This is a genomic window from Lactiplantibacillus mudanjiangensis (assembly GCF_005405385.1).
Taxonomy (GTDB): domain Bacteria; phylum Bacillota; class Bacilli; order Lactobacillales; family Lactobacillaceae; genus Lactiplantibacillus; species Lactiplantibacillus mudanjiangensis.
The window spans coordinates 459010-516680 of the sequence record NZ_BJDY01000002.1 but is presented as its reverse complement, the minus strand read 5'-3'; the positions used below and the strand labels follow the sequence as shown (position 1 = coordinate 516680).

The window sequence follows — 57671 nt, the reverse complement described above, 5'->3', positions numbered from 1 at the left end:
TAGCCAGTGGTTTTAAATTGAATCAAGCCGCGCGAACTTTCTTTGCGTCTTATTTTGGCGTTGAAAAGTTTGTCTTTCGTAAAGCGATGGGTGTTAAAATGCGAGCCGTTGAACGCGATCATGATACCACGGCCACCGTTGCAGATTTAATCGCCGCCTTAGCTGATCCAACTGTTATTGAACCAACAACGGAGCAGACTTATCAATGGAATAATTTTGTTAAAGATTTTTATCGCGATTCTGCCGTATCATACGGCATTAATTGATCGGTATTTAAAATGACCGACAAAACATGGATGCTTGATTAACAGCTTATTGGCTATACCAAATAGAGATTAATTTCGTAATACTAACGATTTCTAAAAAAGCCAATAGTATGAATATAGTGTGTTACACAAAACTGTAGATAGAAGATAATTATTGATTCAAGTAGAGCTTATCTTTGTACGACAAATATTTGTTAATAGCAAGCTTTTGAAAGGATAATGATTAGTAATGACTCATGTTGATGTTTTTGCGCATGTCTTACCACCAAAATTTTTACAACAGATTTTAGAAATTGTACCAACTGCCTTGGATCAAGCTGGGTGGATGAAACATCCACTATTATCAGATATTGGCAAACATATCGTTAGTTTAGCGCCCAATGAGCGACAAGTAATCTCAGCGGTGAATCTTAATCCTGAGGACTTGTTGCCAGCAAATGATCCGAGAATTGTCAGTTTATGTCGTGCAGCCAATATTGAACTGCAATCAATGGTACAAGACTATCCGCAAGTCTTTGTTGGCGCGGTCGGCATGGTACCGATGAATGATATTGCGGCGGTACTACGATTAATTGATGAGCAGGTGGCTCCAGCAGATGGCTTAGCGGGTATTCAATTATTCACGCGGGCCATGGGCAAACCAATTAGTGATCCAAGCTTTGAACCAATTTTTGAAAAAATGGCTAAGTTGCAGTTGCCAATATGGCTACATCCCGTGTTTGATGAACGTTTAACTGAGAATAGTTTGACGTTTAGTTGGGAGTATGAACAGACCAAAGCGATGGATTTACTTGTTCAGGCAGGGATCTTTAAACGCTATCCAAATTTGAAGATTATTGTGCATCATGCTGGTGCGATGGTCCCATTCTTTGCGGAACGGATTCGCTACATTGAGGGGGTGGACGCCTACGCTGATTATAAACGCTTCTATGTAGATACGGCGATTCTGGGAAATCCGCAAGCATTAGCCTTAACGGTTGATTTCTTTGGTGCCGACCATGTTTTATACGGGACCGATGCACCGTTGGGCGTGCCACCATTTGGGGCGGCTAAAGTGATTACACAAGCATTATATGATGCTGGTTTGACAACTGAACAATTGGCATTGATTTTTCACGACAACTGGATGAAATTAAGTGAAAAGGCCTAGAAAGTGGTTATTGGTGATAACAATTTCAACACTGTAACGAGCTTTTCGACATAGATTTTACCTATTTTAGCGTTTGAAGTGTGTTTTGACAAATATGACTCGTGGTCATTGTTTTTGCGAATCATTGGTGTTATAGTTTTATTTGCAGCAATGAAAAGTTTAATTAAATCCTTAACGCGTTCAGTATTTTGTGGACGCGTTAAAGTTAAATAAAAAATGACCCTGAGTCATAAAAAGGCGGATGAAGAATGAAAAAAGAAAAATTTGGTATCGTATTGCCAATCGTTTTATTGAGTTATTTCATGATTATCTTGGATAATTCAATTATTTTTACAAGTACTGCCAAGATAGCGACCGACTTATCGTTAAGCACACAGTCATTAGCTTGGATTACCAATGCCTATGCACTAACTTTTGGTGGCTTTCTATTATTTGCTGGTAAAGCGGGTGACCTAGTTGGGCGAAAACAATTCTTTATGATTGGTCTAATTGTTTTTAGCTTAAGTTCATTATTCGTTGGTATGGCGACTAATGCAATGATGATTATTGTGATGCGAGCTATGCAAGGTATTGGTTCAGCAATTTTAGCACCAAGCACACTGGCACTATTAATGGATAATTATGAAGGTCAAATGCGAATTAAAGCGATTGCCTATTATGGCGCAGCCGGTGGATTAGGGGCGAGTTTTGGTTTAGTCATTGGTGGTTTAATAACGACGTATGCATCTTGGCGAGTGGGCTTTTTCATTAATGTACCAATTGGATTAGGACTATTTGGTCTAGCTTGGAAAACCTTGCAAGTCTCACAAACATCGCAAGAAAAATTAGATTTTTTAGGGACGATACTATCAATCATTGGTGTTTCGACCCTGGTTTATAGTATTGATGGCACTAACTATCGAACAATTGCACTAATTATCGCCATCGTGACTTTGGCTTGGTTTGTCATGCACGAATATCGTACTAAATCACCAATTATGCCATTAGCATTATTTAGTGATCCGGAACGGCGTTATGCGTATTTAACGCGGTGGTTTTTCATGAGCGTCAGTTTGGCTTACTTCTTCTTAACGCCGTTAGCGACTCAGCGATTCTATGGATTTACCCCGCTATTGGCTGCACTTGGCTTTTTACCAGAAACGATCCCGCAATTTTTGGCCGCAGCATGGGTGACGCGGTTAACAGATCGGTTGAAGGTGGGGCAGATTATTTTCATCGGAACCATATTGATGTTCGCCGGTGTTTTAGGTGCAACCTTAATTGGTGTGCAGCAAGGTTTTTGGATCGCAATCGCGTTACCAGGCGTTGTGATTGGGATTGGCCAAGGCATGGCGTTAGGTGCACTAACGAATGCGGGTGTTGCGAATACAACATCCGCATTGAGTGGCGCGGCATCTGGCGTGGTTAATACGATTCATCAAATTGGTGGGTCCGTTGGGTTATCAATTGTTGTGGCTTTAACTAGCCAGTATACCAATCCAGTTATGTCATACAACCGGTCGCTCATTTTTATGACGATTTTTGCAGTAATTGCCGTTGGCTTTTCAGTTGGTATTTTAAAAGCCGAAAACTAAATTAAGAAGGGTGATTTAGATGATAAACTTTGCGCAACTACCAAAAGGGCGTGGTGCTCAATCAGACGGTGCGGATACGAATTTAGCTCAAGCACCAGTACGACAACTAACTAGCCAGGCGTCGACATTAATTATTTACTTTTCTAGAAGTGGAAACACGGAAGCTCAAGCGCAGCTAGCCAGTGACGTATTGCGAGCCGATCGATATGAATTGGTGGTGCAACAACCGTACCCGGCCAATTATGCCGCGAGTGTCGCACGAGCAACTGAAGAACGTGAGTCCCAACAGTGGCCAATTCTTGATTTGAGTGATTTTCCATCGTTAGATCAGTATCAATTGATTTTACTAGGTCATCCGATTTGGGCCATGACGCCGGCCAATCCAATGTATCAATTTTTAGCACAAATGGGTCAACAGCTGGCTAATAAACGGGTGGCCTCATTTTCAACAAATGCTGGGTATGGTGCTGGCGATACCCAAATTGTTCTAAATAAGTTAACGCCAGCATCAACTCGAATGCTACCCAATTACACCGTTCACGATATTGAGCTAGCGAAGACAACTCAAGCGTTTAAACAGTGGTTACAAAAAATGGTAATAGTAAAGTGACTTTTGGTCATTGTTTACGTATCATGATGATGATATGCTAATGAAGTGGTGATGAAAATGGTAAAACGTGCTGAAGCGGTCGCAGCGACCCGGCAAAAAATACTAACAAATGCTGATCGGCTTTTAGCCGAAAAAGGGTATCAAGCGATGTCGATAGTCGATATTACAAAGGCTAGCGGAATCGCTAAAGGGACCTTTTACAATTATTTTGAAACAAAAGAGGATCTGTTACTTGCATTAAGCAAGAAACACTTAAAGCCCTTGATGACGTCGATTCCTGATTTGGCAGTGGCTGACCCACAAACGAGTATTCAAACTTATTTAGTGCACTATTTGCAAGTTGTTGTGGACTCAGGCGAGCAGATGGCGCGTCAATGGATTCGGTTTGTTGTTGATCCTAAGAACCATCAAAAGTGGGAATTTGACTTGGACGCGTTGGCTGAATTGATCCAACAGTTAGTCACAATGGGTAAGCTAACCGTGAACACACCAGTTAAAAATTTATCAACATTATTGGTCACTCAAATTTACGGTATTGTATTTAGTTGGTGTATCTCACCAGCCACAGTCGATCCCATTGTATCTGTTAACAGTTTTTGTGACTTACAGTTGGCCGCTATCTTGCAGCCGTATCAGGTCGATTAGTATCGGGCATTAAAAAGAGGCGTTCTTCTAAGCTAGGTAGCAGCTAGCAATTAGAAAAGCGCCTCTTTTTGTGTCATTGAGTTAAAATTGCTTATTTAATAAAATATTGCGTAATACAACCACTGACTTGAATAGCTGCTAAATAGATTGGCTAATACAATTAGTTAGGTTAGAAATCGATTAATATTGTTGCTCAGACAGGAGCTGGTTTGTTGTTTGACCATCACGTATTAACGCTAACTCCCAAGCTTGAGTTGCCGCCTGGATGGCATCCCAAGGTGCCCCCAGTGGCGGTGAATAGGACAAATCGAGGTCACTAACTTCCGCGACCGTTGCCTGATTGAAGATGGCGGTGGCATACACGTCGTTACGTTTGGCAACTTCACTACCGTAAGCGCCAATCAATTGGGCACCAAGAAGTTGTCCTGTTTGGCGATCGCCAATGATTTGAATCGTCATCGGTCTGGCACCCGGAATATAAGCCTTGTGATCGTCAACGGTTGACGTCCAAGTAAAAGGCTTGAAACCTGCCACTTGTGCTTCGACAGTGGTTAAACCGGTCCGAGCAGCGACAAGATTAAATAATTTCACAACTTGAGTGCCAACGACACCTTGAAAATACGCGGCTTGACCAGCCAAATTAGTTCCCGCCACGCGCCCCTGCTTATGTGACGTTGTCCCTAATGGAAGATAAGTGCTGCCGAGTAAACGATGTTTAGTGGCGACTAAATCACCAGCGGCCCAAATATCGGGTAGTGAGGTTTGAAATTGATCATTGACGACGACTGCACCATGGTCATCAACCTTAGCACCGGCTTCACTCAATAAATTTGAATTAGGTTTAACCCCAGTAACAACTAATACTAAATCAAATTGATCGATTTGCTGATCGGCATACTGAATTTGAACCTGATCGTCAACCGGTTGAACCTGAGCTAACCGAGCAGTTGTTATGACGTTAACGCCATGATCGGTTAAGCTTTGATGGATTTTAGCACCAAGTTCTGGATCGAACGTGCTTAAAACCTCTGAGCCACGTTGAAAGATGGTGACCGCTAATCCGCGATTAACTAATGCTTCGGCCATTTCCAAACCGATATAACCAGAGCCGATAATCGCAACTTTTTTCACTGAAGTCAATCTTGACTCGATGGCAAAATAGTCAGCCATCGTATGCAGGATCTGTATGTGATCATTCGAAGTGGTTAACCCCGTAATCGGTGGCAATTTTGGCAAAGCGCCAGTTGCGACTAATAATTGATCGTACGTGTAAGTTTTACCGGTTTGTGTTGTTGTTTCGATGGCGGTGACCGTGTGTTGGTCGGGTTGAATAGCTGTAACCGTGGTATTCATATGAAATTTAAGCCCAGTTGCTTGTAAGTCGATTAAAGTGCGATGGGCTAACTTTTGCCAAGGGATTACTTCGCCGCCAATCGCGTACGGAATACCACAAATCGACAAATTTGGGTACTCATCTTTTAGTAAGATCGTGACATTGATCGCCGGGTTGAGTTCTTTGATGCGTAAACCACAAGAAATGCCGGCGTCGCTGCCACCAATAATTAGTAGATTTTTCATCTTAATGAAACTCCTTCAAAATTTAATGACATTGTGATTAAAGGGCTGATCTGAGTGAAAACGTCAAGCCTATCAGCTTTTTATAGATCGTTATCTATGTGAAATATACGAAAATCACCACGTTCTGTCAATAATTAGTTGACAACTCGCTTATTTATTTTGAAATAACGCTTGCCTTGAAGTTAGTGCAAGGGTCTAGACTGTGTTTTGTGATCGAGATATGAAATCAGAGATAGGAGCAACAGAAGATGACAAAACAAACATGGTTAATAACGGGTGTTAGCAGTGGTTTTGGTCGTTCGATAACGACGCAATTATTAGCACAAGGTCAAACGGTGATTGGCACAGTTCGGAATACAGCGAAGGTACAAGATTTGATTGCAAAATTTCCTAATACTTTCATTTGTGAAACATTAGATGTGATGGATGTCCCAGCCATTCATGCACTAGTTGATAGAATTGCCAATGAACACACAATCGATGTTTTGGTGAATAACGCTGGTTATGGATTGTTCGGGGCGGCGGAAGAATTGAGTGATAAGGAAGTTGATAAGATTATCGCCACTGATTTGACGGGTTCCATCCAAATGATTCGCTCAGTACTACCTTACATGCGTGACCAACAACATGGTCGAATGATTCAAATCTCATCTTACGGTGGTCAGGTCGCTTATCCAGGAAATTCGATGTATCATGCCGCGAAATTTGGGATTGAAGGTTTTTGTGAATCCGTTGCGCAAGAAGTTGCGGCATTTAATATTGGCGTCACGATTGTTGAACCGGGTGGTGCTCGAACGGAATTTCGGTATGGTAGTGCGCGAGTGGCCGACTTGATACCAGCCTACGATGGCCCAGCCCATGCGTTTATGAAGATGCTCGATCCCGCTAACGGCTTAGCACCTGGTGATCCAGAACGGATGGCTGCGCGGATTATTGAGAGTGCAACCCAAACGCCAGCACCGTTGCATATGGTTTTAGGTTCTGAAGCATTGAAAAACACGATTCAACGCTTAGAAGAACGCATAGCTGAGTATAAAGGTGAAACTGAATTAGCAGCATCAACGGATTTTCCAGCTGGCGAATAAAATTTTACAAAACGGGTTGCTTTAGCATTACTCGAAGGGCTTAAACTGAATTTAACTTAAATAAAGAAGGCAAGTAACATGGCAAATCAGAAAGTAGCAGTTATTTATTATTCGTGGTCGGGAACCACCGAACGGGCAGCACAGGCGATTGGCCAACAACTTGATGTTGATTTAATTAAGTTGACGGTTGCGCCAACGACATTTTCAACGGATATGTATGCAACTTCGGCTATTGCGCAACAACAATTAAATGCAAATCAATTACCGGCATTAACGACTGAATTACCGGATTTAAACCAATATGACCTGATTTTAGTGGGTGGTCCAGTTTGGGGTGGGACGGTCTCGACACCAGTGCGATCGTTCTTAACACAGTTAAGTGATTTTAAGGGCATCGTTGCCCCATTTTACACGGATGCCGGCACACCGGGACAATATGAAGCCGACTTCAAACAGTTGTTACCAACAGTGATGACGGTTAGGCCCGGGGTTAGTTTGACACAACCAACATCAAATACCATGAAACCTTGGCTGAAAGCTGTATGTCAGTAACTGATAGTGACGAAGAAACACCGCGAATGGCTCGCGGTGTTTTTTAGCGCAATAATTGAGTTGAAAACTAAAAGTTGATTTTAACTGATTGTTTAGTTATTATTGATTCATGTTAAAAAGATATTAATATAATATGCTTAATGCAAGGTAATAAACAATCTTAAGCCAATATATTTAGAGATGAGTATTACATTTAAACATATTAGTAACTAAATAATCAGTTATTAAAGAAAGCGGAGATTTATATGACACAATCAGTCGCAATTATCACTGGTGCTTCAAGTGGGATGGGGAAGGCTGCTGCCGAATTATTTGCCCAAAAAGGATGGCAAGTTTTTGGTGGTGCCCGACATGTTGACGCTATTCCCCAACAAACTAATATTCATGGGTATCGATTAGATGTTACTGACCAAGATTCGGTCACCGCTTTTATGACGGCCGTTATGCAGGAAACAAAACGTGTGGATGTGTTAATCAATGTGGTTGGCTACGGTGAGTATGGTCCCGTTGAAGAAGTCGATGTTGCCGCAGTTGAAACCGAATTTCAAACAAATTATTTTGGGGCGGTACGAATGGTCCAAGCAGTTTTACCAACAATGCGACAACAAGAAGCTGGTCGGATCGTGACTGTTTCATCAGGAGTTGGCAATGTTTATATGCCAACAGGAAGCTATTATTCAGCGAGTAAGGCCGCGTTACAAATTTGGAGTGATACGTTGAATTTAGAAGTGCAACCATTTGGCATTCAGGCAACGGTTGTGATGCCAGGTGCGACCAAGACCAATTTTTTGCCAAAAATGGCTGCTAGTTTTAAACGTCATACCAATCCTGGATCAGCGTATCAGCCACTAATGGCGGGCGTTCAGAAGATGACGGCGGGGTATCAGGCCAACGCCACAGCGGCGGATTTAGCAGTGCTTTTCTACCGTGCGGCGACCGATAATAAGCCGAAGCTTCGCTATTTTAACACTATTTCCGATCGAATCAGTGTCTATGTTGCCCGAAATCATCCGAATTTATGGCATCGACTGATGACGCGCAACACGGCTAGGATGATGAACGCCAAGTAAAAGGAGGAAGCTCTTATGCAAGCTGGAACAATTTTAATGGCTGATGCTGTCGTATTGGTTGGTGCGGTTGCCGTATTTGGTCGACGCTTGATCAAAAATTACCGACGTAAGGTGACAACACCGGATGCTTATTTAATCAAAAATGTGGCCTCCGGTTTAGTTATTCGCCCACAAAATGCGGCAATTGAAGATGATGTGCCGATTATTCAATATACGCCACGAAATTGGGAATGTACCACATGGCAATTGATCGGATTAGGCGATGATCACTATTTATTGAAGGATTTATATACACAGAAGTCAATTGCGCCAGTTGATGACGTGGCAATGGCTGGGTCTTTGTTGGCGCAACGCCCCATTGGTGGTGATCCGCAACAGCATTGGCAATTTAATCAGTGTGAAGATGGAACTTATACGATTCAGTTAGCAGATACTAACTTGTTTATCACGAGTGTCAGTGACGCCGTTAATGAGCGACTTTGTTTACAACCGGTAAATGGCGCAACTAATCAACGGTGGACGTTAACGCCACAACAGCCAATTATTTAACCAACTAATTTTGAAGCATATTTATTGGGTTAACAATTGTTAAATACAAAAATAATTTTGTTCCAACTGTTTTATGTTGTGTAGCTGTTAGCACGTGTGACTAGTCTTTAATGCTAAAAATCTGTCGGTTAGTTAATAATGGCGGCATCATTGTTTCTAAGATGGATACAAACTCGGAGATACTGATTTCAAAATCGCTTTTAATCCATTGGTTAATTAAACCTAAGCCCAGTCCGGTCATTCCTGCTGAAATATAAGCTTGAGGTAAAACAAAAAAATCGGTCAGGTGTTTTTGTTCCCAAAGATCCTGATCCATTGACAGAATTTGATTTAAGAAGTCAGTGTCTACTGCTAAAAGTACGGTTAATTCTTCACGATGTGCATACAATACCGTACTCAAATGAGTGAAATAGTTGTGTATTGTTTGGTGATTGGTTAAATTCAACAATGCTTGAATTGGAACTTGATCCAATTGCTGCCGTAACTCTGCAATTAATTCAGTAACTATGGCAGTATGGACAGCATCAAGATTTTCATAATGATTGTAAAAAGTGGCTCGGTTGATGTTTGCTACTTCTAACAACTGTTTAACGGTAATTTTTTTGATACCATACTTAGTTGCTAACTGCCAATATGAACGCCGAATGGCCACTTCCGTTCTGCGAAAACGTAAATCTTTTTTTCGTTCAGTCATGTTCTACTCTCATCCTACTTTATTAAACTTTTTGTGTGTATTTGTTGGTTGGCTCTTTGTTTATCCGCATTTATACTGTAATAGTAAACAAAAGTTGATTATCTTTCAAGGCTAAGGAGAGTGTTATTATGGCAAAAGCACGTTTAATGAATCAACCACAGGATTTTGAAAAGTTCGGTATTGACCCACATATCGTTGCACCTTGGGAAGATGGCATTCGTAATACTGATGCTATAGGTAACAATGAAGTTTGGTACTTTGACGCTGATCTTGATGATGGTAGTAAAGTCATCGTTGGTTTTCGACCAAAAACTGTTGATGGTATGCAGAAGGGCGGCTTCGCACCAAATTTAAATTTGGCAATTACTAGGCCTAACGGTGAAACAACGCAAAACTTCACTTTTGCTTCTTTGGAAGATAGTACTATGAGTAAAGAGAAGTGTGACGTTCGTTTTGGTTCTGACTACTGCACTGGCGATTTTAAAGAGTACGACGTTCATGTTGACAGCATGGCGGATATTGCCTGTGATTTACATTATCGTGCGTTAGTAGAACCCTTCCGTCAGGGAACATCTAGTTTGGCATTAGGTGATAATGATGAGTTTTTCTATACTGATCTGAGTGTGCCTAAATGTGAAGTCACTGGAACTTTAACTTACGACGGGCAGACGGTGTCCGTTCATGGGCAAGGGTATCATGATCATCAGTGGATGAATATTTCACCGTTGGTAGCTTTTCATCATTGGTTATGGGGACGTATGTACACCGAAAAGTATGTTATTTATATTTATGATTTTGTTACTACTGAAAAATTTGGTTTCAAGCGACTACCATTTTTTATGATTGCTGATAACGAAACTGGTAAAATTATTTTTACAACTGACGGTAGCGTCTCTGTTAAGACAAAGTTGGAAGAGACATCTGTTGGTAAACCGTTTCCAAAGACTAGTCATTACGTTTTCCAAGATGGTGATAATCAGGCAGAGTTTAATGTAACCTGGCAAGACATTATTGAAATACGTGATATGTACGGCGATGCACCTAAAGATCATGCTGAGGCTGATATGTGGGCCAAAAAGGCGGTGTTAAGCGGTATGCAAAAGGCTGTTGGTGGGACGAAAGAACAATATGATCAGATGGGTATTCAACCGACCTATTTGCGATTTTTTGCTAACGGTGGTGTTAAGCTGATGCTTGATGGTAAAATTACTGAAAGCACTGGAACGATGCTTTATGAGTATAACTATATGGGACGTGTTGATCCACGTGCTGATGTTTAACCAGTTATTTCAGCATGAACTTTAGTTGGTCCTGCTACTATGGTCGTAAGTTATAAATTCGATTCGTCAAAATAATAATGCTTCGTCAACTTGTTGATGGAGAAAATAAGAGACAAACAATTAGTTTCCGATTTGTTTGTCTCTTTTTTTACGGATTTTTCTATTAATATGGTATAGCTATCTTGCCGTAATAACGGTTTGCAGGCCATAAAGTGGCGTTGTTTAAGGCGAGATAAAACTTAGCACTACTTAAAAAAGTTTTGAAAAAAGGCTTGCCTTGAAGTTACTTGAAGGGCCTATGATAAGGTCATCAACAATAAAGAAATTAATTGGAGGATTCACATATGACAAATGTTTTAATTATTGGTGCTACTGGAACGGTCGGAAGCACCACGCGGCAGTATTTTTTAGATCACACAGATGATCAATTAACTTTGATGGCACGTAACACACGACGTTTAGGCGCCATCAATGGTGCCCGTGAAAAAGTCATTACGGGCAGTGTCACTGATACGGCGGCACTTCAAACTGCTTTAGCCGGTCAAGATGTTGTGTTTGCTGCATTGAGTGGCAATTTACGACAAATGGCGCAAGCTTTAGTCGATGGGATGGATCAAGCTGGGGTTAAGCGTCTCTTGTTTATTACTTCAATGGGGATTTATGATGAAATCCCAGCTTCTGTTGGATCTAACGGCAATTTATCCAGTAATCCGGTATTGCAAACATATCGTGATGCGGCCGATGCGATTTCAGCTTCAGACTTAAACTTTACGACTATTCGTCCGGGCTGGTTTGATAATGGTGGCGATACTGATTATCAAGTAACGCATCGCAACGAACCTTTTGGTGGTCACGATGTGTCAGTTCAAAGTATTGCTGACTTGGTCGTAAAGTTGGCGCATGATGATCAATATGGATCACGTGATAGTCTCGGGATTAATCGGAAATAGGAAAAGATGCCACTACAAACTGCCTAACAAAGCCATGACGCTATGTTTCCTAATCATGTTTCAACCTTAAGACAAATCGATCTCGATAATTGATGTCATTACCGTGTTGTTACCATTTGTTAGTTGCCCTCAAACGTTGACAGCATTGAACTTGGTCAATACAATTATTCCTAATAAGTAGAAATTGTTCAAATAAGTTAGTCAGCCTATTTTGGGTATGTTTACTGAGATAGACTGGCTAATTTTTTACGCCAATCGAGGAATGACCACCAAGTCTTACCTTGCGAAATCGATCAAATGAATGGTAAAATTGCGTCAATACAAAAAATGGCTTAGCGTTATAGCTAGGCCTAAATAACTCAGGGTTTAGCTATAAATATATCACATTGTTGTCACGAATCTCGGAGCCGTTATGGAAACGAGGGGCGAACTTGGCCTTGATTCAGGAGGTTTTCCTTTGTCAAAGATGTCTAGTTCCAAGGTTTCTAAGTCTACTCGTTTCGCAATTTTTGGTGCTGCCGGGCTCGCATTTTGTGGGGTGCTTGTTGAAACGTCCATGAATGTCACGTTTCCAACCTTGATGCGGCAATTTCACACGTCATTAAATGCCGTTCAATGGGTCACTACTGCTTATCTACTGGCCGTGGCAGCAACGATGGTGGTGACGGCATTTATGCAACGCCGATTGACGTGGCGATTATTGGTCAATATCGGTGGTGGCGCTTTTGTTTTAGGCGGTGTGCTCTGTGCCATGTCTACCAGTTTGTGGTTGTTATTAGCTGGTCGTATTATTCAGGCGGTAGGGACTGGCTTTGTGATGCCACTAGTGTTTACGCAAATTATGCGACAAGTCCCAGTCGACGTACAGGGCCGATACACTGGGACAGCAGGGATGTTAATTGCCTTAGCCCCATCTTTAGGGCCAACGTATGGCGGGTTAGTCACCCAATTGGCATCGTGGCGGCTAATCTTTTGGTTGACGTTGCCTGTGGGGATTGTGGCGTGGCTGATAACCACGATGCATATTACACAACCCGCAGCACCGGAAAAAAGACGGTTTCCCAGTTTACAGTTTATCTTGATCATTGTGGCTTTAATGGCCTTAACTTGGTCGTTAAATAGTATTGGGACCACCGGCTTTTCGTTCTTGAACTTTTGGCTACCACTGCTAGTTACGGTTGTGTCATTGAGTGTCTGGGTTCTAGTGACCCAGAGGAGTGACCAGCCCTTAATAGACGTAGACATCTTTAAGAATCAGATGTTTAGTCGGGCAGTATCCATTTACTTTTGTATTCAATTTGTGCAAATTGGCCTAACGTTCTTATTACCAAACTTTACCCAATTAGCTCTAGGTAAAAATGCGTTGATGTCAGGGTTAATGCTGTTGGCAGGCAGTCTGACATCGGCCGGGCTGTCGCCATTAGCTGGCCGGTTGATGGATAATAATGGGATTAAACAGCCCGCTCGAATTGGGAGTCTCATCTTATTAGTAGCGACCGGTTGCTTTGCTGTTAGTCAATTATCAATTCCGTTAATTGTGCTCCTGTTTGTCGTTTTCCAAATTGGGTTTAGTCTACTATTCAATAATATTATGACTTTTGGGTTACAGCAGTTACCAGCGCATCAATTGGGCGATGGTAATGCGATTTTTAACACGTTACAACAATATGCGGGTTCGCTAGGAACTACGATTATGGCGGCTTTGTTGGCAACTGGTAGTACGCTGAAACCCCATGGTAGCTCATTTGTTCAGACGACTGCTGGGACACACTTAGCTTTGTGGTTAGGTGTCGTGGTCACGGTTGTTGTGTGTGCGATTGGGTTCAGTCTTAAAGATATTGCGAAAAATTAAGTAACTAGTAAAGCCCTCAAGATTGAGTTTAATCTTGAGGGCTTTACTGTCTGGCGTAATTTATGGATTAACAACAAACTTTGGTGTGTCATCATGGCTACTCAAAAGAACATTGTTAGCCACAATTTCAGCCATGGCGTCACGAGCTTCAACAGTCGCGTTACCAATATGTGGGGTTAAAATAACGTTTTTCAATGCTTTAAAGCCAGCATCAACATCTGGTTCATTTTCATAAACGTCTAAGGCAGCACCCGCAAGTTGCTGATCTTGAAGGGCAGTTAACAACGCTGCTTCATCGACAATGGGACCGCGACCAACATTAATTAACATCGCTGTTGGTTTCATTTGTTTGAATACGGCGGCATCAAATTGATGCTGCGTTTGTGGGGTCAAGGGTGCGTTGATACTGATGAAATCACTGACTTTAATTAAAGATTCGAATGGGTGGTACGTCACTTGTAACGCTTGTTCAGTTTCAGTATCCAAACGATGGCGTGAAAAGTAGATCACCTTCATGCCCAACGCTGTTGCCTTTTTAGCAACTTCGCGGCCAATATTACCTAGGCCGAAAATACCAAGGGTTTTGCCTGCGATTTCATGACCAAGAAAATAGAGGGGTGCCCAACCAGGAAACCCAGTTTGACGCATTTGTTGATCGCCTTCAACGATGCGATGGCTGAGGGCTAAGATTAAGCCAAAAGTCAATTCAGAAACGGCATTTGTTGAAACTTTTGGCGTGTTGGTGACTAGGATGCCCTTTGACTTTGCGTAGTCGACATCAATGTTGTTAAAACCAGCACCAAAGTTTGCGATGAGTTTCAAGTTAGGGGCACTATCAATGATGGCCTGATCAACTTGAGTTGAGAGCGTGGTAATCAGAAAATCAGCGGTTGCGGCTTCGGTTAATAGTTCAGCGTGAGAAATTAAGCCGTCACCCTGATAGACACCAACGGTTAATTGATTGTCGGCTAATGTTTTTTCAACGAGTGCCGGCATTTGAGCGGTTAAATAAACTTTTGTCATGATGATCCTCCTGTAGATTGATATCCTAATCATAGTTGTGAATGATCAAAATGACAAACCTAGACTTTTTGATGCTGTTGCAAAGTTAAATTTGAGATTAGTGGCGAGATTAGAACTATTACGGTACAATGGTGACGCCGGTAATGGGGCCTTAACCCTTGTTTACCGGCGATGGCCACGCTTTCTGGTAAGTTAGCAAGCCATCATCTTAGGCGGGACTATTTTGCACTGATTTTTTGGCCGCCGGTTAGGAGTTTAGTTGGATACGTTCTTCAATAAAGTCAGACATTGCAGAGGGGTATTTATCATGAAGTTGAAACAAGTGCTACCATTGGCGGGTTGTTTACTAGCTACCACCGCCTTAATGTCCGCTTGCAGTCAAACTAAAACGACCAGCAAGCAGACCAGCACCGCCGCCAAAGTGGCGAAAGCGACCAAACAAACGGTCACCAAAACCGATGTCACCAATGCCAAAAAGCTGTTAATTAATCAGCATAAATGGCGCTATAATGCCAAACACAAGGTTTATTACCAAGTAGGTATTAAGTATGGGACCAAGACGACGAGCAAGACTTATGAATCGATGGGAATCTTTATTCCCGCTAAATATGTCACCGCTAAAGCTAGTGGTAACAAGACTTATCGTCTAACATTTAATAATAAGGCGAAATTGAAGGGGTATACCGCTAAAACGGCCCCAATTGTGATCCCGGTGAATACACCGGGATATGCAGCCCAAGCAGCACCAACTGGTTATGACAGTAGCTCGGCTAAGTATACTAAAGCTGGATTTATCTATGTCGCTGCTGGGTGTCGTGGCTTGAGTCAAACCGACAAATCCAATGGCTCCTCACCATGGGGCGTTACGGATTTGAAATCAGCCGTGCGGACGTTACGGTTGAATAGTTCCCGAATTGCCGGTAACACGAATCGCGTCTTTACGTTTGGTCACAGTGGTGGCGGCGCGCAAAGTGCGTTGATGGGTGCGACTGGTGATAGTAAGAAGTACACAAAGTATCTTAAGAAAATCGGGGCGCCATTAGCCACGACTGCTGGTAAATCAACCAGTGACGCGATTGCTGGGGCGATGGCTTGGTGCCCGATTACCAGTTTGGATACCGCTAATGAAGCCTATGAATGGAACATGGGTCAATATGCGACAACAGGTACGCGGAAGTCCGGCACTTGGACCAAAGCGTTGTCGAATGATATGGCTACTCAATATGCAAGCTATATCAACAAGCTTGGCTTGAAAGATAGCAACGGGCAAACGTTGAGCTTAACTAAATCTTCAACGGGGATTTACACGACGGGGACTTATGCTACTTACTTGAAAAAAAAAGTGGAACAGTCACTCAATAACTTCTTGAAAGATACGACGTTCCCATACAAGGCTACCAGTACGGAAGGACCTAGTGGGGCGGCAGCGCAAACCGGGACTAAGAAGTCTGGTAGTCTGCCAAGTGGCACTAAACCATCTGGGACGGCTAAGTCTGGGAAGATGCCTTCTGGCAGTAGCGGTACGGCCATGGGCAGTCAATCAACCAGCAGTGGTAAAACTTATAAGACAGCTAAGGCTTATATCAAGTCGTTGAATAAGAATGGCACTTGGATCACTTATAATGTCAAGAAAAATACCGCGACGATTACCAGCATGAAGGCGTTTGTAAAGCATTGCAAGACCGCGTCTAAAGATGTCGGTGCTTTTGATGGCTTAACCCGTCAACAAACTGAAAATCAATTATTTGCGACTAGCGGTAGTTCTGCCAACCATTTTGATTCGACGATTAGCAAACTATTAAAACAAAATAGTGCGAAGTATGCGAAGTTGAAGAATTATAAGGCAAGCTATGCGAAGGCGTATCAAAAAGATTTGAAGAAGACCGATGCCCTGGGGAGTACCATGCAGCAACGGTTGAATCTTTATAATCCAATGTACTACTTGACGAGCTACTATGATGGTTATAATACCAGCAAGGTTGCGAAATACTGGCGGATTCGGACTGGGATCAATCAAAGTGATACGGCTTTGACCGTTGAAACCAATTTGAAATTAGCCTTGCAACAAAACAAGCAAGTGAAAAGTGTTGATTTTGCGACGGTTTGGGGTCAAGGTCATACCGAAGCAGAACGCACGGGGAATAATGAAACGAACTTTATCAAATGGGTCAATCGGAGTCTAAAATAACTGTATTTTAAAGCAAAGTCTAAGTCGTTGATTTCAGCGACTTAGACTTTGTTTTTTTAGGTTAATCGTCAGCGGTATTTAGAGCTATAAAAAGCGTTTGGCCGTTGTTCCGAACGCTTTATTTAAGGGGGGAGATCGGTTAAATTGGGGATTGCTTGGTTTGAGGATGATAATCGTTAGCCATGATGCGACTGGTTATGAGTGCCTGATATTCCGCGAGCGATAATACGATGACATCGTTGTCCGGCGTCGGCGTTGTAATGAGTAATGGCTCAGCCTGATCATTGACTAACTTTAGATAGGTTGTTAATTTTTGTTGAAAAGCGATTGATTTGATCGCGCGCATGTTAAACATCCCCTTTATAATTAAAGTGTACGTTGACTTGGTACATTCATCAAAAAAAGCAGCGCTTAATTCAGTGATAGACCAGCGTTAATTGCTGAGCATTGTTTTGAATATGAACTAAGTATGTGTTGATGAATAGCTATAACCAATAAGCATAGTTATCCCATTAAAGAAGGCATTAGACAAACTGACAGTAAGCGCTTAAACTGAGATTAGCTTAAACTGATGCGGAGGGTATGTCATGGAATACACGACAATTAGTAAGACGGATATTAAGGTTTCTAAACTATGTATCGGGGCGATGAGCTTTGGTAAAGCTGGGACGATGCATGATTGGACATTAGATGCGGATCAAAGTGCGCAAGTCATCGATCATGCTCTGGATTTAGGGATTAACTTTTTTGATACGGCCAATACGTATTCGGTTGGGACTAGCGAAGAATATCTCGGTCGGGCGCTTAAACAAAAAGTAGCGCGCGATAAAGTGGTGATCGCATCAAAAGTGTATTTCAATCCTGGCCGTTTATCTAAAGCCGCCATCAATCGTGAAATCGATGGCACCTTAAAGCGGTTAGGCACGGATTATCTAGATCTTTATATCATTCATCGGTTCGATTATGAAACGCCGATTGAAGAAACGATGGCGGCGCTTGATGGCTTAGTTAAAGCTGGTAAAGTCCGGGCGCTGGGTGCATCGGCAATGTACGGGTATCAGTTCTATAACATGCAACTGGCGGCCCGCGATCACGGCTGGACGCCGTTTTCAGCGATGGAAAATCATTATAATCTCCTTTATCGGGAAGATGAACGAGAATTAATTCCTTTATGCAAACAAATGGATGTTTCATTGATGCCATATAGTTCATTAGCTGCCGGGCGATTGGCACGGCCAAATTGGGATGCCAATACGAAACGCAGTCAAACTGATCGCGTGGCAATGGGAAAATACGACCATACGAAGGCCTATGATCTCAAGATCACTGAACGTGTGCATGAACTAGCGACAAAGTACGGTGTCACGATGGCCCAAATCGCGGTGGCTTGGCAGTGGGCGAAGGGGATTGCGTCACCGATTATTGGCGCGACGAAGACGAAATATTTGGACGATGCCGTGGGTGCATTTGAGGTTCACTTGACCGCTGAAGATGTGGCCTACTTGGAAGAACCCTACGTACCACACAAAGTGATTGGCGCGATTGATCATAATCCGGCAGCGGGTGTGGTTTTGTTGGATGCTGATAAAAAGTAATTAAAAAAATGGTTGTTTTTCACTAGGCAAAAGCTTAATGAAAAACAACCATTTTTAATCATACCAGTTAGGCTTTAATATGTAGCCAATGTGTTAATTTAGGATTCATATCGGTGTACCAGTTAACGAGTCGCCCGGTGATTAAGGCGGAAAGAATCGTCCCTTCACGAACACCAACTAGGCCATGGAGCCCGACTAAAGCAATGATGATGGCGACAACCACCATTGACGCATCACACCAAACTTTTGCGCGTGGGAATGCTTTTTGAGTCGCAATCGCCACAGCTGTTGCTAGTCCTTCACCAGCCATTAAAATGGTGCGGGAGTTGACTTCAAAGTAGACGCCCCATGCCAAAATGAAAATACTGATAAAGGTGGCAATGAGTTGGGCACCGTAGTTATTTAGTGGTAGCCATCGGAGCCAATCAGTAAATAAATCAATTAAGCCACCAAAAATAATTGATGGAATTAATTGAAGCAACGCCCAAGGTGAAAATTCCCGGCGTAAAAAGACTAGTTCCAAAGCAATGAGAACGAACATGAAGATGATAGTCATTTGACCAATCGTGAGTGGTGTTAAGATGCTCATGACATTTGGAATACTGGAAATAGGCGATGTGCCTAGACCAGCTAACTTTGATAACGCGACAGCGATGGCCATGAGGATCAGCCCCAAGGTTAGGGTCAAATAATGTTTAATAAAAGATAATAGCTTTAACGTGATGCATCAGTTCCTCTCAAACGGTTTTGCAAGGTCTCATAAATGGCGGCTAATTGGTCACTGGTTGTTTGCGCATCGGCTTTAGGTGTGGCCGCAAACAACGCCGCCCACCAATTAGCCATAACTTGGCGAATTTCATTGGCTTGTTGCTGACCCAAAACGGTTAGCGCAATTAAATGGGCACGACCATCGTGGGGATCGGCGGTTCGAGTGACCAGTTGCCGAGTAACGAGATCGCGTAAATCCCGCGCAACTAAACTAGGATCTAAGACCATCTGTTGGGCAATTTGGCGTTGTGAGATATTGGGATGATCGCTGATGAAAAGTAATAAATCACCTTCAGTCGCCCGGATATCCAAGGCAGCAACTTGTTGATTAAACTCGTTTTTTGATTGCCGGTAAATGCTAGCAATATACTTGTTAAACGGTGCAATTGTGACCATAAATGAGATACCTCGCTTAAATTAGTGGACTTATCCATTAAATCGCTAAAAATTTAGTTTGTCAACTTGTGCTTGAGGTTGTTGTGAGCCCTAAAAAAACAGTCGTTAGCTCAGATGGTAGTGCTAACGACTGTTTTTTAGGATGTTAGCTAAAGGTTGAAAGTTAAATGTATTGGTCGAAACCTTACCAACATTGACTTAAGTTGGATTAAATTTGTCACCTACGCCAGTCAGTGATTCTGCCGGCTGTGGGGACCGGTTCCAGCCAAAGTGCGGGCTTCCACCTCGCTTTTGAGCCTAGATAAAACCGCTAGTCTCAAAAGTCGTCCACAGCGTTCCGGCTCAATGTGGGCGAACGGCAGGTGGCAAGTATGACTAGTTTTGATCGATGAATGCTTATCATGTCAACGATTATTGCTAAAAAGTAGCTTTCAACCTTTAGAATGTTAGTTAAAAATTCGTTCAATGCCTTTTAACCCGGACCGTATTTCAGCCAATTCAGGTGCACGTTGATGTTGCAAAATGTAATCGAAATCACTCATCGCAAGGTTCACCAATAAGTAAATGGTGAAGTTGTCAGCGGATAGATGGAAGACTTGTGTATAGTAGTCACTAAATAAACGGCGACATTGCGCATCAAAGCTATTTTGACCTAAATTAATTTGGCGTAATAAGATAATTTTTGCATTATTGTCATTAAATAGTCGAACGAGTGAGTCACGGAAGTATTGATAGTGATTAAATTCAGGCTCATGTTGTTTCACGAGGCTGGTTTTTAGGGTCGTTTGTAGATCACTGATAACATCGGTGATGACAGCCTGAGCCAAGGTATATAGACTGTCATAATGAGCGTAAAATGTTGATCGGTCGATTAAACAACTTTTGGTGAGTTGCGTAATGCTGACTTGATCAAATGCGGTCGTTTGTAGACTAGCTAAGAAGACCCGTTTAATGTCATTGTCGGTACGTTGATAACGATGATCAGCCATGGAAACAACTCCTTTTTTAATTACTTTTCCAACACTTGTAGTTTAACACAACAAACATCTTAATATCGTGGTTCTGATTTAACGTTATTTTGGTTATGATAATCTCATCAAAAACCTAAGGAGTGATTGGTATGACTGAATTAAAAATTGAAGTTACCATTGATGGGACCCCGGTAACGCAAGCAGAATTGGCGAAGGTCCAAGAAAGTCGGATCAAGCATGTCTTAAATGAAATGAAAACGTTGGGCGCAGCTATTGCCGAATCGCATACGGAAATTAACTGGCTCTCTTATTCTGACGCTAAACAATTACTACTAACCACTAAAGCAAAATATGCAGATTTGGCTGAGATGAAGGCTTTGTATCAATCACCACTGGCGAGTTCGGATCGGTTTTGGAAGGATGTAGCGGCTAAGTCGAACGGTACGGCCGACTTACAAGAAGGGCAAGTTATGATGCACGTGGAAGGTATCACGATGCCACAATTACAAAAAGTCATGGGTGCGGAACTCGGTAGTGTTTTTGCGGCGATTATTAATCCCGAACACTTTTACTCAGTCGGTAATACGGTTACGGGTCAACATATTATTGAAACATTTGGCTGTTTTGGTGAACCGACCGAAATGACACTGTATCCAGAAAAAGGTGATTTTAAACCAACAACGCCTGATCCATCATATCCCATTCAGATGGGTGGCTATGTGGCATTAGCAAGTGATGACGATGATCTTGGCCGTGGCTGGCGAGCGTATCACCAAATTCGACCAACGGCGAACGGGTTTGATGCGATCTTAGCCGCCTATCTGCCATCGGCCACTCCAACTGAAATTATCAATGGTCACAAGTGGCATTTAGCGGTTGAATTTTCCGAAATGGTGAAATACGCGGTTGCCAATGGCTAAAATTAGTGTGTAAAAATAATGACGATCGCCAGTTGAGGTGACCGTCATTATTTGGTTAGTAATGCGACTTGGGTTTTAACGAGCTGCTGATTGGTTTCAGTCAAGGCGTCATATGTGATCTGATCATCATGACTAAACCAATAGACATAGGTATTAATGAGACCCGAAGCTAAAGCACTCAAGATCAAGCTATCAGTAGGGGCAGCCTGTGAAGTTAATAAGGTATCACAGAGCGTCTCGAATAGCATTTGTTGTAAATCTTCAACTAAGTGGTGTTGTTGGCGGTTTAAACAAAGGTACTTAAAGCCGTCAAAATTGGCCATCAGGATTTTATCAAAGGTCTGTACGAGATTGTTGAGATTGTGCCGTTCACCAGCTAGTGAATTCGCGACTTGATCAGCGAGTTGTAATTGATAGTCTTCAAAAATGTCACTGACATGATCGTAGTGAATGTAAAATGTTCGTCGATTGATCTTGGCAGTACGGCACAGGGCGGTTACGGTAATGGTGTCGATGGTTTGTGTTTGTAAGAGGCTAAACAATGCCGTTGTTAAGGCCTGTTTGGTTTTGATAACGCGTTGATCCAAAAAAATCACCTTTTCATTAGTTAATACACACTTTTATTAAAAATGATGCTAAAGCCATTATATAAAAGCTTATGCTAATACACAAAGCTTTAGTTGAGTTGAAGGAGCGTGTATAAAATGTGGCAATTTTTAGATAGTTTATTTGCAACGTATCATGGCACTACGTATCAATTACAGGATTTTGTGAGGGCTTTTAGTACGAGCAATCCGCACTTTTGGTCGACTTTTTGTGTCGCAGGGTTAACCTTTGCGATTGGCTTTGTTGAGTATATTTATAGTTTTCGCTTGGTTAATCGGGAGGGTAAGTCGCCATATAACTTTTTGATGCATTCGTATTATTTTGCGATTGATTCGATGGGAATCTTCGTATTCGCCACCGCATCGCATGCCGTTGGTGGTTTCTGGATTTTCCAGTTTGCGGCGGTGGCCGAAGTCGTGTGGACCTTGTTTGAAGTTTATAATTTGGTCAAGTGCGTCTATGTAGAACGTGAAGAAATCTGGGGTAAAGATGTCACCGTACGTGATGCTTGGTGGCGCGTGGCTGGTTGGTTAGTCGTGATGATTCCGACAGTTAACTTGTTTAGAATCTTCATGAATGATCCCGCAATGCTTAAATGGTATATCTTCACCAATATTTTGATGGGCATAATGCCTGGACTGTATTGGGAAAAGCGCGGCACGCAATTAGGCGCGTCAAAAGGGTTAGCAATTGTCATTATGATTGGGACGATCAACTCGTTTTTACCAACGAACATGTGGGCTGCGGTCAGTTCATATTTTAGTGTTCAGAACAATCCGTGGTTCTATGTTGTTGGGGTGGTCGCGATTGCCTTTTCAATCCGGTCACTACTGGTCTTACATCGTTTGCCGGATAAGCCAAAAGTCTTACCAAATGGAAAGAAATCTATTTGGTAGGATGTTAACTAAGTCACTTGGAATTGATGAATCAATTTTGGGTGGCTTTTTGTGTCATGTCATCTGTTCGTAAAATATGATGATCTTTTGACTTTTTTGCCATGTTTCTTTGACTTAACTTGTTAATGCGTAAACGCAGTCACATAATAAACTTGTTAGATCAGTAAATTAATTTACAGGAGGTTTTTGCACATGGCAGATCAATTGGTTTTAGAAACGCAGAAGTGGTTGAACGCCACATATGGTGATGTTTCTGGTTTTGGTAGCGTTCCCGAAGATGGCTTTACAGGCTGGGATACCGTTTATGGATTAACTCGTGCACTGCAACACGAATTGGGCATCACCGACCTAGTTGATAATTTTGGGCCAACGACTGCAAGTCTTTTTGATGAAATTGCTGATGAGATCGTTCCTGGTTATTCTGGCAATATCGCCTACATTATTCAAGGTGGGTTCTGGTGTAAAGGGATTGATCCAGTCGCGTTTGATGGTGAGTTTTCTTCGGATACTGAATCTGCGGTATCAACGATGAAAGAATATGCCGGATTGAGTGATACTTCTGGGACACTTAATTCACAATTTATGGCCGCTTTACTTAATATGTCGGCCTTTACGTTGGTGGCTGATGGTTATGAAAAGATTCGGACCATGCAGCAACAACTTAATCACGACTACTTAGCTTATACTGGCATCTTGCCGTGTGATGGGATCTATCAACGTGATACGAATACAGCCCTTTTATATGCGTTACAAGCCGAAGAAGGATTGGATACCGACACGGCTTCTGGTACGTATGGTCCAATGACGCAAGAGTTAACGCCAACGGTCTATGAAGGTGATACTAATAACTTTGTTCGTATCTTGCAATGGGGATTATACGTTAATAACCAAACCTACACGGGCGATTTTGATGGGACTTATTCACTAGATGTCTCTAGTGCGGTGTCAACTTTTGAAACTGATATGGCCTTGCCATCGACGTCAGGTGCTTCGGCCGGATTAGATGTCTTTATGAGTCTGTTAACTTCGGCCGGTAATCCTAATCGTGCGGCGGTTGCGTGTGATACGTCACATCAAATTAATGCAAGTGAAGCCGCTGCGTTAAATACTGCTGGTTATGAATATGTTGGCCGCTATTTGACTGGAACGGCCGGCACTGGTGATAATGAAGTTGCTAAAAATCTTACCACTACTGAAATTAGTACACTCACTGATGCTGGTTTGAAGATTTTTCCAATTTATCAAGATGGTGCTTCTGACTCAGAAGACTATTTTACGGAAGCTAAAGGAAAAAGTGATGGTCGTAAAGCTGGCTTAGCTGCAATGGAATTAGGTTTCCCAGATGACGCGATTATTTACTTTGCCGTTGATGTTGATATTCAAGATGGCGATATTGCGGGAACAATTGCACCATATTTCACTGGTGTCGCCAGTGGAATTGCTGGCTTTGACTTTAATGTCGGTATTTACGCCACTCGAAACGTTGTCAATACGATTATTACTGATGGTTTAGCGGAAAAAGCGTTTGTCTCTGACATGTCGACTGGTTTCTCAGGTAACCTTGGATTCGCGATGCCTACTGAATGGGCTTTTGATCAATTCAGTGAAGTGGCTTTCGATGACTTTTATATTGATAAGGTGGCTTCTAATAGTAGTCGCTCGACTGCGGTTAGTGATTTTACAGCCGGTGGTGCTGTTGGTGGCGCTGATGATTTAGCAAAAATCAATGAAATCATTTCAGATTTGGGAGATACAGATAGTATTTTCAATTTCGTGAAAGACGTTAAAATTGAAGCAACCAGTGAAGAATATAAAGTGACGACGCCGGCGATGGATCTATCATTAAAGGTTGATCTTGAGGGTAGTATTAGTGACGACGATGGCGATACTTCGGTCACGTATAACGTAAATGATGGATCTGTTCATGTAGATCTTGGAGATGATATTTCTCAGCTGCTAACAGAAAATACTGCCGGTTTTACAGATACGGCGGTTACTGCTTCTTTAGATAGTGTTGGATCTGTTATAAAAAACGGTGAGATAAAGAATAAGATAGATGTAAGTGCAACGGCAACTACTATTACGTTTAAACTTGATTCGACCTTTGAACATGAAAGTAATAATGGTAAAACGTATGAAATTGAATATGAAATCACTTTAGTAGTAAGTTTTCATTCAATTATTACGCCCTTGCCGGACTGGATTACGGCCACCGAAGCTGATGCGCATAATTCTGCATTGACTGAGATACAGGGAGATGCTGTAAGAATTATGGAAGGTGCGGCAGTTGTGGTTGGTTTAGCAATTGGTGCGATTGCTATAGCCGGACTTATTGCGAGCGGCACATTTGTTGTAGGTTACTTGGTGGATGCTGTTGCACTAGCGGTTGGGGCAATCTAGTTAATTATCAAGGCAAGGAAAGACCGGAAAATATAATTAGTGTTAATTTGATACGGTTGTTGTAAAAGATAATGAGCATTTTAAACAGAAGTAAGTATAAAAATTGCCAAAATAGTCATAAATACGAAACTAGTTGTACATTATTTAAATAGTAGCATAGCTCGAACAAAAGATAATAGTATATAGAAAGGAGACAATTGTGAATACAGCATCAATAACATTACTAAGTGTTTGGCTATTCTTATTGGTAGTGATAATAGTTATGACAATAATTGATTTAATAACGCCTAAAGTTTTTAAACCCGGAGATAACTTGAACCGAACTGAAAAAAAGCAGGTTAAACGCACTATCGCTGCTGGACCACTTGCTGAGTATAAGCATAATCGATTATTTAGAACGAGTATTTATGGTGGTATCTTATCAATTCTGATCTATCTTTTTGCCTTGTTTGCAATGGTGTTAGATCATTTTGTACTTTCTATGGGATTAATTGCATTAGCAGCCGCCTTATACCCGTTTTTAGGAGTTATGCTGCCAAGTTTTCAATATAAATATTGGTTAAAGCATGAGCCTTCTGACTTTACGTTACTAGCGCAAGATAAGTTTTCTAAATTTATCATTTTACGAGTTATTCTTACGGCATGTGTGATAGGGCTCTTTTTACTACCAGCAGTTTTCTATGAGCAGTTTCTAGCGATCTTTGTAGCGATAATTTCAAAAATCATGGGTTATTAGGTAGCGTTATATGGCTGATTGCTAGTTTGTTCGTGGTGGAGTAGTGGTCCATAATAATATCATCAATAAGGCTGAGATCATTGAAAGGAACTTTCTCGTACAGTGTTCACACTGGTGCCTGGTAAAAGGTTTTGATTTAAGCAGGTACTAGCTAAAAGTATTCTTGAACAACTATCGACAAGAGGAGATGTTATGTTAGTTTTTACATGGCTCTTTATTTTAATGGGACTAGATATTATTAGTTTAATCATTATTTCAGTGTTCTTACTAGTTATTGGAAATATCTTTAAGGTTAATCATAATAATGGTGATCGAAATTTCAAGCGGCAAATCCTTGTTGATGTTAAACAAATGAATCCAATAGTGGGACGCTGTGGCCTAGTTTCTGGGTTAATAATACTTGGTTTACTTTTAGCATATATCGCATTAATATTTTTGCACAAGTGGATTCTAGCCTTTCTGGTAGTTTCGTTTATCCCGTTATGCCAATTTGGTTTAACTGTAATTCCAATAAGCTATCGTTACAATCATTGGGATGAAAAACCTGTTACTTCAGTAGATCTAGTTGACAGAAAAAGATTCAGGCTGATTATTACGCTCAGAATCATTCGATTATTGTTAATATGGTTGCTTTTTCTTACACCAGCGGTCACATTTTGGGTTGTCCAAATTATCATTGGTATATATTGATCTGAAATTGGTGACTGAGCTAAAACGGTCGGTTTAGATACTGGCCGTTTTTCTTTGGAATGAATTTAAAAGGATTAAATAATGTTTGACAGTTTTTATTTGGTTCTTTGAACTGGACAGCAATTGTAATTTTGAAGGGAGAATGAGTGATGCAGGATAGGATTCTAGCAATGATATTAAGTTGTATTCTTGCGATGGTGATCATGTATTTTATCGTAGTAACTATCATTTTGACGTTTTTTCGGAGTTTCCATATTACAGTCGGACGATTACATTTTAAAGCAAGACTGAGTGTTCGGAAGCAGTATATCTGGGAGCCAGTTAAGAATGATGAAAAAATTCGTAAAGCGTTCATTGGCTACACGATTATAGGTATATTGGTTGTTCTAACGACTGTTGGTCAATTTTATGTGATGGCCTACGGGTATCCAATTGAAACGGCGGTGATCGCCTGTTTTATATATATATTAGCGTGGTGGTCTAGCAGGGCGGCCTACATGCAAAGAAAATATTGGGAAGAACATGCATCAGCAAATAAAGAATTTACATTAGCTTCTAAAGATGTTTTTAAAGTAAGGATGGCGTTATTTAAGAGTGCGCTTGTTGCGGAGATGGTTATGAGTCTAACCTATATGATATACATGCTGAATTACGGTGTCTATTATTGAAAAGGCTAACTAATATTTATACGTATATTTGGTTCATCACGTCATAAAAAATCTTAAAAATAATACCAAACCCGTTGTGATTAGTAATGATTAATCACAACGGGTCTATTTGTCTTGTCTAAAAGTTGGCTGCTATCACTATTAATGAGGATCATCACGATTAATCTGAACAAAATCATGCAAAAAATCAGCCGTCTTTTTCCCCGGGAATTTAGTGCTCAATAACCCATAAGGCACGGTAGTATCGGTCTTTAACGGAACCGTCACTAAGTTTGGATGAATGTTTTTCCACGGCGTTAACGTAATCATGGCAATATTTTCTTCGACGGTTTTGTTAAACGTATTGATATCATAGCGACCGGGCGTATCGATGATTTGAATATCAGGGACCGCAGCTAATAGTTGGTGCCGGACTAGGTCATTTTTTTCGCTAATGCCAGTTGGTACCATTAAGATTTTTTGACCGGCTAGATCACTAAATGAAATGGTCGTCAGCTGAGCCAGTGGATTGTCGCTGCGAATGGCAATACCAAAGTGATAAGTGCCTAATTGAATGGCATCAAATGATTGCTTCAAGGTTGTATTGTCGAAGGTACCGACAATCAGATCACTACTGCGACCAAGCATGGCATATTCGCGGTTACTAGAATTAAGATCTTCTTGTAACTGCACCAACCGGATTTGAAAGTTAGTCATCATCGGTGCCACGCGAGTCCATAATGTCATGAATGGATCAGCCGGATGCAGTAATGATGTTCCTAATTTAATGATGCGTTTATCATCAGTGCGAACTTGCCGCGTTTCTTCAATGGCGGTATTCAATAAATCAAGTAGTTGTTGAACATAAGGTTGGAATTTCTTGCCTTGTGGGGTGAGCTTAACCCCAGTCGGTGTTCGAACAAACAGTTTTAAGTTGAGTTCAGTTTCTAAGCGATTAATTTGCTTCATCACGGCGGTCCCCGAGATAAAGCTCTGTTCACCAGCCTTAGTAAAGCTGCCATATTCACAAACACGTAAAAAAGTTTGTAATTGAGTGATATCCACAAAAATCATCTCCTTAAAGTTAGTATGAACTTTTTGTTGATGGTAAGTCAACTATTGGATTCTTCACGGCAAGGTAGTATCCCCCTATACTAGTCATTGTTGCAAGATGAGCAAATGGAATGAGGCGAGCAAGTGAAGCAAAGAAATCTAGCTGTATTTATAGGAAGTATTGCTATTTTTGTTGGATTAGTCTTAGGGATGATTGCCAATCAGAGTCAACAAACAAATACCAAAGTCAAACCGGCAACCAATTCAGCGGTGGCGGCAAGTAGCCATACCAGTGTTCTAAGTGTGAACCAAAAGGCACTAACCGAGCAAGACGTTATTGGGGTTTGGGTTAATCACCACAACAAAGAGATTCATCAAAAGATCACCTTTACTGCGGATCATCAATGGCAAGAGAATCAACATCATGTGGCGAATATTTATTCTGGTACTTGGAAACTTGTGGGTCATCACGAGATTTCTTTAGCCCCATATGGGGAAATAATTCGATTGTCCGGCAAGGGTTTCAAGACGATGAACGTTTTAAATTACCATCATATTTTAACTAAACAAAGCGATTAATTAGGAGGAGACAACGATGTCAGTTGAAAATAAAGTGATTGTTATTACCGGCGCTTCGTCAGGAATTGGGGAAGCTAGTGCCAAGTTGTTAGCCAGTCATGGCGCCAAAGTCGTTTTAGGGGCGCGTCGAGAAAATCGGCTGGCCGACTTAGTCATGGAGATTAAGGCCCACGGCGGAGAAGCGGTCTATCGGGTGACCGATGTGACCAAGCCAACTGATCTAATCGCACTGGTTAGTTTAGCCAAGCAAACGTTTGGTGGGATCGACGTGATTTTTAACAATGCAGGGATCATGCCAACGTCTCCAATTAGCGCACTAAAGACTGACGAATGGGCGGCCATGATTGAGGTTAATTTGAACGGCGTTTTAAATGGGGTTGCGGCGGTGATGCCTGATTTCATCAAGCAAAAGCATGGCCAGATTATCACGACTTCATCGGTTGCTGGCCTAAAGAGTTTTGCCGGCTCCGGCGTTTATGGAGCCACAAAGTTTGCGGTTCGTAATTTAATGGAAGTTATTCGGATGGAAAGTGCCCAAGAACACACGAACATTCGCACCACTAGTTTGTATCCGGCGGCGATTAACACTGAACTCTTACACACCATTACCGATGTTAATGCCAAGCAAGGCATGAATCATTTATATGAGTCAGTCGGGATTACGCCGGATGCGGTGGCGCGCGTGGTGGACTTTGCGGTTGCCCAACCCGATGATGTTAACGTCAATGAATTTACGATTTATCCAACCAAACAAGGCTAAGCCATCTAGAAAGAAGGTAAATGAATGAAAAAGGTTCTTTTATTAGGTGCAACCAGTAATATTTCAAAGTATCTGATTCCGTTGTTACTAGAACAAGACATCGACTTAACGCTATTCGCACGTCAAGCGACCCGCCGGTTAACGGCCTACCAACACAACGAACAAATCACGCTAGTTGATGGCAATTGGAATAATCGTGATGACTTGGTTCACGCCATTGCTGGCCAAGACATTGTTTATTTAGCTACAGGTCATTTTACGACGGCTAACGAGAATGCGGTGGCGGCAATGAAACAGAATCACGTCAAACGCTTAATCGTTGCCGGTGGTTTAGGGATCTACGATGAGGTAGTTGGTAAGTTTGGGGCGTGGAATGCGCAGATGATGGGTGATTACACCGAAATCAAACGTGCGGCCAAAGTCATTGACGATAGTGGCTTGAATTATACATTCTTACGGATGGCTTGGCTATATAACAATGATCAGCACATTGATTATCAGGTGATTCCAAAAGGTGAGCCGTTTAAAGAGACACAGGTGACTCGCCAAGCTGTAGCAAACTTCATTAATGAACTTATTCGGAATCCGAAACTGTATCAACGAACGAGTATCGGCGTGGCCGAACCAAATACGGCTTGGGATAAGCCATCATTTTACTAGGAGGTTAGGTTGATGCAACTTAAAGTACCGTTAAATCAAGGTTATTTAGCTGATGTTTATACGAATAAGGTCAGTGCGACACGAAACAAGCAACCAATTGTGTCTTTTCCAATTGAAATTCAGGCGATTCCTCAAAATACCAAATTTTTGGCAGTGTCTTTAATTGATTATGATGCGGTGCCAAGAACCGGTTTTCCATTTATCCACTGGCTAGCTACCGATATCCCGATCATGACCAAAATTCCGACTGACTTTAGTCGTCACTTTGAGGGTCCTCAAGGTCAAACATCTTGGATGTCACGGTTTTATCAGTTAAACGACTCATATTTTAAAAATCATTATGCCGGTCCCAATCCGCCAGAACAATCGCATGACTACACGTTAACCTTGTTCGCGCTTGAAGAACGGCTTGGTTTAGCAGATAGTTTCTATTACAACGATTTTCTAAAAGCCTTGACCGGAAACGTGTTAACGCAAGCGAGTAGTCAAATCTCAGTTAAGTCATCATTAGATTAGGAGAAAAGATAAATGCAAAAAATCAAAATAACGATGAACAATCAAGTTTTTACCGCAAACATTGAAGATAACGCCACTACAGCAGCGTTACTGGCAAAAATACCGCTGGAATTACCGATGCTGAATTTGTATTCGCGTGAATTAACGTATCGGTTCAAAAATGCGTTACCGGCCAATGAACAACGAACCTCGGGTTATACCGTTGGTGATATTGCTTATTGGGCACCGCGCCACAGTTTCGTGATCTTTTATCGGCAAACTGGAGAAGTTATCAGCGCCTTACAAAAAATTGGCCATATTAATCATGGAGACTTAAACGTGCTTCGTCATGCTGGAAATGTCATGATGACGTTTGAGAAAGCCTAGACTAGATAGGGGGACTAGCATGAAGAATATCTTAATTTTAGGCGCGAATGGGCGCATTGCTAGATTAGTTGAACAGCGATTATTAACGGAAACGGATGCTCATTTAACATTGGTTTTGAGAAACGCTAAATGTCTGCCGGTTATTTCGGCAACCCGTGAAACGATTATTGAGGGCGATGTTAGTGATTCACAATTGTTAGCACGCGTGATGGTCAAGCAAGATGTGGTGTACGCTAACTTAGCTGGCAATATGGCGGTATTAGCGCAACGAATTGTTGATGTCATGACTAAAAATGAGATTAAGCCACTGATTTGGGTGACGGGGTCTGGTTTGTATCATGAAACGCCGGAGCCGTTTGGATCTTGGGTAGAAGCGATGGTCGGTCATGCGGCTAAAGAAGATACACGCCGAGCAGCGGCTGTGATTGAAGCTTCCAAGCTGAATTATATGATTATTCGGGCAGCCTACATGACTGATGATCCTAAAATAGATTATGAGTTGACGCAAAAAGGTGAGCAATTCAGAGGCACAATCATTTCTCGGGCCAGTATCGCGGATCTTATTTTAAAGATCATCGCCGATCCCCAAAAATATCGGCGTACTAGTTTGGGAATCTCTCAACCAGGATCTGATGACAAGTTAGCTCAACTGATGGCGGAAAATAGTTAGCGTGAAAAATAAGGATTGACTGGTCAGCTATTGATCAGTCAATCCTTATTTTAGGTTGTTTGTCTAAAGGTTGAAAGCTACTTTTTAGCAATAATCGTTGATATGATAAGCATTCATTGATCAAAATTGGTCATACTTGCCACCTACCGTTCGCCCACTTTGAGCCGGAACGCTGTGGGTGGACCGGTTCAGCCAAAAGGCGGTCTGAACCGTCGTTTTGAGCCACCAAAACCGTGTTTCAAAAACGTTAGGCTCTAAGCGATAAATCGCTAAGGGCCTCCCACGGCTGGGCTCAATGTGGACTCACTCTCGGTTATAGTAGCGATCGCTAAATTGACATAACAAACTAACCGAAGTCAGCCAGTGATGGCGCCGGCCGTGAAGACATCGTTAGTCCGGACGATTTTTCCGGACTTTACGATGTGGACGACTTTTGAGACTAACGGTTTGTGCTAGGCTCAAAAGCGAGGTGGAAGCCCGCACTTTGGCTGGAACCGGTCCCCACAGCAGGCAGAATCGCTGGCTGGCGTAGGTGATCAATTTAGCATGACTTAAGTCAATTCTAGTAAAGCTTTTACCGTCATACTTAACTTTCAACCTTTAGTTGTTTGTAAATAAAGCGGTAGCAGCATATGCGTCACAAGTTCATCAATTTTGTCACTAGGCAAACTCCCGGTCAACATAATTTGGTTAATCAATAATAATGCGGGTAGTTGTCGTTGGTCGTCAGTAATCGTTGGCCGCAATGGGTCATGCCGAGCTTTAGCATGGTCTAGAATCGTGGTCACTGCAGTGGTAATCAGATTATCGCCGTTGATGGCAACCAGTAAGCCACTCACACCAGCTTCATTTGGCATGGTTAACAGGGCTTCTGGTAATAGTTGTTGCCAAATGGTTGCATCAACGGTCGCTAGTAACGGGGTGAACCGACTAAACAAGGTTATCAGGTCGGTTTTTAAATCACCGGTGTTCGGTGCGGTCACCACAATGGCGGGCGCTTGTTGCTGAATCGTCGATAAAACTAAGGCTGCTTTATTAGGCCAGCGGCGATAAATCGCATTTTTATTTGTATGAGCCACTTTAGCGATCGCACTCATGGTGAGTTTGGCATAGCCGACCTCGGCTAGTAGGTCCCATGTTACCGTTAAAATGACCGTATCCAGTTCTTTACCCCAGCGATGTTCAGCCACAGTTGTTCACCCCATCTTAATTAATAGCTTTATTATGCCGATAAATGACTGAGCTTTCAAGCTTGATCTTGTCGGCACCAGCAATATAAGGTACCGAGGATACCAATGTCAGCGATTACCCAAACAATTAAATGACTAATGATTGGCAGATTGCCAGGATGGGCTAGAAGGTATCCTGGAATTGCCCATGGAATGACTTGTCCCAACGGCCGACTAGCAAAGATAATGCCGACAATTAAGGTGATGAATGCTAATGCTGCTGGCATGATGGTACTTTTGGTTTTCACGGCGATTAAGGGCCAGAAGTCCGCTAACAGTAAATTTAACACCAGAGTTCGCCCGATTTTATTGACTAATGCGCCGACTGAAGCGGTTGTTATGGCGCTTGGAAACAATAGCCAGCCTAGGCCTAACGTGATCACGCTTGCTAACAAAGTAACGATGGCTGCAGTGAGTTCAATGGCAATTAACTTCCCCGCAAATAAGGTGGCCCGATTAATCGGTAAAGCGAGCAAGTCTTTAAAGGTGCCATCGGTATATTCACGTGCAAAGACCCAACTACTAATAACGCCAAAGCCCACGAGCCCGATTACGGCAACTAAGAACATTAACGCGTTGTTGCTAAACGTGGTCCAGTTTTCACCACGCTTAATTAGTAGTAAAGCGGTGAAGGCCGCTACGGTCATGGCGATCAGATGACTGGCAAAGATCTTTTTCAATTCAATCCGAGTCACCGTACTTAACGCTAACAATTTAGTTCTTAGCATGGGTTAGCAACCTCCTGATGGATGATATTTAGGAAATATTGAGCCATGGATTCCACTTCCTGATGCCAATCTAATGGCAATAGGTGATGACTGAGTAATAACTGTAATTTGGCAGCGGTATCGCGAGTATCACTCAGTTGAAGTTGGGTCGTCGCAGTGGTCGTCACGGCGATTTGTTTAGTGGTGAGTAATTGTCGCGCTTGCGCAGTTGTGGTGGCATCGGCGAACGTTAAGGCAACGTGTTGGGTCGCGGCCGTTAAATAATCAGCGCGGGTTTGTTGCCGGAGTAACGTGCCGTGATCCAGAATGCCAATAGCGGTGAACATTTTTTCCATTTCGCCTAAGATATGGCTAGAAATTAAAACCGTCACACCTTCGTCTTGGGCTAAATGGGTGAGCAGTTGGCGGACAACCGCTAAGCCTTGCGGGTCTAATCCATTGGTCGGTTCATCTAATAACAAAACCCGTGGCCGATGGATTAACGCTTTAATTAAGCCGATTTTTTGATTGTTGCCCAAGGATAGGTTAGTCACGGGGACGTTACGATATGGGGTTAATTCTAGTCGGTCCATTAAGTCAGTAATCCGGTGTTGCCGAATTGTTTTAGGAATTAAGCGCAGTTGGCCGTAAAGATCTAAATTTTCGGCTACGGTCAGATGGGGATAGGCATGTGGGGTTTCAATTAAGTAACCAACCTGATTCCAAAAGGCGGCGGGTGCCCGTCGAACATCTTGGCCGAGCAAGATTGCCTTACCGTCTGTTGGTTTGAGCATATTTAATAATAAACGCATGGTCGTTGTTTTACCGGCACCATTAAGGCCGATAAAGCCGTAGATCGCTCCGGCCTCAACGTTTAAATTCACCTGGTTAACGGCAATAAATTTTGAATAGCGTTTGGTTAAGTTAGTCGTCGTAATTGCGGCCATAAAATCACTCCTTTGTTAAAATGGTACCGTGGTACTCTATTGGTACTGTAGTACCATAATTCTTTTAGACGCGATTGTCAACTGACGATCGAAAAAAAGTTTGCATCAAAGTGTTGACGAATTTTTGTGGTGAGTGTATACTCATTTATGTTGATGAGTGAGTGATTACTCACAAAGAGAAAAAGAACTTTTAGGAGGACTTTAAAATGGCAACTGCAATTATTGATTTACAACATTTAGCCAAAATATTCGGCAAGCAAACTGTTTTAAAAGATATTAATTTAACCGTTAACGCTGGTGAAATCGTTGGTTTGATCGGGCCATCTGGGGCCGGTAAGTCGACAGTCATCAAGGTAACGTTGGGCATGGAAGTTGCTAGTGGTGGTTCCGCAAAAGTTTTCGATACGCAAATGCCTAACCGACAATTGTTAAGTCGGATTGGCTATATGGCCCAAACCGATGCGCTCTATGATAGTTTATCCGGTTATGAAAATTTGAAATTCTACGGCCAGATGAAAGGGATAAGTAAAGACGACCTTCCTCAAGCGATTCAACATGTGGCCGAAGTCGTCGACTTAACAAAAGATTTAAAGAAGCGAGTTGCCGGGTACTCCGGTGGGATGATGAGACGCTTGTCGTTAGCCATTGCCTTGTTAGGTGATCCGGACCTGTTGATTTTAGATGAACCAACTGTTGGGATTGATCCAGCACTACGCCGTCAAATCTGGGCCGAACTGGGACGGATTCGTGATGCTGGGCGTAGTATTCTCATCACGACTCACGTGATGGATGAAGCGGAATTAGTTGATCGGGTGGCTTTATTACTAGATGGTAAAGTAATGGCCTTCGATGAACCGGTCGTCTTGAAACACGATTATGGTGTCGACAGTATTGAAGATGTTTTCTTAAAAGCCGAGGGAGTTGACTAATATGCGAACAATTGCCATTATGAACCGGGTCCTGAAGGAATTATTCCGGGACAAACGAACATTAGCGTTAATGTTTATTGCACCAATCTTGATTATGTTACTAATGAGTGTGATTTTTAATACGAATTCAACGACCGATGTCAGCATTGGGACGGTTGGTGTTACCAAATCGTTGAATAAAGAACTCGATGGAATCAAGCACGTCAGCGTTAAAAAGTACACGACTAAAGCTAAAGCTAAAAAGGCGTTGAAGGATGACAAAGTTGATGCCATCATCAAAAAGAATGGGAACAACTACCATTTAACGTACGCCAACACCGACTCAACTAAAACGGCGACAGTTAAGCTAGCGTTTAAAAATGCGGTCACCACAACCAGTATTAACAAACTCAAAAGTGCGTTGAAACAAAGCACCAAGGCAACGATGAAATTACAAGCACAATTGCAAGCTCTACAAAAACAAGCCGCTGCCAGTCAAACAACGGCAAAGACGACTAGTACTAAAGCAACTGCCAACAATATGGCAACTAAGTCAACGAGTCAAAAGACACCCAAAATCACCAATTCTTATGTTTATGGTGACAAGGATACTGGTTACTTCGCCAAAATGTTACCAATCTTAATGGGCTTCTTCGTGTTCTTCTTCGTCTTCTTGATTTCCGGGATGGCGTTATTAAAAGAACGGACTACGGGGACGTTGGATCGGTTACTCGCGACCCCCGTGAAACGGTCATCAATTGTCTTTGGGTACATGTTAAGTTATGGTATTTTAGCCATTATCCAAACGATTGAAATCGTTATGGTCACGGTTTGGTTATTAGGGATTGAAGTGGTCGGCAGCCTCGTTAGTGTGGTAATAATTAACTTGCTGTTGGCGTTAGTGGCATTGGCCTTCGGGATCTTACTGTCAACGTTTGCCAATTCCGAATTCCAAATGATGCAATTCATTCCAATCGTGATTGTGCCACAAATTTTCTTCTCCGGATTAATTCCGCTCGATTCAATGGCCAACTGGATTAAAGGGATTTCTTACATCATTCCATTGAAGTATTCTGGCGATGCCGTTAATTCAATTATCATGCGGGGGACGTCAATCATGGATCTTGGTTTTAATATCGGGATGTTGTTAATCTTCCTCGTAGTATTGACGATTTTAAACATTGTCGGGTTACGTCGTTATCGGAAGGTTTAATGATCGTGATTGCTAAGTCGTTTAAAAATAAGGAGTGACTTTGATGCAAGTTAATAGTGTTGAAAAGCTATTTGAAAAAACGTTGGCTGAGTCAGACTTGTCCATCAAACAGCAGCGGGTCTTGAAAACGAGTTTAGAGCTGTTTTCAACGCAAGGTTTTGATCGGACGACGAGTAGCGAAATTGCGGCGCGAGCTGGGGTTGCAGAAGGCACTGTTTTCAAGCAATTTAAGACCAAGCAAGGGATCTTAAATGCTATTTTACAACCGTTTATTGTTCAGGTCGTCCCGATGGCGTTTGAAGAGTTTTTCCAAGAGGTTAAGGTAAATACATTCGCGAATTTTGAAGCGTTTATTACTTATTTGATTAAGGATCGAATGACCTTTGCTATGGAAAATCAACGCCAAATTAAAATTTTTATCCAAGAGATTATTCGTAATCCTCAGCTGATTGAACTTGTTGGCGATCGCTGGCAACTACTGATCCAAGGCAATTTGAGCCGAATCTTTGATCAATTTAAGCAAAATGGGGAAATTATTGCTTGGTCCACTAGTCGGATTATGCAATATATGGCAAGCACCATGATGGGGTACGTCATGCCACGAATAATTATGGAGACGGATCAATCGTTTGATATCGACCAGGCTAGTCAAGAAGCAGTTGCTTTCTTGATGCGTGGTTTGGCACCAAGTAACTAAATGAATGAGCAACGATCTTAGCCCGCGGATCGTTGCTTTTTTTGGTTGACGATAACTGAATGATTAGTTAGTATTGCATAGAAGCTAATAATGAGGTGACGAGATGCGTACTAAAGATGAAAACAAGGTCAAAGCGATCAAACAAGCGGTGATTGAGTTGTGTGATACGATCGGCTTAGCCAATATGACGACGGCTAAAGTTGCTAAAGAAGCTGGGGTTAGTCCGGCAACCATTTATTTGTATTATCAAGATAAAACGGATCTTTTAAGTCGACTTTATGAAGAAGTTAAAGATGATTTACATCGTGGCTTGGCTGGGGCAATCACGGCGGCCGGTGACGATGTAACGGCGCAACTACGCGCGATGTTACAATTTTCAGTGGATCGAGCACGAGAATTTCCCAAAGAATCGCATTTTGTTTCAACCCTTTGGACGAGTCAAGAATTATTAGATGACGCGGCTAAAGCGAGTGGTAACACAGCACCCGGGCCACTATTAACGCTCTATCAGCGGTTGCAGGCCGATGATAAGATTGTGGATGCGCCGATACCGGTATTAGCCGCTTTTGCAAGTGTCCCAACGTTGATTTTGCAAACAGCCGATGATGACGCGGCTAGTTTGACGCAAGCCATTGACCTAGTGGTTAAAGCATTGATGAAATAGGTAGCAACGCAAGTATTTGGTCGTTAACCTAAATGCTTGTTTTTTTGAGTGTTCCGCTTGCCTTGAAGTGGACTTTAAGGTGTAAAGTGAACTTATTAATTAACGGAGGTCTTCTAACATGAAAACAGCATTTTTTGTTGAACCAGGTAAAGTTGAAGCACAAGACTTACCCAAAGCAACAGTCGAAAAGCCAACCGATGCCGTCTTAAAAATTGTCCGGGCATGTGTGTGCGGCTCAGATTTATGGTGGTATCGTGGCATTTCTAAACGTGAACCATCACCCGTTGGTCATGAAGCGATTGGAATCGTGGAATCTGTCGGTGATGACGTCACTAATGTCAAACCCGGTGACTTTGTGATTGCGCCATTTACGCATGGTTGTGGACACTGTGCCGCTTGTTTAGCCGGTTTTGATGGTGATTGTTTGAATCGCGATTCAGATGATAAAGAAGTCGTGGGCTATCAAGGGGAATATTTACGATTTAAGAATGCCGATTGGGCGTTAGTGAAGATTCCAGGGCAACCTAGTGATTATACCGATGATCAATTAAACGATTTGTTGACCTTGTCCGATGTCATGGCCACCGGCTACCATGCGGCTAAAATGGCGGAAGTCAAAGCTGGCGACACTGTCGTTGTGATGGGTGATGGCGCTGTTGGGTTGTGTGGAGTGATTGGTGCAAAATTATTAGGAGCCAAACGCATCATTGCCATGAGTCGGCATGAAGACCGTCAAAAGTTGGCTAAAGCCTTTGGCGCAACGGATATTGTGCCTGAACGTGGCGATGAAGCGGTTGAACGCGTCATGGCTTTAACGGATGGTGGCGCCGATGCTGTCTTAGAATGTGTTGGGATGGAGCAGTCGGTTGATACGGCCGTCAAAGTTGGCCGCCCCGGAGCTGTCGTTGGTCGCGTTGGTGTCCCACAAAAAGCCACGATGAATACGAATGACTTGTTCTGGCGCAATATTGGCTTACGCGGTGGGATTGCCGCTGTTACAACATATGATCGCGAAACGCTACTAGACGCCGTATTAAAAGGCGAGATTCATCCTGGTAAAGTCTTTACGCAACGGTTTGATTTAGATCACGTGCAACAAGCTTATGAAGCCATGGATCAACGCAAAGCAATTAAGTCGTTGTTGGTAATTAGTGACTAATTTAATTAGCGGTCGTTAACTGAGTTAATCGGTTAGCGGCTTTTTTGTTAGGGTTGCAATTTAATGATTAAAGTTCTACAATTTCATTGAGTTGCGACTCAATGAAATGGAGATGATTAAATGCCGAATCAACGACAACTACAAAAAAGCCAAACGCGTGCCAAGGTTGTCGACGTGGCTATGCAAGTCTATGCAGAGCAGAACTTAAGCACGTCTACGTTAGCTGTTGCAAAAGCAGCTCATGTCTCACATGGCACGATCTTTGCCCATTTTCCGACTAAAGATGACTTACTAATTGCGATGGTACAGCAAGTTTGTACGCCATTGGTGACGGCAACCGACGCGGCAACTTCATTACCCGACTTTTTACAACAACATATCGCGGTATTGACCAAGTATGAAGCGTTATATCGGCGGTTCATTAGCGAACAAGATGCATTACCTGCGGCGGCTAAACAAGTATTGGTCGCGGCACAAGCAACGGTGGCGGTTCATTTTCAGGCGGCCTTAGCAACCACCTCAGTTAAGTCGATCGCACCGGGACTGTTGTTCAATACGTGGCAAGGGTTAGTCCAGTATTATTTACTTAATTCGGAACAGTTCGCACCAACCGGATCGGTATTAGCCCGATACGGAGACACATTAATTGACACCTTTGAACGGCTTATTAGCTAGGAGGAAATTTAATGAAAAAATGTATTGCTTGTGGTATGCCGATGCGGCAAGCGAGTGATTTTGCGCAAGGCAATCCAGATCTAGATTACTGTAAGTATTGTACGCGACCGGATGGGCGTATGTGCAGTTTTGAAGAGAATCAACACCGGCTGGTAAACTTAATGGTAAAGACGCAAGGCCTTGATCGCGCGGTCGCAGTGGCGCAAGTCGATGCTAGCATGCGGCAATTACCGGCGTGGCAAGCACATTATCAAGAGGAAGATCGCTAATGAAAGACTTAATGGCATTACCAAACATTGGGAAAGTATTGGCGCAAAAATTAATTCAAGCGGGGATTGAAACACCGCAGGATCTTGCACAGCAAGGGAGTCAAGCGGCCTTTGCGGCAATTAAAGCGCAAGATCCAACTGCCTGTATTCAATTGTTGTATTCGTTAGAAGGGGCGATTGAAAATTGTCCTTATCAAAAATTGCCAGCGGATAAAAAGCAGATTTTAAAAGCCTATTTTAAAGCGTGTGCAGTGCTAGGTGCATAATTGAAAAAACGTTTTTGTAAATTGTTACTTTAACTAAAATCTTAATAACAATCCCAGCAACTAGGAAAAGCTAGCGTCGTTCTTTTTGCACGATCTAGAGACGATTGGTTCACGAGTCATGCACGCGTAATTAATGGTACAATATAGCATATAATATTTATTACACACATAATATTTTATATACGAGGACTATACAGAAGGGAGCGATTTTAGATGCCTTGGAGCGAAAAAAAAGGAATGCAATCTGAAAAATCATTGGGAGAGTGGTTTACACCAAGCTTACCAGCGGTTGATAATTATGTTGATCGGGGAATTTTAGATAAGAAAATTTTTCGTGAATTTGCACAAAAAGGTCGCCAAGTTTTAGTATATGGTCCAACCGGTGCAGGTAAGACAAGCATGGTACTTGATAATTTGGGCCGATTGCAAGAACAATACCAGACTAAATATGTTCGTGTCACGATGACTAATGAAACAACAACTGAATCTTTTATTGCGGATGTTGCCAATCAGTTAAACTTGGAACGTGATGTGCAAGTTATTAAAACTGATGAAAATGGTCAAAGCATAAAGGGCGGACTTAAAATATTAAAATGGTTTGATATTTCTGCTGGTGTTCAAGATAAAGTTTCAAAGTAAACGATTACTGAACATTATACTGGAACTGATGACTTCTCAGTTTTAGAAAACGTATTGTTTACAACAAATACAGTATTGATTGTGGATGATATGGAGAACTTAACGGATGCTGCTCGTCCATTAAGAATACGGTTAGCTGAGATTGCAAAAAATATGTCAGATGATGCGATTAATTATCCAAATTCCTATGCTAAAATTATCTTTGTCGGTATAGCGGAAACTGCTGAGCAATTATGGCATGATGTTCAATCTTTAAAGAGTCGTTTGGCGACGATTAAAGTACCCTACTTAAATCATGATGAAAGTAATGCTATTCTTGAAAATGGTTGGCGTAAGTCTTCACTAAGTAGTTCTGAGGAACAAGTTAAACGTGCGACTTATATCTCAAGTGGGATTGGTAAAGTCGTTCATGAAATTGGACAAAAGACAGGTTATGCTGCTATTGACGATGAAACATTACAAATTAAAGATGAACATATTGATACCGCAATTCATGACATTTTAGATGTTAATGAATTAGATTATGAAGAGATTTTGGAAAGTGCTAAAAATCGAAATAAAACGAAGACTCGTGTTAGAAACAATGTGTTGTATGTGATGGCAAACAGTGATGAAATGAGCATGACAAGTCAAGAGGTTCTTAAGGCTGTTAATGAATTGCGTAAAGACTCCGATTTGAAAATTAGTTCTATTAGCCCTGCTTTGTCAAAGCTAAAGTCAATGAATGTATTGACACAAGAAACTCGAAATAAGTGGCATTACTTTGATCCAATGTTTAAAGCTTATGTTCGTGAACATAGAAATGAATTATTGGATAAAGACAACGAGGCACAGGTTTAGATCAAACAGTTATATAGGAAGTGTATTTAGTTCTGTAAAGCCAAACTTGGTTTTACAGATTTTTTTCAACTAAAGGTTACAGTAAAGTCTCGGCATGCCAGGTTTTACTGTGTAAAAATAGACATGAATCACGCCATTTTTGAGACTGCTTTTCTGAATAATAACGCCACTGATTAAAACTTTTATTAGTTCTGTGATTACTTATCTGTTAAAATATTAATCAATTATTTTTTGAATGAGGTGTTGAAATGGCATGTACAACTTTTTTGGTCGGAAAAAACGCTAGCGTGGATGGCTCAACGATGATTGCGCGTGCAGAAGACGGCGGTGATGGTCCAAATCCGCAAAAGTTTGTGGTCGTGACTCCTGATCAACAGCCGAAAACCTATCACGCTATTTTAACGAGTGTGACGGTTCCGCTTCCTGCAAGTCCGTTAAGTTACACTGCTACGCCAGATGTTGATTCGTCGGCTGGAATTTGGGCGGGGGCTGGCATTAATGGGGCCAACGTAGCAATGACGGCCACCGAAACAATTACAACAAATAGCCGAGTACAAGGGGCAGATCCTTTCGTGGCCAATGGATTAGGAGAAGCTGATTTCTTAACCATCGTGTTACCATACATTCATTCTGCCAGAGCTGGGGTACAACGCTTGGGCGCTTTGCTTGAAAAGTATGGGACTTATGAAGCGAATGGGATTGCATTTTCAGATTGCGATGAAGTTTGGTATATGGAAACTTTGGGTGGTCACCACTGGGCTGCCATGAAAATTCCTGATGATGCCTATGTCATTGCCCCTAATCGGTTGAACATTGATCAGTTTGATATAAAATCCGATATGACATTGTGTTCTGCAGATTTAGAAGCTTTTATTGTGGAACATCACTTAAATCCTGACTTAAAAGGGTTAAACTTACGGCATACGTTTGGTAGTGCCACTATAAAAGATACGGCTTATAATAACCCCCGTGCTTGGTATGTCCAGCAGCATTTCACGCCAACCAGTAATCGAACGCCTATTGATCAAGAGTTGCCTTTTATTCAGCGTGCAAGTCGTAAATTAACCGTATCCGATGTGAAATGGGCATTAAGCTCACATTATCAAAACACACCCTTCGATCCATATGGACACGGTTCCTCGATAGAAAAAGAACAGTATCGAGCAATCGCACTTAACAGAAACTTAGAAACGCATGTCTTACAAATTCGTAATCATGTACCGGCCGATTTGGCAGGTGTTCATTGGTTAGCTTTTGGTCCCAATACGTTTAATGAGTTAGCACCTTTCTATGCTCATGTGACTGATACACCAATGCGTTATCGTGATACGCCGACGAGTTTTGACGCACAAACGATTTTTTGGTTGAATAAAACGTTGGCGTTAATGGGTGATCGTAACTTTGAGCTATATCAAGAATTAGTGGCTAATTTTCAGGAACAGGTCATGGCTAAAATGCGAAGTATGTTATTAAGTACGAAGCCTACTGATAACTTAGAAGCGGTTAATGAACGTATCGCTGAAACAATGTTTGCTGATGCGATGGCGTTACTCGGAAAGATGACTGTGCTTGGATCACAACAAATGAAATTAAGCTATGACTTATTGGATTAACTATAAAAAAGTTAGAAAAATTCACCTAGAGTCAAATAGGAATATAAACGAAAGAAGATCAACGACTGGTATAAAAACGCAGTCGTTGATCTTTTATTTTTTTAGCCGAATTGTCATTAATAAAGGACATTTTTTGCATCTTCGAATAGATATAGTCGAAATGTGTGACAAATGGCTGCTCTCTCTGCTTAGCTACGGCATACGAACGATTAAAAATACACAATCATTAGCCATTATTGAAATTTGACCTAACATTACCTGGATGTAGCGCATTTACCAGTACACCATAATCATAAGATTCATTTGCTAAGCCATACGTTAACATAATCAAGGCCAGTTTTGACTGGAAATAGGCAGCCATTGCTCGATAATCATGTTTTGCTTGAGTAACGGTAGTAATAATTTTGTGAGTAAGATTAGTGAAAGCACATTAAAAAAACAACTAGATTCTGTAATTGAGTCTAGTTGGTTTCGTTAAAATGAAATTATAACTGAGTCCTGGAAACCGTGTTGGGTAATATAGTGAAGCTATTGTTGATGCATAAACGCATATTTAGCCGAATTGACAATTTCAGTTGCAAAATGTAATTTGTGGCCATCAGCAATTGCTTGCGGCGCTTTGCCGGGACAGAAAAATGTTGATTTTAATGTAAATCCAGTAGCACTTGGTCGAAACTGGTGGCAGGCACCAACGTGGATTGGCGTATCATCACTTTTGAGTAAGAATTGACCACAGACGATCATTGGATAATCCAAATCACGCTCGAAGGGTAACCCACCAGGGATTGTTTGGCTGGCAATACCGTGAACATAGACGGGTTCGCCAAACATTCCGAAGGCTTCCATGCCACGTTGACCTGAATGAATATCACCAATGATAATATAATGTTCTGGATTCACACTGAGTGCGGCATTGCTGTCAAAACTACCATTGATAACCGACATCGTTTCTTGAAAGCCAATGCCGGACACTTCTGTAATAGTAGTGCCGATGTGTGACTTCCGGGGATCATAATCCTGATTATAGGCTTTCCAACGACGTTCGGCATCAGCTTCAACATCTCTGAATAGTTGCAACATACCTTTTTCGCCTAAAGTGGTACGTGCTTGATAAGAAATTTTAGTGGCAACTTCAGGAGCCAACCAGTTTAAATCAGTATGACTTAGTGATTGGTTATCTAATCTCAAATCAACGCCGAGTGCCTTCAGTTCGTGTAAAACATGTAATGTTCGTTCATATTGGTAGCGATCGAGTTGTGTCTGCGTGTATGCTGTGTCGTCAATGAAGACTTTATAAGTTAAATTTGTCATGATGGGGCCTCCTTAGTTTATCTAGTGCTATTATTTAGGGAACGGTCTTACGGGGCCAGTACGAGGATCAATGAAGTGTCCAATTTTGGACAAAAATGAACACTTTGTCAGATATTAGGAGGTAACAAATGAACCTGTCGTCAATGAATAGAAGTCAACGAGATATTCAAATGGCTTTTTTGAAATTATTGCAGGAAAGGTCGTTTGACATGATGACAATTTCGTTAATTGCTAAGCAAGCACAAGTATCACGTCAAACGTTTTACACGTATTATCCTAGTTTGTTTGATTTGGCCACGGCAGTATTAACGGTGTATCTAGCGCCAATCAAACAGACCGTGAAAGCACGAGTTAACGCAATGCAGGATAAGTCATTTGCCGTAACTTATCAGGAAATGGCCCCAATGCTGGCTACTGAGTTGCTCGAAAAGCGCGCGGATTATGTCGCTTTAAGAAAATTACCATTAGGACAAAATGGGTTTGATGCTCGACTGAAATCAATTTTAAAAACAACATTGAGTGACGCTTATCAAGGTGAAATGGACCAATTGACGCAAAGTTTTATTGCCCATTTAATGATGGCTGAATTGGACTATATTTTTGAGACGGGCGAGTTGCCAACTGCTACTAGGCTAGTTGCAAGTATTGCTAAGGTTCAACAGCTGTTTCGATAAATTGTCAATTTAAGGGCTGGTAAGTGAACAAGGATAGTTTTTGGGATGAGACCACCTTGGCGATTTGGTTGAATTAGAAAAATCGTTTCCTAGCCAGTCTGGTCGATTTATGATATTGGCACATTCGCGCAAACTGCAAGCCGTGAGGTCGATACGATGGTCGCATATAAAAATATTAAGTATCAGGATGAAGTGCGTGACCAATTCACGATTCCGGTGCTTTTTTGAACATTTTAAAGTCAATTTGCAGTCTTATGTTTCACTTTACAGATGCAACCTTGAACAAGGTAAAGTGGTGTCTATGCAGCGAGTTGGCGATAGATACTAATAATTTGAGTGACGATACCAATGCTCATGTTGGTGAATTATTTCGGCAGAATCGTAAATAGTTGAAACAACAGTTAAATGTTTATGGTCGGGCCGATCTGTCTAAATAAGAAATTGCCACGGTATTAGTCACCGTGAAAGATTCAGAATGGATTGGATAGGAATTAAAGCTAAAGATGTTTGATGAGAAAATTTAAAAGTGGCCTGATTCATTTTGAATTGGGCCTAGAAGTTAAACTATGAATTGCCGTTTCCTTTGTTAATTTAAGTTTAGGTATGTTGTCTTTTGGGGTCATATTAAGAAAGAAAAAAGTGCGTACTTATTTTTTTGATTTCGTGGATGTATAGTGAAGCTGTGCATTTTTATATAAATGACATGAATTCTAGATAGGTGGCGTTAAAGTAATGTCTAAAAGTTATTCGATTGCAATTTTGGGTGCTACAGGAGCTGTAGGAACGCGAATGATCGATCAGCTGGCAAAATCTGATATTAAAGTGTCTAAGCTGTGTTTACTGGCTTCCAAGCGGTCAGCTGGAAAAATATTGGTTTTTCGTGGACGGCATCTGAAGGTTCAAGAAGCTTTTCCCGAGTCATTTGATGGTATTGATATTGTATTGGCATCTGCAGGTGGTAAGGTGTCTGCAAGCTTGCTTCCCGAAGCCGTTAAGCGGGGGGGCTGTTTGTATCGACAACACATCATATTTTCGAATGAATGATGATGTTCCGTTGGTGGTTCCTGAAGTGAATGCAGAATGTGTAAAAGCGCATCATGGAATTATTGCCAATCCAAATTGTTCGACTATTCAAATGGCAGTGGCTCTGAATCCGGTACGACAAAAGTATGGGTTAAATCAGATTATTGTTTCGACATATCAAGCAGCGGGTGGTGCTGGACAAGCTGGTATTGATGAACTATACCAAGAGGCAACCGCGTATTTGAACGATGAACCTATGGAAAGTAAAATCTTGCCTGTAAAAGGTGGTCAAAAGCATTATCCAATTGCTTTCAACTTATTACCACAAATCGATGTTTTTGAGGATGCAGACTACACTCATGAGGAGTGGAAAATGATTCATGAAACAAAGAAAATTATGTGTGGAGATAAGAACAGTCAACAATTAAAAGTCACAGCGACTTGTGTTCGTGTTCCGGTTCCTATTACACATGGTGAAACAATCTACTTTATGACCGATACAGCGCCAACGCCTGATGAAATTCGGACCACGTTAGAGACTGCTCCCGGAGTAATCGTACAGGATGATCCTAAGCGTCAAATTTATCCACAGCCGGTTGAAGTTGTTGGAAGTCAACAAACTTTCGTTGGGCGCATCCGTTCGGATATGGAAAATAATCGTGCCTATCATATGTGGGTTGTTGCCGACAATTTAGTTAAGGGTGCTGCGTGGAATGCTGTGCAAATTGCTGAAGAATTAATCAAGCAAGATGAGGTTCATGGGTCACAAGAATTTGCAAATCTATTCTGATGTATAGTGTGGCGAGGCCAAGAGTGCGTACTAAGTGTTATTCATAATGAATTTTAAAACTGTCTTTTCTGAAAATAAGTCTTCAGAAAGGACAGTTTTTGATTGGGCTTCTCTTAGTTTGATGTAAGAATCATTCTGAATGAAAGAACACTATAGTTATAGCATTTACTTATTCGAATGATTTTTGAGCAATTAGTAAGGTGATGTTCGCAAAAAAATAGGGAAGAAAAATATGCGTACTTGTTTTTTTCTTTTTACAATTTATAATTGCTTTTGTACTCAAATATTAACTCTAGAGAGTGGGGGAGCAACTTTGATTGAAACGTTGAATGTATTTACAAAATCGGGAACCGCGTTGAAGGGCACTATTTTCAAAGCCAAAAGAGCAACCACTGTGTTAATTGCTATTACGGGTGTTCACGGTAATTTTTATTCGAATCCTTTTTATGTCAATATTGGAAAAACGTTGATGAAAGCTGGAATTGATTTCATATATGCGCAAACACGAGATGCTTGCAGTCAAGTTTCCTCAGTCAATCAGTTGACCGGTGAAGCGGAATTGGTAGGCTCGTGGTCTGAGAATTTTGATGATGCGGATGGTGATATTGATGCTTATCTTGAGTATACGGAGCAATATCATTATCAACATGTCATTCTGGGTGGCCATTCTTTAGGTGCGAATAAGGTTATTCACTATTTAGCCCATCATGTGGCAACCAGAGTTGACAATTTTTTGTTGTTAAGTCCAGCTAATATTAAACGGTTGACCGATACGGTATCAGACAATGAGAAGCAATATGTAAAGTCATTAGTTGAAAGCGGCCAAGATGAACAATTATTGCCATTTCAACTTTTTGGATGGCTACCCTGTACGGCCGGCACGGCATATCAGTGGATTTATTCCAAAACATTAGATAACGTTCATTCTGATGAAAACGCAGATTTTACACAAGTTGAACATGTAAAACATAATGGTGCATTGTTAATTGGAACTATGGACAGTTTTACTTATGGCGATCCCAGTCAGTACTTGAAAACGATTAATGAGCACTTTCAAAATAAAGATCGTAATGAACTTATATTTGTGAGAGGGACAGGCCATACGTACCAAGATAAAGAACAAGAGTTAGCAGATATTATTTTAAAGTTGTTAAAGAAATGGGGAGGTAATGATAATGCCCTTTATTATGGCCAAGGTTAATTCCAAAATTACAAGTAAACAAAAGCTACAATTGAAAACTGGTTTGGGCAAAGCAATTAGTTTTGTCCCGGGAAAATCGGAAGATGTACTCATGGTTGGGATTGAAGATCAATATGATTTGTATCTACGTGGTGATGGTGAACAAGCCTTAGCCTATATTTCAGTAGCAATTTATGGAACACCTCAACATGAGGGCTACATCAAACTAAACCTTGCCATTACGGAGTTGTTTTATAAAACACTCCATATTAATCCAGAAAATATCTTCATTGATTATGAAGATATCAAGGTTTGGGGAACTAGTGGATACCTCATTGATGAAAATGGTGTACATGTCCCTGAAGGAATAGTGGACGATTAAACGTAATCATAAAGGAGTAATTGAAATGCAAGATAAGTACAATAAGCTTTTTGAACCATACACCTTGAATAATAATGTCGAGATTAAGAATCGGTTGGTGGTTGCGCCGTTAACGGTCTATGATTCAGGTCCAGATGGTGAATTAACAGGGGCTGCTCGTAATTTCTGGGAGGATCGCTTTAAAGGCTTTGGCATGTGGATTATTCCATTTGCCAATGTCCACCCTAGCGGAATTGGATTTGAGTCACCGAATGCTTTTCATGAAGAAAATCTACCAACGTTAAAAGAGTATGCAGATATTTCACATAAGCAAGGTGCTAAGGCCGTAATTCAGTTAGCCCATGCAGGAATTCATGCAGCACCTGATATGACACAAGGCTATGATCTAATGGGACCAAGTGATTTACCATATATGGGAATTCGTGGCATGACTGACGATGAAGTACGTGAAATGGTACATTCATTCGCCTACGCGACCGAACTGGCAATAAAAGCTGGACTTGATGGCGTTGAAATTCATGGTGCCAATGGTTGGTTAATACAACAATTTGTATCGGCGACATATAATCAACGTACTGATCATTGGGGTGGCAGCATGGAGAAACGATTTAACTTTCCAATGGCCATTATTGATGCGATTGACGAAGTTCGGCAGAAATATCAGCGCCCAGATTTCATTGTAGGCTATCGCTTTTCGCCAGAGGAACCTGGTGAGGCTGGTTTGACTATGGAAGAAACGTTAGCATTGATAGATTTACTAGTTGAGAAACCGTTACAGTATATTCACATCTCGCTTTGGAATTTTTACAAAAAAATCCGACGTGGTGGTGATACAAATATGACCCGAATGGAAGCTGTTCACGAGAGAATTAACGGCCGTGTGCCATTTATTGGGGTTGGCGATTTATTCGCTGAGGAGCAAGGCTTAGAGGCTTTTAATACCGGTTGGGCAGACTTTCTAGCCGTTGGTGGCTCAGTTGAATTGAATCCACACTTGGTTAATCAAATTAAAGATGGTCGGGAAGATGAGATTCAGAGTGAGTTTGATTGGAATAAAATGGATTCATATCGTTTTACACCTTCAATGTTGTACGGGACTTTAACAGGAAATGCAATGTTTCCAAAAGTTAAGCAAGGTTAAGATAGTTATGATTGAAAGGTGTGATAAAAATGAAAGAATTAAAAATTATCACTGTAGCTGATCCAATGATGGGGTTATTGTGGGAGACTTGGCCTACGCAACGCAAGCTTGAAACACATTTTGATTATCAAATTAAGTTTGAAATGTTGATGGGACAACTGGTTAAAAATGTTTATGATTTGGTTGACCAAACTGTACTAGAGAATTATGGCAAGAACGTCGCACTTAATCAGTATTGGGTGAAATTGATGCAAATCTATTTGCAAGAAGAATCAATTACGGGCATGCCTATTCAGATGGGTCAAAATGAACGGTTGTTTGATACTGATCATATCTCGTCAATATCGCTTGACAAAGGGTTGCGAGCAATCTCCAATCATAATGCTAAGTTAGAAAATCAGGTGTTATATGAGATGCAATATGATACGGTTATCAATAATTATCAAACTACTGATATTGATTATTTGGTTAAACTTGCAGAAAGTTTTGGTGTTAAATCGGCTCAGTTTATGAATCGTTATCAAGCAACTGACATGGAAACGAATTTGGATAAAGAATTGCAGGTACTTAGTCAATTGAAGATTAAACAAATGCCTGCGTATATCGTGATTTATGATGACAAGAGTTACATTATTAATGGGTTGCCAAAGTATGCGGACTGGCTAGATATTATTAGTAAAATTAGTGAAGGAGCGTTTAAGCCTAATGAGGTTGTTTTTGATTGGAAAGCTGTTTCTCGCTTACTCGAACGTCATCCGCATATTTCGAGTCTTGAATTGAAAGAAGCGTTTGATGTGAATGATGAAACAAAAGTTATTCAAGAAATGGCACATCATGGTTTGGTAAGCAAGCGGGTGAAAAACACGGTGTTTTATAAGAAACCACAAGTGTTTGATATGACGTAAAATTATTGATTAACAACATTTATATTGTGATATAGCAAATAGGAACCAAAACTACTTGATGATTGTCATTTAAGTAGTTTTGGTTCCTATTTTATTATAGATATTACTGTTTTAGTTACTGTTATGGATTTTTTGACCCCAATCAAATAAGCCATTCATTGTATAGATTAATTCTTTTCCCAAGTCTGTGAGATGATAGGTAACCGATGGTGGGACAGTTTTATCGTCATGACGATAAACAAGCTTGTTTTCTTCAAGTTCACGGAGACTTTTTGTTAGCATTGTATTGGTAATATTACCAACCATACGTTTCAAATGATTGTAATGTTGTCCATCATCGAGCATTAACTTCCATAGAATCGGAATTTTCCACTTTGAACCGATGATTTTCATTGAATAAGTGATTGGACAGTATTCAGGCATTTCTGTATTGAATCGAGCAACCATTTTTTCAAATACTTGTTGTTCCATAATTAACCTCAGATCCTTTTTAAGAACGAAAAATGAGTGTATATATATTTAAGTTTCTAGAGATATTGTAACATTAATTATTACATAGGCCAACTTTTTGCGGCAGCTTTGTTAGTTATCAATTCACAATGATGAGAGTATCATTCAAATAAATCATTTGTTTTTCCCTATGTTTGCGACGTATCTGATAAGATTTTTGAATTTGGTCATGAGTGATTCGATAATTTTTAATCCGTTAATTGTAAAATCACTTTAGTTTCTGGTTAAAGTAATATTTTTTTGAGTGTACTATCTGGTTAACACTGATTGGACTAATTTTAACGATTTTAGTGAATGGGTATTATTTTTTTAAACGGGCAATTGAATTTTAAGTCCGTTTCATCAAGTTAAAGAAATTCTTCATCCCCTAAGTGTGTGATGAATCTCCTGACAACTAATGACATTAATTGTGGAGTTTTGCTCAGCAATCAGATGATCATCTTCAAAGGTAAGAGCTGGTTTGAAAGCTTCATTTTTTTAATTAAGATTTTAATAATGATCAATTTTAATATTAGCAATCTGTTAGTATACATTTTGGATAGATTATTTTTTGGGGGGATTTGATGAACAAATTGCGAAAACACTTTTTTAGTGAGGCTAGACGTCAAGATTTAGTACAAAAAGCCGAAGTAACAAAGTTGTTAAATGCAACGAAATCACTTTGGATAAATGTGATTATATACTTGCTCATAACAGTAATTGAATATTGGCTTGCTTCAATTGGCCATTCACAAGCATTACGAGCCGATGCTTTCAACAATTTATCTGGCGTAATATCTACCTTTGTATTGATAGTGGGTCTGCATGTTGCAACGAATATGAAGGATGATGATTTTGTTGGAAAGACAATCCCGTCTGACACAACTCGTGATAAAGAAACTATTCAACTATCTAGATTTCGTTTAGAAACTATTTTCACGTTGATTACTAGTTTTATTATTATTTTAATTTCAGGACAAATTATTATTCAAAGTGCGACATCATTGTTTAATTTAGGAACAGAGTCGCATCCTAACTTATATTCTGCAATTGGAGCTGGAATTGCAACGATACTGATGCTAATTGTTTGGCAGATTAACTTAAAAAATGGTAAAAAGTTGCAAAATTCTGCACTGCTAGCCGCAGCTAAGGATAGTTTAGGTGATGTGATAACCAGTTTAGGAACGCTATTGACTGTCTTGTGTGCTTTTGTTTTTAAAGTTGCTTGGTTGGATAGTGTTGTCAGTATTGTAATTGGTTGTTTTATTCTCTGGTCGGGATTACAAATCTTTCAGGAATGCACACTTAATTTGGCTGACTATATTGACCCAACGCTAGAAAATAATATCAAAAAGACGGTTGAGCAATTAAGTGAAGTCTGTAAGGTAGTAGAATTAAAAGGCCGATATAATGGCAACGTTCTACTTGTTGACATGATTGTTATGGTGGATGCCAAGATGTCCGCATTTGAGGTCTATCAGTTAAATGAAAGAATAGAGTCAGAGCTGGACGCTAAGTTTAAGGTTTTTGACGTTTCGATGCAAATAGTTCCAGATCCAGAAAGTCTGGATGAAAACGATGTTCAGTTTTAGATGAGCAATTGAATTTTTAATAGATGAAAAAGGGGGAGCTCCTTGAATTACTAGGAAAAAGAGACGTTTTATTTAAAATGTTATTAATTCGTGTCATAAATGAATAAAAAGATCGCTGCCAATTGTGCAGCGATTTTTTTAAGTGACGAATTTACAATTGAAGTGCAACGATAAATAAAAGAAGACTCATCGCCTGAGTCTTTGTAAAATGGAATCACCACAACACCAATTACAAGGATAATTCTGACTATGAGCCTATACAAACATCTTAACGTAAAAGACCGAGATACTGACTTGTGTTACTTCGGAGTTGTCTTATCAAAAAATTGCGACTAAAGTTGGTTGTTCTAAAACAACTATTTCGCGTGAGCTTAACCGAAATGGTGGTTATAAGGAGTACTCTGCAATTCAAGCGCAAGACAATTATCAACGTCGGCGATTAAATAGTCGGCGTCTTAGACTTTTGGAAAATGATGATTTGCGCAACTTTGTTGTCAGAAAAATTATGGTTAGTCATTGGTCACCAGAATAAATTTCAGGTGGTAAAATTCGTAAAGTTAAAGGAACGGTCAATGAACGTCACGGTCGTTTTAATGACGTGCCTTCGGTTCATGATCGTCCTAAGTCGATTCGGCCATTGGGAAGGTGATTACCGTTCGTGGTAAAACCGGACGTTCAGCTTTAGTAACTTTGGTTGATCGTAAATCGTGGTTAATGTTGCTAATCTGTGCACGAGCTGATTATCTACACGTTCGTTATAGGGATAGGCAACCGTAATCATGCCATTCTTACGTCACTACGGCTTTAGATTATTTAATTTAACGTTCAAATACAGGCTAGTGAGGATTGTTAATCCTGAGATGCCGCCTAACTGTAGCATGACCGTTTCTAGCGAAGGTGTTGGTTGATGTCCTAATAACGGAAATAAATACCAGAATCCGATTTCGGGAAAGAAAGACAGTTCGATTGCTAGAGTTGTGACTGTCGGTTGAGCTTTTTTTGGCAGATCTGCTGGATACTGGGAGATATTTTTCCGGCGACGCAGTGTATTTATGAGAAAGAAACAGCCGATAAAGATGACTAGCGATAGACCGATAATTAAGTTCCAAGTGCGATTTTTGAAATAGAAAACAAGCGTTGTTAGCAAGAACCAATCGATTATTTGGAAATGCATCTCGCGTGATCGCATTAAAGCCTTCATATTCTTTAGCATGACTTTTACCTATTTTTATTTAAAAGGCTAACCTGATCCTGGCTTGAAGGCAAAAAGAAGGGTTTGAAGTTAAATTGAACAAACTAAACCTTTAATGACTAATATGTTCAGCAAATCCTCGCAAGCCACCAATGATTGCTTTGAAAGGTACTGTCGTAAGTTGATGATCTTCGTCCATATACGTGACTTGCCCTTTAGTAATCGTTGTAGCGGCATTATCGTGGGCCAACAGATTACGCAGTTCAAAATGGGGAATGGTCGGCAATGTCTGTCCTTCGAAGAACAAGTGATAGAGATCAGCTCGCCCACGCGGACTGCGAAGCTTCTGTGAAATATCGCGAACAACGAGCGTTTGAAAAGCGTGGCCTTGAACATTAGCGGCCACGTTTGGAATTACCGCCACGAGCTGTGATTTTAGGAAACCTTCTGTTAAGACAAATGCCGATAGTAAGAGTGATTTCTGCAATAGTGGATTATTTTGGTGCGTTAAGGCTTTTTGCAAATCCGCTAGAGCTGCCAAATGCTGTTCTAAGGTAATCGGTGTATGCGCATATAAATAGTAGTTTTCACTTTCTGGTGTTGCTTTAACTGGTTTCGGTGTTGCGGATAGCTTGAGTTTACCTTCGGGAACACCTAATTGGCGTAACGTTGCGACGATTGGCCGTCGAACCGTTTCCGCGGCTGGGTAACGTAGCTCGGTTGTAGTGAGATTATTGCCGGGCACTAGCTCAATTTTGGCATTCAGGGCGGCAATTAACGGCGCGTCTGGGACATGTTTAAGCAAGTTCTCCGGTAAAGAATCGGCTGTAAAGCTCAAGTGTTGTTCAAATGGCATGAATAGGCCATGTAACTCTAGCAATTGGACTAATGTGGGAGTTGCTAATTGTGTAAGTAACGGCCAAGTAATTGTTTGGGCGGTCACTTCTGGTTGAATAATGGCTCGTAATCCAGCCTGTAATTGTTGTTGACGATTGATAGTCGCCACCTCCTTTAATGAGTATCTTTAGCAGGAGCGTAGCATATTCAGGCCAAAAAGTGCAACTTTGATGATTAGTTAAATAGTAAAACTAATTGTTTTGATAAGAAAATTGTGAAAAAAGTGTGTTTTTTTGCCAAAAAGGGTTTTCAAAGTCGAAATAAATCGATATAATAATTTATAAGTTATGAAGATGATAATATTTAACGAACAAGAGGAGGCGCAAATTTATGATTAAATTATTTACGCAAGCAAGTTGTAGCTCATCACGGAAGACTCGCAGTTGGTTACGGGACCATGAGGTGGCGTTTGAAGAGAAAAATTTCAGTTCGGAAGCTCCGACTCATGCGGAACTCAAACAAATTTTATGTTTAACGGAAAATGGGTTAGACGATATTATCTCAACACGATCACAACATTATCCCAAGATCGCTAAGCAGTTACCGGATATGTCATTCAATGAAATCTTAACCTTGTTATGCGAGCGCCCCCAATTGTTACGGCGGCCAATTATCTTAGGTGAAAATAAGCTACAAATTGGATTTAACGCGGACGACATCCGTCAATTTATTCCACGGCACATTCGCCGGTTAAATTTTAATGAAACCCTGACTAAAATTGCTTGGTAAGGGAAATAAACGCTACGTTTAGAACGATTGACCGTATTTTTGGTCGATCTTTTTTTATTGGTTTTAAATGAAACGGTTGCATTTGAAACCATTAGTGCTATACTCAATTTATTCCTTAAAGATGGTGAGATGATGATAAGTGGAAAGATCACATTCGATCATGAGTTTGTTGTATCAATTAGCCAATGTTGAAACGCAACTTTTAAATCAAGCTTTAAGTCAGCAGAATCTGACGAATGAACAGGCACGAGCGCTGAATTATATCCGGCAACATCCGGCCACCAATCAACGCGCAGTTGGGGATTATTTAGGTCGTCAAGCTGCGAGCACCTCGAATTTAATGAAAAGCTTGTTAACACGGGAATTAGTGACTCGAGAACCGGCGCCAAATAATGATCGTGAAAAACAATTACGGCTAACGCCAGCTGGTGAACAATGTGCGCAACAGATTGAAGCCGCTTTTCAACAAGTTGAGCAGCAGATTCATCAAGCGGTGCCAGTTGAACAAGTTACCCCGCTGGAGAAAACATTGACGACTTTACTGCAGCAATTAACGAAAGAAGACTAAATATGTCATTAACTGAACAAGAAACTAGTGAAACTAAAGCCGAACTACAAGCTAATTTTAAACTATCTGGTTTGACCTATGAACAAGTGGCGGCGGATTTGGCAACAACGCCGGAGCATATTGAAGCCGTACTGAACTTACAAGTGTCAAGAATTGAAGATCCATGGATTTTATTACGTTATTTGGATCGTCAATTGAAAGCCAAGGGACAAACGCCAGTGCCATATAGCCGATTGAATGGCTCACCGATGCGGCATTGGTTTTTGAATCAAGGTCGGATTCGGCGGGGGTTACTGAGTTAACTATAAAACCAAAGTGCCACGTTAAGATCAATTCTAAAGCTGATCTTAACGTGGCACTTTGGTTTTATTTAGAATTGATCTGTAGTTAGGATGCGGATAAAGTCGCATTACCCAAAGTTTTTGGCAAGCCCCAAACTTCTAGAATTGGGAATAACATTAGCAACCCTAAAATCGCGAAACCATATTCGTAAGCAGTTGCTAGTGCAGTGTACATACTGATGACATGTACGACAACCGTAATCAAGGAGACACCCAATCCTTGCGCCATCGTTTGCACCACAGCGCTTAAGGTGTTGGCACTATTGCGATCTTGAGGTGCAATTTCAGCGAAACTCAAACCGTTATAGGCAGTCAGGGCTAGAGAACGGCCCATCC

Annotated in this window: 63 protein-coding genes and 2 pseudogenes (2 of these 65 only partly in view); 48 read left to right on the top strand and 17 right to left on the bottom strand. The window is 41.2% G+C overall.

Annotated features, from left to right (window positions below; translation table 11 throughout):
• The 5 genes from FFM84_RS03440 to FFM84_RS03420 form a co-directional block, all read left to right on the top strand.
• On the top strand, positions 1-266 hold the 3' portion of the coding sequence (locus tag FFM84_RS03440) for an SAP domain-containing protein (RefSeq protein ID WP_130843391.1). 256 nt of this gene lie to the left of the window's left edge; 266 of the gene's 522 nt are visible here — the last part of the coding sequence; the start codon falls outside the window, past its left edge; its stop codon occupies positions 264-266.
• A 229-nt stretch (positions 267-495) separates the two neighbouring features.
• Positions 496-1416, top strand: coding sequence for an amidohydrolase family protein (locus FFM84_RS03435; RefSeq protein WP_130843392.1), 921 nt, complete (start codon positions 496-498; stop codon positions 1414-1416).
• Positions 1417-1664: 248 nt separating this feature from the next.
• Positions 1665-2990, top strand: a complete 1326-nt coding sequence (locus FFM84_RS03430; RefSeq protein ID WP_130843393.1) for an MFS transporter — start codon at positions 1665-1667, stop codon at positions 2988-2990.
• A gap of 19 nt (positions 2991-3009) precedes the next feature.
• The gene (locus FFM84_RS03425; protein ID WP_130843394.1) at positions 3010-3600 is read left to right on the top strand and encodes a flavodoxin family protein; all 591 of its coding nucleotides are present in this window, start codon (positions 3010-3012) and stop codon (positions 3598-3600) included.
• A gap of 57 nt (positions 3601-3657) precedes the next feature.
• Positions 3658-4245: a TetR/AcrR family transcriptional regulator gene (locus FFM84_RS03420; RefSeq protein ID WP_165444424.1), complete on the top strand. Its 588-nt coding sequence runs from the start codon at positions 3658-3660 to the stop codon at positions 4243-4245.
• 180 nt (positions 4246-4425) lie between these two features.
• Here FFM84_RS03420 and FFM84_RS03415 read toward each other — a convergent pair whose 3' ends face one another.
• The gene (locus tag FFM84_RS03415) at positions 4426-5823 is read right to left on the bottom strand and encodes an FAD-dependent oxidoreductase (protein ID WP_130843396.1); all 1398 of its coding nucleotides are present in this window, start codon (positions 5821-5823) and stop codon (positions 4426-4428) included.
• Positions 5824-6071: 248 nt separating this feature from the next.
• Between FFM84_RS03415 and FFM84_RS03410 the strand changes: the two genes are divergently transcribed.
• The 4 genes from FFM84_RS03410 to FFM84_RS03395 all read left to right on the top strand — a co-directional run bounded on the left by FFM84_RS03410 (position 6072) and on the right by FFM84_RS03395 (position 9079).
• A complete protein-coding gene (locus FFM84_RS03410) occupies positions 6072-6908 on the top strand; it encodes an SDR family oxidoreductase (protein ID WP_130843397.1) in 837 nt (278 codons plus the stop codon).
• 78 nt (positions 6909-6986) lie between these two features.
• A complete protein-coding gene (locus tag FFM84_RS03405) occupies positions 6987-7460 on the top strand; it encodes a flavodoxin family protein (protein WP_130843398.1) in 474 nt (157 codons plus the stop codon).
• A gap of 245 nt (positions 7461-7705) precedes the next feature.
• Positions 7706-8530, top strand: a complete 825-nt coding sequence (locus FFM84_RS03400; RefSeq protein WP_130843399.1) for an SDR family oxidoreductase — start codon at positions 7706-7708, stop codon at positions 8528-8530.
• A gap of 15 nt (positions 8531-8545) precedes the next feature.
• Positions 8546-9079: an RICIN domain-containing protein gene (locus tag FFM84_RS03395; RefSeq protein ID WP_130843400.1), complete on the top strand. Its 534-nt coding sequence runs from the start codon at positions 8546-8548 to the stop codon at positions 9077-9079.
• Positions 9080-9179: 100 nt separating this feature from the next.
• Here FFM84_RS03395 and FFM84_RS03390 read toward each other — a convergent pair whose 3' ends face one another.
• Positions 9180-9773 (bottom strand): TetR/AcrR family transcriptional regulator, encoded by a 594-nt coding sequence (locus FFM84_RS03390; RefSeq protein ID WP_130843401.1) that lies wholly within the window; start codon positions 9771-9773, stop codon positions 9180-9182.
• Between the two features lie 128 nt (positions 9774-9901).
• Between FFM84_RS03390 and FFM84_RS03385 the strand changes: the two genes are divergently transcribed.
• From FFM84_RS03385 to FFM84_RS03375, 3 genes are all read left to right on the top strand, one after another.
• Entirely contained in the window at positions 9902-11053 is a 1152-nt protein-coding gene (locus tag FFM84_RS03385) for a lipocalin-like domain-containing protein (protein ID WP_130843402.1), read from the top strand.
• 344 nt (positions 11054-11397) lie between these two features.
• Positions 11398-12003 carry an NAD(P)H-binding protein gene (locus FFM84_RS03380; protein ID WP_130843403.1) on the top strand — a complete coding sequence of 202 codons (606 nt, stop codon included), beginning with the start codon at positions 11398-11400 and terminating at the stop codon, positions 12001-12003.
• Positions 12004-12469: 466 nt separating this feature from the next.
• Positions 12470-13855, top strand: coding sequence for a DHA2 family efflux MFS transporter permease subunit (locus FFM84_RS03375; protein ID WP_130843894.1), 1386 nt, complete (start codon positions 12470-12472; stop codon positions 13853-13855).
• 60 nt (positions 13856-13915) lie between these two features.
• On the opposite strand, the gene FFM84_RS03370 is transcribed toward FFM84_RS03375, so the two are convergent.
• Positions 13916-14878, bottom strand: a complete 963-nt coding sequence (locus FFM84_RS03370) for a 2-hydroxyacid dehydrogenase family protein (protein WP_130843404.1) — start codon at positions 14876-14878, stop codon at positions 13916-13918.
• 307 nt (positions 14879-15185) lie between these two features.
• On the opposite strand from FFM84_RS03370, the gene FFM84_RS03365 reads away from it, so the two are divergent.
• Entirely contained in the window at positions 15186-17066 is a 1881-nt protein-coding gene (locus tag FFM84_RS03365; RefSeq protein ID WP_130843405.1) for a subtype A tannase, read from the top strand.
• Positions 17067-17205: 139 nt separating this feature from the next.
• Here FFM84_RS03365 and FFM84_RS03360 read toward each other — a convergent pair whose 3' ends face one another.
• Positions 17206-17412, bottom strand: coding sequence for a type II toxin-antitoxin system Phd/YefM family antitoxin (locus tag FFM84_RS03360; protein WP_130843406.1), 207 nt, complete (start codon positions 17410-17412; stop codon positions 17206-17208).
• 241 nt (positions 17413-17653) lie between these two features.
• On the opposite strand from FFM84_RS03360, the gene FFM84_RS03355 reads away from it, so the two are divergent.
• Positions 17654-18661, top strand: coding sequence for an aldo/keto reductase (locus FFM84_RS03355; protein ID WP_130843407.1), 1008 nt, complete (start codon positions 17654-17656; stop codon positions 18659-18661).
• A 67-nt stretch (positions 18662-18728) separates the two neighbouring features.
• On the opposite strand, the gene FFM84_RS03350 is transcribed toward FFM84_RS03355, so the two are convergent.
• From FFM84_RS03350 to FFM84_RS03340, 3 genes are all read right to left on the bottom strand, one after another.
• Positions 18729-19349, bottom strand: a complete 621-nt coding sequence (locus FFM84_RS03350; RefSeq protein WP_225425225.1) for a YczE/YyaS/YitT family protein — start codon at positions 19347-19349, stop codon at positions 18729-18731.
• A 26-nt stretch (positions 19350-19375) separates the two neighbouring features.
• On the bottom strand, positions 19376-19825 hold the full coding sequence (locus tag FFM84_RS03345; protein ID WP_130843409.1) for a MarR family winged helix-turn-helix transcriptional regulator: 450 nt from the start codon (positions 19823-19825) through the stop codon (positions 19376-19378).
• 446 nt (positions 19826-20271) lie between these two features.
• Positions 20272-20814: a TetR/AcrR family transcriptional regulator gene (locus tag FFM84_RS03340; protein ID WP_130843410.1), complete on the bottom strand. Its 543-nt coding sequence runs from the start codon at positions 20812-20814 to the stop codon at positions 20272-20274.
• 131 nt (positions 20815-20945) lie between these two features.
• On the opposite strand from FFM84_RS03340, the gene FFM84_RS03335 reads away from it, so the two are divergent.
• Positions 20946-21716 carry a hypothetical protein gene (locus tag FFM84_RS03335; protein ID WP_130843411.1) on the top strand — a complete coding sequence of 257 codons (771 nt, stop codon included), beginning with the start codon at positions 20946-20948 and terminating at the stop codon, positions 21714-21716.
• A gap of 47 nt (positions 21717-21763) precedes the next feature.
• Here FFM84_RS03335 and FFM84_RS03330 read toward each other — a convergent pair whose 3' ends face one another.
• The gene (locus FFM84_RS03330) at positions 21764-22303 is read right to left on the bottom strand and encodes a TetR/AcrR family transcriptional regulator (RefSeq protein WP_130843412.1); all 540 of its coding nucleotides are present in this window, start codon (positions 22301-22303) and stop codon (positions 21764-21766) included.
• A 117-nt stretch (positions 22304-22420) separates the two neighbouring features.
• Between FFM84_RS03330 and FFM84_RS03325 the strand changes: the two genes are divergently transcribed.
• From FFM84_RS03325 to FFM84_RS03305, 5 genes are all read left to right on the top strand, one after another.
• Complete coding sequence (locus FFM84_RS03325) at positions 22421-23218, top strand: hypothetical protein (RefSeq protein ID WP_130843413.1); 798 nt, start codon at positions 22421-22423, stop codon at positions 23216-23218.
• Between the two features lie 192 nt (positions 23219-23410).
• Positions 23411-25618 carry a glycoside hydrolase domain-containing protein gene (locus FFM84_RS03320; protein ID WP_225425226.1) on the top strand — a complete coding sequence of 736 codons (2208 nt, stop codon included), beginning with the start codon at positions 23411-23413 and terminating at the stop codon, positions 25616-25618.
• Positions 25619-25817: 199 nt separating this feature from the next.
• The gene (locus tag FFM84_RS03315; protein WP_130847612.1) at positions 25818-26354 is read left to right on the top strand and encodes a hypothetical protein; all 537 of its coding nucleotides are present in this window, start codon (positions 25818-25820) and stop codon (positions 26352-26354) included.
• A gap of 192 nt (positions 26355-26546) precedes the next feature.
• A complete protein-coding gene (locus FFM84_RS03310) occupies positions 26547-27044 on the top strand; it encodes a hypothetical protein (RefSeq protein WP_130843416.1) in 498 nt (165 codons plus the stop codon).
• 149 nt (positions 27045-27193) lie between these two features.
• On the top strand, positions 27194-27712 hold the full coding sequence (locus FFM84_RS03305) for a hypothetical protein (RefSeq protein WP_130843417.1): 519 nt from the start codon (positions 27194-27196) through the stop codon (positions 27710-27712).
• Positions 27713-27853: 141 nt separating this feature from the next.
• On the opposite strand, the gene FFM84_RS03300 is transcribed toward FFM84_RS03305, so the two are convergent.
• Positions 27854-28765 carry a LysR family transcriptional regulator gene (locus tag FFM84_RS03300; protein ID WP_371852218.1) on the bottom strand — a complete coding sequence of 304 codons (912 nt, stop codon included), beginning with the start codon at positions 28763-28765 and terminating at the stop codon, positions 27854-27856.
• 123 nt (positions 28766-28888) lie between these two features.
• Between FFM84_RS03300 and FFM84_RS16285 the strand changes: the two genes are divergently transcribed.
• From FFM84_RS16285 to FFM84_RS03270, 6 genes are read left to right on the top strand one after another with little or no spacing between them, the layout of a single operon-like run.
• Complete coding sequence (locus FFM84_RS16285) at positions 28889-29323, top strand: hypothetical protein (RefSeq protein WP_225425227.1); 435 nt, start codon at positions 28889-28891, stop codon at positions 29321-29323.
• A 16-nt stretch (positions 29324-29339) separates the two neighbouring features.
• Entirely contained in the window at positions 29340-30083 is a 744-nt protein-coding gene (locus FFM84_RS03290; RefSeq protein WP_130843419.1) for an SDR family oxidoreductase, read from the top strand.
• A gap of 24 nt (positions 30084-30107) precedes the next feature.
• Positions 30108-30743 (top strand): SDR family oxidoreductase, encoded by a 636-nt coding sequence (locus FFM84_RS03285; RefSeq protein WP_130843420.1) that lies wholly within the window; start codon positions 30108-30110, stop codon positions 30741-30743.
• A 12-nt stretch (positions 30744-30755) separates the two neighbouring features.
• Positions 30756-31259 carry a YbhB/YbcL family Raf kinase inhibitor-like protein gene (locus FFM84_RS03280; protein WP_130843421.1) on the top strand — a complete coding sequence of 168 codons (504 nt, stop codon included), beginning with the start codon at positions 30756-30758 and terminating at the stop codon, positions 31257-31259.
• Positions 31260-31271: 12 nt separating this feature from the next.
• Positions 31272-31625 carry a cyclophilin-like fold protein gene (locus tag FFM84_RS03275; RefSeq protein WP_130843422.1) on the top strand — a complete coding sequence of 118 codons (354 nt, stop codon included), beginning with the start codon at positions 31272-31274 and terminating at the stop codon, positions 31623-31625.
• Positions 31626-31644: 19 nt separating this feature from the next.
• Complete coding sequence (locus FFM84_RS03270) at positions 31645-32295, top strand: NAD(P)H-binding protein (protein ID WP_130843423.1); 651 nt, start codon at positions 31645-31647, stop codon at positions 32293-32295.
• A 593-nt stretch (positions 32296-32888) separates the two neighbouring features.
• Here the strand turns inward: FFM84_RS03270 and FFM84_RS03265 are convergent.
• The 3 genes from FFM84_RS03265 to FFM84_RS03255 are packed head-to-tail and all read right to left on the bottom strand — an operon-like array spanning position 32889 to position 35178.
• Positions 32889-33485 (bottom strand): helix-turn-helix domain-containing protein, encoded by a 597-nt coding sequence (locus FFM84_RS03265; RefSeq protein WP_130843424.1) that lies wholly within the window; start codon positions 33483-33485, stop codon positions 32889-32891.
• Positions 33486-33541: 56 nt separating this feature from the next.
• Positions 33542-34252, bottom strand: a complete 711-nt coding sequence (locus FFM84_RS03260) for an ABC transporter permease (protein ID WP_130843425.1) — start codon at positions 34250-34252, stop codon at positions 33542-33544.
• Positions 34246-35178, bottom strand: a complete 933-nt coding sequence (locus FFM84_RS03255) for an ABC transporter ATP-binding protein (RefSeq protein ID WP_130843426.1) — start codon at positions 35176-35178, stop codon at positions 34246-34248. Before FFM84_RS03255 ends, FFM84_RS03260 begins: the two co-directional genes overlap by 7 nt.
• A gap of 206 nt (positions 35179-35384) precedes the next feature.
• On the opposite strand from FFM84_RS03255, the gene FFM84_RS03250 reads away from it, so the two are divergent.
• From FFM84_RS03250 to FFM84_RS03200, 11 genes are all read left to right on the top strand, one after another.
• Positions 35385-36107 (top strand): ABC transporter ATP-binding protein, encoded by a 723-nt coding sequence (locus FFM84_RS03250; RefSeq protein ID WP_130843427.1) that lies wholly within the window; start codon positions 35385-35387, stop codon positions 36105-36107.
• A 1-nt stretch (position 36108) separates the two neighbouring features.
• The gene (locus tag FFM84_RS03245; RefSeq protein ID WP_130843428.1) at positions 36109-37299 is read left to right on the top strand and encodes an ABC transporter permease; all 1191 of its coding nucleotides are present in this window, start codon (positions 36109-36111) and stop codon (positions 37297-37299) included.
• A 43-nt stretch (positions 37300-37342) separates the two neighbouring features.
• Positions 37343-37996 carry a TetR/AcrR family transcriptional regulator gene (locus FFM84_RS03240; protein ID WP_130843429.1) on the top strand — a complete coding sequence of 218 codons (654 nt, stop codon included), beginning with the start codon at positions 37343-37345 and terminating at the stop codon, positions 37994-37996.
• Between the two features lie 103 nt (positions 37997-38099).
• Complete coding sequence (locus FFM84_RS03235; RefSeq protein WP_130843430.1) at positions 38100-38660, top strand: TetR/AcrR family transcriptional regulator; 561 nt, start codon at positions 38100-38102, stop codon at positions 38658-38660.
• 118 nt (positions 38661-38778) lie between these two features.
• Positions 38779-39819: a zinc-dependent alcohol dehydrogenase family protein gene (locus tag FFM84_RS03230; RefSeq protein ID WP_130843431.1), complete on the top strand. Its 1041-nt coding sequence runs from the start codon at positions 38779-38781 to the stop codon at positions 39817-39819.
• Between the two features lie 120 nt (positions 39820-39939).
• A complete protein-coding gene (locus FFM84_RS03225; RefSeq protein ID WP_130843432.1) occupies positions 39940-40494 on the top strand; it encodes a TetR/AcrR family transcriptional regulator in 555 nt (184 codons plus the stop codon).
• Positions 40495-40505: 11 nt separating this feature from the next.
• On the top strand, positions 40506-40763 hold the full coding sequence (locus FFM84_RS03220) for a zinc ribbon domain-containing protein (RefSeq protein ID WP_130843433.1): 258 nt from the start codon (positions 40506-40508) through the stop codon (positions 40761-40763).
• On the top strand, positions 40763-41029 hold the full coding sequence (locus tag FFM84_RS03215) for a TfoX/Sxy family protein (protein WP_130843434.1): 267 nt from the start codon (positions 40763-40765) through the stop codon (positions 41027-41029). The genes FFM84_RS03220 and FFM84_RS03215 overlap by 1 nt, the downstream gene beginning before the upstream one ends.
• Positions 41030-41242: 213 nt before the next feature.
• Positions 41243-41668, top strand: coding sequence for an ATP-binding protein (locus tag FFM84_RS03210; protein ID WP_130843435.1), 426 nt, complete (start codon positions 41243-41245; stop codon positions 41666-41668).
• Between the two features lie 90 nt (positions 41669-41758).
• Positions 41759-42508: a hypothetical protein gene (locus tag FFM84_RS03205; RefSeq protein ID WP_137643803.1), complete on the top strand. Its 750-nt coding sequence runs from the start codon at positions 41759-41761 to the stop codon at positions 42506-42508.
• Positions 42509-42756: 248 nt separating this feature from the next.
• Positions 42757-44121, top strand: coding sequence for a C69 family dipeptidase (locus tag FFM84_RS03200; protein ID WP_130843437.1), 1365 nt, complete (start codon positions 42757-42759; stop codon positions 44119-44121).
• Positions 44122-44347: 226 nt separating this feature from the next.
• Here the strand turns inward: FFM84_RS03200 and FFM84_RS16460 are convergent, their stop codons facing one another.
• Positions 44348-44521 (bottom strand): SDR family NAD(P)-dependent oxidoreductase, encoded by a 174-nt coding sequence (locus tag FFM84_RS16460; protein ID WP_225425236.1) that lies wholly within the window; start codon positions 44519-44521, stop codon positions 44348-44350.
• A 128-nt stretch (positions 44522-44649) separates the two neighbouring features.
• Positions 44650-45432: a hypothetical protein gene (locus tag FFM84_RS03190; RefSeq protein ID WP_130843439.1), complete on the bottom strand. Its 783-nt coding sequence runs from the start codon at positions 45430-45432 to the stop codon at positions 44650-44652.
• Positions 45433-45560: 128 nt separating this feature from the next.
• Between FFM84_RS03190 and FFM84_RS03185 the strand changes: the two genes are divergently transcribed.
• The 6 genes and pseudogenes from FFM84_RS03185 to FFM84_RS03155 all read left to right on the top strand — a co-directional run bounded on the left by FFM84_RS03185 (position 45561) and on the right by FFM84_RS03155 (position 51527).
• Entirely contained in the window at positions 45561-46106 is a 546-nt protein-coding gene (locus FFM84_RS03185) for a TetR/AcrR family transcriptional regulator (protein WP_130843440.1), read from the top strand.
• 732 nt (positions 46107-46838) lie between these two features.
• A pseudogene (locus FFM84_RS03175) lies at positions 46839-47919 on the top strand (aspartate-semialdehyde dehydrogenase).
• 313 nt (positions 47920-48232) lie between these two features.
• Positions 48233-49120 (top strand): alpha/beta hydrolase, encoded by an 888-nt coding sequence (locus FFM84_RS03170; RefSeq protein ID WP_130843441.1) that lies wholly within the window; start codon positions 48233-48235, stop codon positions 49118-49120.
• Complete coding sequence (locus FFM84_RS03165) at positions 49095-49481, top strand: tautomerase family protein (RefSeq protein ID WP_130843442.1); 387 nt, start codon at positions 49095-49097, stop codon at positions 49479-49481. The genes FFM84_RS03170 and FFM84_RS03165 overlap by 26 nt, the downstream gene beginning before the upstream one ends.
• Positions 49482-49506: 25 nt before the next feature.
• Positions 49507-50622: an NADH-dependent flavin oxidoreductase gene (locus FFM84_RS03160; protein ID WP_130843443.1), complete on the top strand. Its 1116-nt coding sequence runs from the start codon at positions 49507-49509 to the stop codon at positions 50620-50622.
• 29 nt (positions 50623-50651) lie between these two features.
• Complete coding sequence (locus tag FFM84_RS03155) at positions 50652-51527, top strand: DsbA family protein (protein ID WP_130843444.1); 876 nt, start codon at positions 50652-50654, stop codon at positions 51525-51527.
• A gap of 111 nt (positions 51528-51638) precedes the next feature.
• Here the strand turns inward: FFM84_RS03155 and FFM84_RS03150 are convergent, their stop codons facing one another.
• The gene (locus tag FFM84_RS03150; RefSeq protein WP_130843445.1) at positions 51639-51998 is read right to left on the bottom strand and encodes a winged helix-turn-helix transcriptional regulator; all 360 of its coding nucleotides are present in this window, start codon (positions 51996-51998) and stop codon (positions 51639-51641) included.
• Positions 51999-52600: 602 nt separating this feature from the next.
• On the opposite strand from FFM84_RS03150, the gene FFM84_RS03145 reads away from it, so the two are divergent.
• The gene (locus FFM84_RS03145; RefSeq protein ID WP_130843446.1) at positions 52601-53608 is read left to right on the top strand and encodes a cation diffusion facilitator family transporter; all 1008 of its coding nucleotides are present in this window, start codon (positions 52601-52603) and stop codon (positions 53606-53608) included.
• 249 nt (positions 53609-53857) lie between these two features.
• A pseudogene (locus FFM84_RS16485) lies at positions 53858-54328 on the top strand (transposase); the annotation flags it as partial.
• 584 nt (positions 54329-54912) lie between these two features.
• Here the strand turns inward: FFM84_RS16485 and FFM84_RS03125 are convergent.
• Positions 54913-55806 carry a hypothetical protein gene (locus tag FFM84_RS03125; RefSeq protein ID WP_130843448.1) on the bottom strand — a complete coding sequence of 298 codons (894 nt, stop codon included), beginning with the start codon at positions 55804-55806 and terminating at the stop codon, positions 54913-54915.
• A 221-nt stretch (positions 55807-56027) separates the two neighbouring features.
• Between FFM84_RS03125 and FFM84_RS03120 the strand changes: the two genes are divergently transcribed.
• The 3 genes from FFM84_RS03120 to FFM84_RS03110 all read left to right on the top strand — a co-directional run bounded on the left by FFM84_RS03120 (position 56028) and on the right by FFM84_RS03110 (position 57296).
• Positions 56028-56426: a Spx/MgsR family RNA polymerase-binding regulatory protein gene (locus FFM84_RS03120; protein WP_130843449.1), complete on the top strand. Its 399-nt coding sequence runs from the start codon at positions 56028-56030 to the stop codon at positions 56424-56426.
• Positions 56427-56565: 139 nt separating this feature from the next.
• Positions 56566-56994 (top strand): MarR family winged helix-turn-helix transcriptional regulator, encoded by a 429-nt coding sequence (locus FFM84_RS03115; protein WP_225424674.1) that lies wholly within the window; start codon positions 56566-56568, stop codon positions 56992-56994.
• A 2-nt stretch (positions 56995-56996) separates the two neighbouring features.
• Complete coding sequence (locus tag FFM84_RS03110) at positions 56997-57296, top strand: DUF2316 family protein (RefSeq protein ID WP_130843450.1); 300 nt, start codon at positions 56997-56999, stop codon at positions 57294-57296.
• Positions 57297-57381: 85 nt separating this feature from the next.
• On the opposite strand, the gene FFM84_RS03105 is transcribed toward FFM84_RS03110, so the two are convergent.
• On the bottom strand, positions 57382-57671 hold the 3' end of the coding sequence (locus FFM84_RS03105; protein WP_130843451.1) for an MFS transporter. The gene runs 1081 nt beyond the window's last position; the window shows 290 of its 1371 coding nt (coding positions 1082-1371); its start codon lies beyond the right edge, outside the window — the gene reads right to left on this strand; the stop codon is at positions 57382-57384.

Coding starts and splice junctions, on each gene's coding strand:
- FFM84_RS03435 (WP_130843392.1), top strand. CDS start 496: ATGACTCATGTTGATGTTTTTGCGCATGTCTTACCACCAAAATTTTTA.
- FFM84_RS03430 (WP_130843393.1), top strand. CDS start 1,665: ATGAAAAAAGAAAAATTTGGTATCGTATTGCCAATCGTTTTATTGAGT.
- FFM84_RS03425 (WP_130843394.1), top strand. CDS start 3,010: ATGATAAACTTTGCGCAACTACCAAAAGGGCGTGGTGCTCAATCAGAC.
- FFM84_RS03420 (WP_165444424.1), top strand. CDS start 3,658: ATGGTAAAACGTGCTGAAGCGGTCGCAGCGACCCGGCAAAAAATACTA.
- FFM84_RS03415 (WP_130843396.1), bottom strand. CDS start 5,823: ATGAAAAATCTACTAATTATTGGTGGCAGCGACGCCGGCATTTCTTGT.
- FFM84_RS03410 (WP_130843397.1), top strand. CDS start 6,072: ATGACAAAACAAACATGGTTAATAACGGGTGTTAGCAGTGGTTTTGGT.
- FFM84_RS03405 (WP_130843398.1), top strand. CDS start 6,987: ATGGCAAATCAGAAAGTAGCAGTTATTTATTATTCGTGGTCGGGAACC.
- FFM84_RS03400 (WP_130843399.1), top strand. CDS start 7,706: ATGACACAATCAGTCGCAATTATCACTGGTGCTTCAAGTGGGATGGGG.
- FFM84_RS03395 (WP_130843400.1), top strand. CDS start 8,546: ATGCAAGCTGGAACAATTTTAATGGCTGATGCTGTCGTATTGGTTGGT.
- FFM84_RS03390 (WP_130843401.1), bottom strand. CDS start 9,773: ATGACTGAACGAAAAAAAGATTTACGTTTTCGCAGAACGGAAGTGGCC.
- FFM84_RS03385 (WP_130843402.1), top strand. CDS start 9,902: ATGGCAAAAGCACGTTTAATGAATCAACCACAGGATTTTGAAAAGTTC.
- FFM84_RS03380 (WP_130843403.1), top strand. CDS start 11,398: ATGACAAATGTTTTAATTATTGGTGCTACTGGAACGGTCGGAAGCACC.
- FFM84_RS03375 (WP_130843894.1), top strand. CDS start 12,470: ATGTCTAGTTCCAAGGTTTCTAAGTCTACTCGTTTCGCAATTTTTGGT.
- FFM84_RS03370 (WP_130843404.1), bottom strand. CDS start 14,878: ATGACAAAAGTTTATTTAACCGCTCAAATGCCGGCACTCGTTGAAAAA.
- FFM84_RS03365 (WP_130843405.1), top strand. CDS start 15,186: ATGAAGTTGAAACAAGTGCTACCATTGGCGGGTTGTTTACTAGCTACC.
- FFM84_RS03360 (WP_130843406.1), bottom strand. CDS start 17,412: ATGCGCGCGATCAAATCAATCGCTTTTCAACAAAAATTAACAACCTAT.
- FFM84_RS03355 (WP_130843407.1), top strand. CDS start 17,654: ATGGAATACACGACAATTAGTAAGACGGATATTAAGGTTTCTAAACTA.
- FFM84_RS03345 (WP_130843409.1), bottom strand. CDS start 19,825: ATGGTCACAATTGCACCGTTTAACAAGTATATTGCTAGCATTTACCGG.
- FFM84_RS03340 (WP_130843410.1), bottom strand. CDS start 20,814: ATGGCTGATCATCGTTATCAACGTACCGACAATGACATTAAACGGGTC.
- FFM84_RS03335 (WP_130843411.1), top strand. CDS start 20,946: ATGACTGAATTAAAAATTGAAGTTACCATTGATGGGACCCCGGTAACG.
- FFM84_RS03325 (WP_130843413.1), top strand. CDS start 22,421: ATGTGGCAATTTTTAGATAGTTTATTTGCAACGTATCATGGCACTACG.
- FFM84_RS03320 (WP_225425226.1), top strand. CDS start 23,411: ATGGCAGATCAATTGGTTTTAGAAACGCAGAAGTGGTTGAACGCCACA.
- FFM84_RS03310 (WP_130843416.1), top strand. CDS start 26,547: ATGTTAGTTTTTACATGGCTCTTTATTTTAATGGGACTAGATATTATT.
- FFM84_RS03305 (WP_130843417.1), top strand. CDS start 27,194: ATGCAGGATAGGATTCTAGCAATGATATTAAGTTGTATTCTTGCGATG.
- FFM84_RS03300 (WP_371852218.1), bottom strand. CDS start 28,765: ATGATTTTTGTGGATATCACTCAATTACAAACTTTTTTACGTGTTTGT.
- FFM84_RS03290 (WP_130843419.1), top strand. CDS start 29,340: ATGTCAGTTGAAAATAAAGTGATTGTTATTACCGGCGCTTCGTCAGGA.
- FFM84_RS03285 (WP_130843420.1), top strand. CDS start 30,108: ATGAAAAAGGTTCTTTTATTAGGTGCAACCAGTAATATTTCAAAGTAT.
- FFM84_RS03280 (WP_130843421.1), top strand. CDS start 30,756: ATGCAACTTAAAGTACCGTTAAATCAAGGTTATTTAGCTGATGTTTAT.
- FFM84_RS03275 (WP_130843422.1), top strand. CDS start 31,272: ATGCAAAAAATCAAAATAACGATGAACAATCAAGTTTTTACCGCAAAC.
- FFM84_RS03270 (WP_130843423.1), top strand. CDS start 31,645: ATGAAGAATATCTTAATTTTAGGCGCGAATGGGCGCATTGCTAGATTA.
- FFM84_RS03260 (WP_130843425.1), bottom strand. CDS start 34,252: ATGCTAAGAACTAAATTGTTAGCGTTAAGTACGGTGACTCGGATTGAA.
- FFM84_RS03255 (WP_130843426.1), bottom strand. CDS start 35,178: ATGGCCGCAATTACGACGACTAACTTAACCAAACGCTATTCAAAATTT.
- FFM84_RS03250 (WP_130843427.1), top strand. CDS start 35,385: ATGGCAACTGCAATTATTGATTTACAACATTTAGCCAAAATATTCGGC.
- FFM84_RS03245 (WP_130843428.1), top strand. CDS start 36,109: ATGCGAACAATTGCCATTATGAACCGGGTCCTGAAGGAATTATTCCGG.
- FFM84_RS03240 (WP_130843429.1), top strand. CDS start 37,343: ATGCAAGTTAATAGTGTTGAAAAGCTATTTGAAAAAACGTTGGCTGAG.
- FFM84_RS03235 (WP_130843430.1), top strand. CDS start 38,100: ATGCGTACTAAAGATGAAAACAAGGTCAAAGCGATCAAACAAGCGGTG.
- FFM84_RS03230 (WP_130843431.1), top strand. CDS start 38,779: ATGAAAACAGCATTTTTTGTTGAACCAGGTAAAGTTGAAGCACAAGAC.
- FFM84_RS03225 (WP_130843432.1), top strand. CDS start 39,940: ATGCCGAATCAACGACAACTACAAAAAAGCCAAACGCGTGCCAAGGTT.
- FFM84_RS03220 (WP_130843433.1), top strand. CDS start 40,506: ATGAAAAAATGTATTGCTTGTGGTATGCCGATGCGGCAAGCGAGTGAT.
- FFM84_RS03215 (WP_130843434.1), top strand. CDS start 40,763: ATGAAAGACTTAATGGCATTACCAAACATTGGGAAAGTATTGGCGCAA.
- FFM84_RS03210 (WP_130843435.1), top strand. CDS start 41,243: ATGCCTTGGAGCGAAAAAAAAGGAATGCAATCTGAAAAATCATTGGGA.
- FFM84_RS03205 (WP_137643803.1), top strand. CDS start 41,759: ATGGAGAACTTAACGGATGCTGCTCGTCCATTAAGAATACGGTTAGCT.
- FFM84_RS03200 (WP_130843437.1), top strand. CDS start 42,757: ATGGCATGTACAACTTTTTTGGTCGGAAAAAACGCTAGCGTGGATGGC.
- FFM84_RS03190 (WP_130843439.1), bottom strand. CDS start 45,432: ATGACAAATTTAACTTATAAAGTCTTCATTGACGACACAGCATACACG.
- FFM84_RS03185 (WP_130843440.1), top strand. CDS start 45,561: ATGAACCTGTCGTCAATGAATAGAAGTCAACGAGATATTCAAATGGCT.
- FFM84_RS03165 (WP_130843442.1), top strand. CDS start 49,095: ATGCCCTTTATTATGGCCAAGGTTAATTCCAAAATTACAAGTAAACAA.
- FFM84_RS03160 (WP_130843443.1), top strand. CDS start 49,507: ATGCAAGATAAGTACAATAAGCTTTTTGAACCATACACCTTGAATAAT.
- FFM84_RS03155 (WP_130843444.1), top strand. CDS start 50,652: ATGAAAGAATTAAAAATTATCACTGTAGCTGATCCAATGATGGGGTTA.
- FFM84_RS03150 (WP_130843445.1), bottom strand. CDS start 51,998: ATGGAACAACAAGTATTTGAAAAAATGGTTGCTCGATTCAATACAGAA.
- FFM84_RS03145 (WP_130843446.1), top strand. CDS start 52,601: ATGAACAAATTGCGAAAACACTTTTTTAGTGAGGCTAGACGTCAAGAT.
- FFM84_RS03120 (WP_130843449.1), top strand. CDS start 56,028: ATGATTAAATTATTTACGCAAGCAAGTTGTAGCTCATCACGGAAGACT.
- FFM84_RS03110 (WP_130843450.1), top strand. CDS start 56,997: ATGTCATTAACTGAACAAGAAACTAGTGAAACTAAAGCCGAACTACAA.